General features: G+C 58.8%; 48 protein-coding genes and 2 tRNA genes (1 of these 50 running past the window's edge). 16 read left to right on the top strand and 34 right to left on the bottom strand.

All coding sequences use genetic code 11. From position 1 onward, the window contains the following. A protein-coding gene (locus ABSG47_RS03450) for a class I SAM-dependent rRNA methyltransferase (protein WP_424166415.1) crosses the window boundary here: on the bottom strand, positions 1–605 show its beginning. Its footprint begins 700 nt before the window's first position; 605 of the gene's 1,305 nt are visible here — the first part of the coding sequence; the start codon lies at positions 603–605; its stop codon lies beyond the left edge, outside the window. A 70-nt stretch (positions 606–675) separates the two neighbouring features. Between ABSG47_RS03450 and ABSG47_RS03445 the strand changes: the two genes are divergently transcribed. After that, a complete protein-coding gene (locus ABSG47_RS03445; RefSeq protein WP_424166413.1) occupies positions 676–2,994 on the top strand; it encodes a RelA/SpoT family protein in 2,319 nt (772 codons plus the stop codon). Here ABSG47_RS03445 and ABSG47_RS03440 read toward each other — a convergent pair. The 5 genes from ABSG47_RS03440 to ABSG47_RS03420 all read right to left on the bottom strand — a co-directional run bounded on the left by ABSG47_RS03440 (position 2,991) and on the right by ABSG47_RS03420 (position 10,856). After that, on the bottom strand, positions 2,991–4,163 hold the full coding sequence (locus tag ABSG47_RS03440; protein WP_424166411.1) for an acyl-CoA dehydrogenase: 1,173 nt from the start codon (positions 4,161–4,163) through the stop codon (positions 2,991–2,993). The genes ABSG47_RS03445 and ABSG47_RS03440 overlap by 4 nt on opposite strands. 101 nt (positions 4,164–4,264) lie before the next feature. Continuing rightward, a complete protein-coding gene (locus tag ABSG47_RS03435; RefSeq protein ID WP_424166409.1) occupies positions 4,265–7,243 on the bottom strand; it encodes a protease pro-enzyme activation domain-containing protein in 2,979 nt (992 codons plus the stop codon). A 244-nt stretch (positions 7,244–7,487) separates the two neighbouring features. Beyond that, positions 7,488–8,477: a tetratricopeptide repeat protein gene (locus ABSG47_RS03430; RefSeq protein ID WP_424166406.1), complete on the bottom strand. Its 990-nt coding sequence runs from the start codon at positions 8,475–8,477 to the stop codon at positions 7,488–7,490. A gap of 205 nt (positions 8,478–8,682) precedes the next feature. After that, complete coding sequence (locus ABSG47_RS03425) at positions 8,683–10,713, bottom strand: alpha/beta hydrolase domain-containing protein (RefSeq protein ID WP_424166404.1); 2,031 nt, start codon at positions 10,711–10,713, stop codon at positions 8,683–8,685. A 67-nt stretch (positions 10,714–10,780) separates the two neighbouring features. Then, positions 10,781–10,856, bottom strand: a tRNA-Thr gene (locus ABSG47_RS03420). Positions 10,857–10,947: 91 nt separating this feature from the next. Between ABSG47_RS03420 and ABSG47_RS03415 the strand changes: the two genes are divergently transcribed. From ABSG47_RS03415 to ABSG47_RS03385, 7 genes are all read left to right on the top strand, one after another. Further along, positions 10,948–11,214, top strand: a complete 267-nt coding sequence (locus ABSG47_RS03415; protein WP_424166402.1) for a hypothetical protein — start codon at positions 10,948–10,950, stop codon at positions 11,212–11,214. A 30-nt stretch (positions 11,215–11,244) separates the two neighbouring features. After that, a complete protein-coding gene (locus ABSG47_RS03410; protein WP_424166400.1) occupies positions 11,245–11,910 on the top strand; it encodes a putative signal transducing protein in 666 nt (221 codons plus the stop codon). Positions 11,911–12,655: 745 nt separating this feature from the next. Next, a complete protein-coding gene (locus ABSG47_RS03405; RefSeq protein WP_424166397.1) occupies positions 12,656–14,680 on the top strand; it encodes a DUF3857 domain-containing transglutaminase family protein in 2,025 nt (674 codons plus the stop codon). A 24-nt stretch (positions 14,681–14,704) separates the two neighbouring features. Beyond that, a complete protein-coding gene (locus ABSG47_RS03400) occupies positions 14,705–16,726 on the top strand; it encodes a DUF3857 domain-containing transglutaminase family protein (protein ID WP_424166394.1) in 2,022 nt (673 codons plus the stop codon). A gap of 46 nt (positions 16,727–16,772) precedes the next feature. Then, complete coding sequence (locus tag ABSG47_RS03395; RefSeq protein WP_424166391.1) at positions 16,773–17,069, top strand: nucleotidyltransferase family protein; 297 nt, start codon at positions 16,773–16,775, stop codon at positions 17,067–17,069. Positions 17,070–17,212: 143 nt separating this feature from the next. Next, positions 17,213–17,746, top strand: coding sequence for a MerR family transcriptional regulator (locus ABSG47_RS03390; protein WP_424166388.1), 534 nt, complete (start codon positions 17,213–17,215; stop codon positions 17,744–17,746). Positions 17,747–17,892: 146 nt separating this feature from the next. Next, entirely contained in the window at positions 17,893–18,720 is an 828-nt protein-coding gene (locus ABSG47_RS03385) for a hypothetical protein (protein ID WP_424166385.1), read from the top strand. Positions 18,721–18,939: 219 nt separating this feature from the next. Here the strand turns inward: ABSG47_RS03385 and ABSG47_RS03380 are convergent, their stop codons facing one another. From ABSG47_RS03380 to ABSG47_RS03290, 19 genes are all read right to left on the bottom strand, one after another. Further along, entirely contained in the window at positions 18,940–19,449 is a 510-nt protein-coding gene (locus ABSG47_RS03380; protein WP_424166382.1) for a hypothetical protein, read from the bottom strand. A gap of 315 nt (positions 19,450–19,764) precedes the next feature. Further along, positions 19,765–20,265 carry a 50S ribosomal protein L9 gene (rplI, locus tag ABSG47_RS03375; protein ID WP_424166379.1) on the bottom strand — a complete coding sequence of 167 codons (501 nt, stop codon included), beginning with the start codon at positions 20,263–20,265 and terminating at the stop codon, positions 19,765–19,767. A gap of 164 nt (positions 20,266–20,429) precedes the next feature. Further along, the gene (rpsR, locus tag ABSG47_RS03370; RefSeq protein WP_424166376.1) at positions 20,430–20,801 is read right to left on the bottom strand and encodes a 30S ribosomal protein S18; all 372 of its coding nucleotides are present in this window, start codon (positions 20,799–20,801) and stop codon (positions 20,430–20,432) included. A 137-nt stretch (positions 20,802–20,938) separates the two neighbouring features. Beyond that, positions 20,939–21,427, bottom strand: coding sequence for a 30S ribosomal protein S6 (gene rpsF, locus ABSG47_RS03365; protein ID WP_424166373.1), 489 nt, complete (start codon positions 21,425–21,427; stop codon positions 20,939–20,941). A gap of 172 nt (positions 21,428–21,599) precedes the next feature. Further along, positions 21,600–22,235, bottom strand: coding sequence for an aminoacyl-tRNA hydrolase (gene pth / locus ABSG47_RS03360; protein WP_424166370.1), 636 nt, complete (start codon positions 22,233–22,235; stop codon positions 21,600–21,602). A 3-nt stretch (positions 22,236–22,238) separates the two neighbouring features. Beyond that, positions 22,239–22,904 carry a 50S ribosomal protein L25 gene (locus ABSG47_RS03355; protein ID WP_424166367.1) on the bottom strand — a complete coding sequence of 222 codons (666 nt, stop codon included), beginning with the start codon at positions 22,902–22,904 and terminating at the stop codon, positions 22,239–22,241. 239 nt (positions 22,905–23,143) lie between these two features. Continuing rightward, a complete protein-coding gene (locus tag ABSG47_RS03350) occupies positions 23,144–24,241 on the bottom strand; it encodes a ribose-phosphate diphosphokinase (RefSeq protein WP_424166364.1) in 1,098 nt (365 codons plus the stop codon). Positions 24,242–24,349: 108 nt separating this feature from the next. After that, positions 24,350–24,423, bottom strand: a tRNA-Gln gene (locus ABSG47_RS03345). A gap of 96 nt (positions 24,424–24,519) precedes the next feature. Beyond that, the gene (locus ABSG47_RS03340; protein WP_424166361.1) at positions 24,520–25,590 is read right to left on the bottom strand and encodes a 4-(cytidine 5'-diphospho)-2-C-methyl-D-erythritol kinase; all 1,071 of its coding nucleotides are present in this window, start codon (positions 25,588–25,590) and stop codon (positions 24,520–24,522) included. A 53-nt stretch (positions 25,591–25,643) separates the two neighbouring features. Beyond that, complete coding sequence (locus ABSG47_RS03335) at positions 25,644–26,042, bottom strand: type II toxin-antitoxin system VapC family toxin (protein WP_424166358.1); 399 nt, start codon at positions 26,040–26,042, stop codon at positions 25,644–25,646. After that, positions 26,039–26,299: an AbrB/MazE/SpoVT family DNA-binding domain-containing protein gene (locus ABSG47_RS03330; protein WP_424166355.1), complete on the bottom strand. Its 261-nt coding sequence runs from the start codon at positions 26,297–26,299 to the stop codon at positions 26,039–26,041. Before ABSG47_RS03330 ends, ABSG47_RS03335 begins: the two co-directional genes overlap by 4 nt. 39 nt (positions 26,300–26,338) lie before the next feature. Beyond that, a complete protein-coding gene (locus ABSG47_RS03325; protein ID WP_424166352.1) occupies positions 26,339–27,256 on the bottom strand; it encodes a hydroxypyruvate isomerase family protein in 918 nt (305 codons plus the stop codon). A 138-nt stretch (positions 27,257–27,394) separates the two neighbouring features. Next, the gene (rpmB, locus tag ABSG47_RS03320) at positions 27,395–27,586 is read right to left on the bottom strand and encodes a 50S ribosomal protein L28 (protein ID WP_058188674.1); all 192 of its coding nucleotides are present in this window, start codon (positions 27,584–27,586) and stop codon (positions 27,395–27,397) included. A gap of 219 nt (positions 27,587–27,805) precedes the next feature. Continuing rightward, positions 27,806–28,348 (bottom strand): P-loop nucleotide/nucleoside kinase family protein, encoded by a 543-nt coding sequence (locus ABSG47_RS03315; protein WP_424166348.1) that lies wholly within the window; start codon positions 28,346–28,348, stop codon positions 27,806–27,808. A 444-nt stretch (positions 28,349–28,792) separates the two neighbouring features. Beyond that, positions 28,793–29,149: a hypothetical protein gene (locus ABSG47_RS03310; RefSeq protein ID WP_424166346.1), complete on the bottom strand. Its 357-nt coding sequence runs from the start codon at positions 29,147–29,149 to the stop codon at positions 28,793–28,795. 260 nt (positions 29,150–29,409) lie between these two features. Beyond that, on the bottom strand, positions 29,410–29,763 hold the full coding sequence (locus ABSG47_RS03305) for a hypothetical protein (RefSeq protein WP_424166344.1): 354 nt from the start codon (positions 29,761–29,763) through the stop codon (positions 29,410–29,412). Between the two features lie 124 nt (positions 29,764–29,887). After that, positions 29,888–31,237 (bottom strand): sensor histidine kinase, encoded by a 1,350-nt coding sequence (locus ABSG47_RS03300; protein WP_424166341.1) that lies wholly within the window; start codon positions 31,235–31,237, stop codon positions 29,888–29,890. Continuing rightward, positions 31,234–31,947, bottom strand: a complete 714-nt coding sequence (locus ABSG47_RS03295) for a response regulator transcription factor (protein WP_424166338.1) — start codon at positions 31,945–31,947, stop codon at positions 31,234–31,236. Before ABSG47_RS03295 ends, ABSG47_RS03300 begins: the two co-directional genes overlap by 4 nt. A gap of 307 nt (positions 31,948–32,254) precedes the next feature. Further along, a complete protein-coding gene (locus ABSG47_RS03290; RefSeq protein ID WP_424166335.1) occupies positions 32,255–33,547 on the bottom strand; it encodes a hypothetical protein in 1,293 nt (430 codons plus the stop codon). Between the two features lie 185 nt (positions 33,548–33,732). On the opposite strand from ABSG47_RS03290, the gene ABSG47_RS03285 reads away from it, so the two are divergent. The 4 genes from ABSG47_RS03285 (at position 33,733) to ABSG47_RS03270 (ending at position 39,965) form a co-directional block, all read left to right on the top strand. Further along, the gene (locus tag ABSG47_RS03285; RefSeq protein ID WP_424166333.1) at positions 33,733–35,367 is read left to right on the top strand and encodes a rhamnogalacturonidase; all 1,635 of its coding nucleotides are present in this window, start codon (positions 33,733–33,735) and stop codon (positions 35,365–35,367) included. After that, positions 35,351–36,481, top strand: a complete 1,131-nt coding sequence (locus ABSG47_RS03280) for a glycoside hydrolase family 18 protein (RefSeq protein ID WP_424166331.1) — start codon at positions 35,351–35,353, stop codon at positions 36,479–36,481. The genes ABSG47_RS03285 and ABSG47_RS03280 overlap by 17 nt, the downstream gene beginning before the upstream one ends. Before the next feature lie 131 nt (positions 36,482–36,612). Further along, complete coding sequence (locus ABSG47_RS03275) at positions 36,613–38,847, top strand: glycoside hydrolase family 3 C-terminal domain-containing protein (protein ID WP_424166328.1); 2,235 nt, start codon at positions 36,613–36,615, stop codon at positions 38,845–38,847. Between the two features lie 356 nt (positions 38,848–39,203). Beyond that, entirely contained in the window at positions 39,204–39,965 is a 762-nt protein-coding gene (locus ABSG47_RS03270) for a copper homeostasis protein CutC (protein ID WP_424166326.1), read from the top strand. A gap of 44 nt (positions 39,966–40,009) precedes the next feature. On the opposite strand, the gene ABSG47_RS03265 is transcribed toward ABSG47_RS03270, so the two are convergent. The 4 genes from ABSG47_RS03265 to ABSG47_RS03250 form a co-directional block, all read right to left on the bottom strand. Then, positions 40,010–41,374 (bottom strand): alpha-L-fucosidase, encoded by a 1,365-nt coding sequence (locus ABSG47_RS03265; protein WP_424166324.1) that lies wholly within the window; start codon positions 41,372–41,374, stop codon positions 40,010–40,012. A 16-nt stretch (positions 41,375–41,390) separates the two neighbouring features. Further along, positions 41,391–42,305 carry an N-acetylglucosamine kinase gene (locus ABSG47_RS03260; RefSeq protein WP_424166322.1) on the bottom strand — a complete coding sequence of 305 codons (915 nt, stop codon included), beginning with the start codon at positions 42,303–42,305 and terminating at the stop codon, positions 41,391–41,393. A 28-nt stretch (positions 42,306–42,333) separates the two neighbouring features. Further along, on the bottom strand, positions 42,334–43,377 hold the full coding sequence (locus ABSG47_RS03255) for a glycosyl hydrolase family 18 protein (protein WP_424166320.1): 1,044 nt from the start codon (positions 43,375–43,377) through the stop codon (positions 42,334–42,336). A gap of 102 nt (positions 43,378–43,479) precedes the next feature. Further along, entirely contained in the window at positions 43,480–46,068 is a 2,589-nt protein-coding gene (locus tag ABSG47_RS03250) for a glycoside hydrolase family 95 protein (RefSeq protein WP_424166317.1), read from the bottom strand. Positions 46,069–46,479: 411 nt separating this feature from the next. On the opposite strand from ABSG47_RS03250, the gene ABSG47_RS03245 reads away from it, so the two are divergent. Continuing rightward, the gene (locus ABSG47_RS03245; protein ID WP_424166315.1) at positions 46,480–48,060 is read left to right on the top strand and encodes a Na/Pi symporter; all 1,581 of its coding nucleotides are present in this window, start codon (positions 46,480–46,482) and stop codon (positions 48,058–48,060) included. Positions 48,061–48,075: 15 nt separating this feature from the next. Here ABSG47_RS03245 and ABSG47_RS03240 read toward each other — a convergent pair whose 3' ends face one another. Genes ABSG47_RS03240 through ABSG47_RS03230 form a run of 3 tightly spaced genes read right to left on the bottom strand, consistent with a single transcriptional unit; the run spans position 48,076 to position 53,142 of the window. Next, positions 48,076–49,902 (bottom strand): glycoside hydrolase family 35 protein, encoded by a 1,827-nt coding sequence (locus tag ABSG47_RS03240; RefSeq protein WP_424166313.1) that lies wholly within the window; start codon positions 49,900–49,902, stop codon positions 48,076–48,078. Continuing rightward, positions 49,899–51,905, bottom strand: coding sequence for an alpha-galactosidase (locus tag ABSG47_RS03235; protein ID WP_424166310.1), 2,007 nt, complete (start codon positions 51,903–51,905; stop codon positions 49,899–49,901). The genes ABSG47_RS03240 and ABSG47_RS03235 overlap by 4 nt, the downstream gene beginning before the upstream one ends. 43 nt (positions 51,906–51,948) lie before the next feature. Next, a complete protein-coding gene (locus ABSG47_RS03230) occupies positions 51,949–53,142 on the bottom strand; it encodes an SIS domain-containing protein (RefSeq protein ID WP_424166307.1) in 1,194 nt (397 codons plus the stop codon). Between the two features lie 248 nt (positions 53,143–53,390). Here ABSG47_RS03230 and agaR point away from each other — a divergent pair, with 248 nt between their 5' ends. Together agaR and ABSG47_RS03220 are read left to right on the top strand one after the other, a co-directional pair. Continuing rightward, positions 53,391–54,152, top strand: coding sequence for a transcriptional repressor AgaR (agaR, locus tag ABSG47_RS03225; protein WP_424166304.1), 762 nt, complete (start codon positions 53,391–53,393; stop codon positions 54,150–54,152). Between the two features lie 8 nt (positions 54,153–54,160). Further along, on the top strand, positions 54,161–54,556 hold the full coding sequence (locus ABSG47_RS03220) for a DUF3592 domain-containing protein (protein WP_424166301.1): 396 nt from the start codon (positions 54,161–54,163) through the stop codon (positions 54,554–54,556). 63 nt (positions 54,557–54,619) lie between these two features. Here the strand turns inward: ABSG47_RS03220 and ABSG47_RS03215 are convergent, their stop codons facing one another. Beyond that, positions 54,620–55,660: an amidohydrolase family protein gene (locus ABSG47_RS03215; RefSeq protein ID WP_424166298.1), complete on the bottom strand. Its 1,041-nt coding sequence runs from the start codon at positions 55,658–55,660 to the stop codon at positions 54,620–54,622. 166 nt (positions 55,661–55,826) lie between these two features. Here ABSG47_RS03215 and ABSG47_RS03210 point away from each other — a divergent pair, with 166 nt between their 5' ends. Continuing rightward, entirely contained in the window at positions 55,827–56,783 is a 957-nt protein-coding gene (locus ABSG47_RS03210; protein WP_424166296.1) for a carbohydrate kinase family protein, read from the top strand. Here the strand turns inward: ABSG47_RS03210 and ABSG47_RS03205 are convergent. Then, on the bottom strand, positions 56,784–57,671 hold an 888-nt coding region (locus ABSG47_RS03205; RefSeq protein WP_424166293.1), incomplete at its 5' end, for an alpha-N-acetylglucosaminidase C-terminal domain-containing protein.

Below are 57,671 nucleotides of genomic sequence, written 5' to 3'. Positions count from 1 at the left end.
AGTGAAGGAACGGAGAGCCCTTCCAGCTCACGGATGCGTGGATCGGGCCGTTCCAGAATCGAGGCGGGCTGCAGCTCCCTGCGCAGCACCCGCACGCAGGCCTCACGGATTTCAGCCGAGTCCAGGCCGCGTGCCAGAAGTTGCAGAATCACCAGGTCGCCGTATTTGTCCACCACCAGCCCGGGCAGCTCATCTGCCTCGCTGAAGCAGAGGCGGCAGGCGTTGGTGCTTTCGCTTAGCATCGGCAGACGTCTTTGTACTGCCGTACGCAGCCGCTGCTCCAGCTCTCCGAGCCACTCTTCGAGGCTGATTGCCGCGCGGCTCACCATGCGCAGCGCAATCTGCGAGGACGGGCTATAGAGCGCTGTGCCCAGCAGCAACCCGCGGTTGTCGGCTACTGGCAGCAGCGCGGGAGTTTCGCCCTCACCAACCGAGATCGACTCCACATCCGAGGCGTAGACCCACACGTGGCCCTCGCGCAGCCGATCCGAGGCGCGGCGGCTTATTTTCGCGCCCTGCGTGAGCGCGGGCGCTGACGGGAGCGCGGTTTGTGCCGGTTTTTCCTGTTTTTTGCGTCGTACCGCAGGCTGTTTTTCGCGTGCCATTTCGTCCTCGACTCATCCTACCAAGCTGATTTGGAGATGCCTCTTTACAACAAGGGGAATATAATGAATTATGGCGACCCTTCGGCAGCCCTTGACTTCGGATGAGACCGGCATTCCGCCAGCGTCTCAGGGAAATTCCGGGCCGCGTTCTGTAACCAAACCCAATCCCGACACCTATACACAGGAGCGGATCAACGAGCGCTTTGAAGCGCTGGTCCGCCATGTGCAAGCCAATCGCCCCACAGAGGATAGCGCGCTCATCCGCAAAGCGTGGGCCTTTTGCGTTACGCATCACGCGGGCCAGATGCGCGCCTCCGGCGAGCCTTTCATCATTCATCCGCTCGAAGTGGCGGAAGTTCTCGCCGAGATGAAGCTTGACGCCACAGCCATTGCCGCCGCACTGCTGCATGACGCCGTGGAAGACACGCCCGCCACCAGCGAGGAGATTGCCGCAAGCTTTGGCGACCAGGTGGCACACATTGTGGACGGCGTCACCAAGATCGACAAGATTCAGTTTGCCAACCGCGAAGACCGCCAGGCTGAGAACGTGCGCAAGATGCTGCTGGCCATGGTCACCGACATTCGCGTGGTTCTCATCAAGCTGGCTGACCGCCTGCACAACATGCGCACTCTTGAGCACCTCAAGCCGGAGCGGCAGGAGGCTATCGCTCGCGAGACGATGGACATCTACGCGCCGCTTGCGCATCGCCTCGGCATGGGCAAGGTTCGCGGCGAGCTTGAGGATCTGGCCTTTCGCTACACCGACCCGGTGAGCTACGAGCAGATGAGCACTGAGGCCGAGTCGCGCCGGGACGAAGGCGAGCAATTCCTGCGCACGGTGGAAGACACGCTGGTTGAACAGCTTCGCGAAAACAACGTTGAAGCGCGCGTCGAGTGGCGCATCAAGCGTCTTTATTCCATCTTCCAGAAGATTCAGCGCTCCAAAGTCAGCTTCGATCAGGTCTACGATTTTCTCGCCGTTCGCGTCATCACGCAGGATCTAGCCGCCTGCTACGCGGTCTTCGGCCTGATTCACACGCTCTGGCGTCCTGTGCCCGGCCGCATCAAGGACTTCATCGCCATGCCGCGCGCCAACCGCTACCAGTCTCTGCATACCACGGTGATAGGTGAGGGCGGACACCAGTTTGAAGTGCAGATTCGCACTGAAGAGATGCACCGGATTGCCGAGGAAGGCATTGCGGCGCACTGGAAGTACAAGGCTCGCGAGGGTTCGATCACCACGCGCGATGAGGAGCGGCTCAACTGGATTCGCCAGCTTGTGGAGTGGCAGAAAGAGATGACCGATCCCAACGAGTTTCTTTCGAGCCTGAAGATGGACCTCTATCCGGATGAGGTTTACACCTTTACGCCGAAGGGTAAGGTGGTTGTGGTCCCGGCAGATGGCACGCCGGTGGATTTCGCTTACACGATTCACACGGATGTGGGCCACACCTGCGTTGGCGCAAAGATCAATGGGCGGATGGTGCCGCTCCGGACGAAGCTCCGCACGGGCGACATTGTTGAAATCATCACGCAGAAGGATCACAAACCCAGCCGCGACTGGCTTACGTTTGTTAAAAGCCCGCGCGCCCGCAACAAGATCAAGCATTGGCTGAATGAAGATCAGCGCGTGCGCGCAGTCGATATTGGACGCAAGCTGCTGGAGCGCGCGGCGAAAAAATTCAAGGTTCCGCTCAGCCAGGTTACGGATTCCGATCTCAGCCGCATTTCAAATGAGTATGGCGTGGCGACCGCTGCCGATCTGCTGGCAACGCTTGGCCAGGGCAAGCATTCCGCGCACCAGATTCTGAATAAACTCGCTCCGGGCTATGCCGATGCGCAGGAAGCCGAGCCGGTGGTTGAGCCCAAGCCTGGTGAAGGAGGCATGTCGGACACTGTCCGCAAGCTGCACCTTACGGGCTCGGACTCACTGGAAGTGGAGGGCCAGAACGATCTGCTCGTTTACCGCGCGCGATGCTGCAATCCGATCCGCGGCGAGGAGATTGTGGGCTATGTTACGCGCGGCAAGGGCGTGGCAGTGCATGCGCGCGGCTGCCCCAACGTGCAAAACCTGCTCTATGAAAGCGACCGGCGCATCAATGTGGAGTGGGCGCGAACGCCAGACCAGCAGACCTCCCAGTTGCAGCGCTTCCCGGTGCGCGTCACCATCTATTGCGACGATCGCGCCGGTATGTTGAAGGAGCTGACCGCCGTGATCTCCGATGACAACACGAACATTCGCAGCGTTGACACACGACAGACCGACGATGGCGAGGCTATTGTCGAGTTTGTTGTGGATGCTGAGGATGTGCGCCATCTGAACAAGATGGTTCTCGGCCTGCGCCGGGTTCCCGGCGTGCGCACGGTACAGCGCAGCCAGCAAATCTAAGGCTTCGCCAATACCTGTTTCGCAATTGTCATGAGCTGCATGTTTGAGGTGCCTTCGTAGATCTTGCCTACCTTGGCATCGCGGTAATACTTTTCGGCTGGATAATCGCGCACGAAGCCGTTGCCGCCGTATATCTCCACACATTGGCTTGCCACGCGCTCCGCGACCTGCGAAGCGAAGAGCTTTGTCATGGCGGCCTCTTTCACGTATGGCTTGCCCGCATCCTTGAGCCGCGCGGCGTTATAAACCAGCAGCCGTGCCGCTTCGATGTCGGTGGCCATTTGCGCCAACGTAAACTGCACCGCCTGAAACTCCGCAATCGCCTTGCCGAACTGCTTGCGCTCCAGCGCGTAGCGGGCTGCGTGACGCCATGCGCCTTCCGCCAGTCCGAGCATCTGCGCGCCAATGCCGATGCGGCCCTCATTTAGTGTCTCAATGGCGATCTTGTATCCCTTGCCTGCTTCGCCGAGCACGTTTGCGGACGGCACTTCGCAGTTATCCAGAATCAGCTCACAGGTGCTGCTGGCGCGGATGCCGAGCTTGTCCTCTTTGCGGCCCACGGAAAGGCCTGGCGTTCCCTGCTCAACTACAAAGGCCGTGATGCCGCGATAGCCTGCCGTGGGATCGATGGTGGCAAAGACGATAAAGAGCCCGGCTTCGCGCGCGTTGCTGATCCAGAGCTTGCGTCCATTCAGCCGGTAACCGGCGGGGGTGGCCTCGGCACGCGTCTGCAAGGCAAATGCGTCCGAGCCTGATCCTGCTTCGCTGAGCGCATAGGCTCCAATTGTGTCCGCGGCGAGCCTGGGAAGCCACGTTCGCTTCTGCTCGTCGCTTGCCCAGCGGCGCAGCGCATTCACCACCAGCGTGTTGTGTACATCCACCAGCACGGCTACGGCAGGATCGACGGTTGAGATGGCCTCAATCGCCAGCACAGCGTCAAAGAAGTTACCTGCCGCACCGCCATAGGCCTCGGGAACCTCGATTCCCATGAGGCCAAGCTCGAAGATTTTCTGCACAATCGCGGGAGCCATCTTCTGCTCCTCGTCCATTGCGCGGACATGGGGCGCAATGGTCTCTTCGGCAAACTGCCGGACGGTGGAATAAAAGAGATTTTCGTCTTCACTAAGCTGTGTAAGCGGGCCTGCGTGGGACTGAGTCAAGCGGTACATACCTCTGGATTCGGAGTTTATCAAAGGCATCGTGAACTTCGCGGGCAATGAAAAAGGCAGGCGCTTGTTGAACGCCTGCCTTTGAGGTTGCCGGATACCTTCTAGTTGATGGTAAATGTCAGAGGCGGAATCGAAGTTGCCGTTATCGTAGCGTTCACTGAATCCTGTCCCATGAAGGTGATGGTATAAGTTCCCTGCGGAGGATTCGTCACTGCATCATTTGGATTGCTGTTTCCGCAAGCCGTGAGCGACAGTCCCAGAGCGGCCAGCGCAATTATGCATGCCAATCCGCGCAGCTTGCGCGACGAGCGTCCAAGGAAGCCCGCCAGCAGAAGACCTGCCAGCGCAAGCCCCGCCGGAAGCGCGCCTCGGTTGCTGTTGTTTGCCGCCGCCTTGATCGTCTTGCCCGCATGTGGAATTACATGCAAACCGCGCTTCGCCAGTGCCGCAACCCCAGCGGCGGTCGTGCAATCCGCCGCATTCGTATCCAGAATGATGTCTCCGGTTACGGCTGAAGTATTGGATACCACGATGTTACCGCTGGAGGTAGTTCCATTGCCGTTTTCCACACAGAGATTTTCCAGCGCGTTGTCATTGGAGGTGGAGAAGCCCAGCACTATCGTACCCGTATACCCACCCGCGGGAGTTACGACAAGCGGCGCTGTTCCCATCGATCCCTGGGCAACTGTCAGAGAGGAAGGGCTGAACGCCATTGTGAATGTACCCGTTCCGGAGCTGGTGCCCTGGACATTGACTGTCGTACTTCCCGTGGATGCGCCGAATGTCGTACTGGCCGGGAAGCTGGCCGTGACGGTATACGAGCCCGCCGTAGTGAAGGTGTTATTGAACGAAGCGGTGGCCGCTGAACCGCTGGTTGTCAGCGGATATGAGGTTGCCGTGCCGCCATTGATCGAGACGCTCACAGATCCCGCAGGCACGGTGGTTCCGCTGGCCGCGGATACCGTAATGGTGAAGGTATCGCTGACATTCACCAAGGGCGCTGTGTTCGAGGCTGTAATCGTCGTTGTGGTGCCGATCAAGGTAGATGTGCTTTCAGGCCATGCCGTCACCAGGTTGTTCAGGTTGAGCGAGCCAAGTCCTGTCACCAGGTCATAGCCGGTTCCGGCGGAGTAGCCGCCGCTGCCGGGGCAGCCCGATTCCGTACACTTGTTGGTGCCTGAGGTCACGTCATGGAAGGCAGTGCCATACGTGGCGGAGTTTGACGCCAGCGTGTACAACTGCGTGTTTGCGAGACCCTGACCCGTGGTGTACCCCTTGGCCTGATTCAGGATTGCCAACTCGCCGGCAAAGATCGGCGCGGCAAAGCTGGTGCCGCCGGCAATGTTGAAGAAACCGGTAATGGAATCGTAGAACTCAAACGCGCCATTGGTCTCGCCACAGCTCGCTTCCTGACCCTGCTCCCAGTCGCTCGTGTCGCCGGTGCAGAACAGGTAGCCGGGATAGTCCGGCGATGCATAGAGCGCAATGTCGGGCACCAGGCGCCATTGGCTGCTGGGGTTTGCTTCACCCGTAGCGGTGAAATAAGCGGTTTGCCAACTGGGTTGAGCCGTCAGGATACTGATGCCGCCTCCGCTGGCACTGACGCATGATAAGGAAGCCGTGCAGTCGGGGTTATCGGTCTCATTTGTGTTGATCGCATCGTCGTTCCAGGCGATCTCAGGAATGTAGGAGAGCGCACTGGTGAGAGTAACGCCACTGCTCGAGCTTGGCGCGGCCCAATACGTTCCCACAGCGTCGTCCGCCGCGGTGATCTCCGTGCCGCCCACACCGGTTACATACGCGCTGCTGGCCGGGTAGCTTACCGCCAGCCCGTCCTGCAGCGTGGTGGAGAGATCCGTGTCTGCATAGCAAGCCGTGGCGCCTGAATCACCCGAGGCCGCAATCACCGTCTGGCCCTGCGACATTGCCTGCTGGCCCCAGGACTCAAAGGTGGTGAAATCGCTTTGATCGATTGCCGGTTCGCACGAACCGTAGCTGATGCTGATAATGTTGCCGATATTGTTATCTACGGCATACATGTAGGATTGGAAGACGCCTAAATTAGAGCTGGGGCCTGTGTAGACAAAGTTGATGGTTGCTCCCGTGGCTATCGCGCCGGAGTATTCGACGTCCAGGTCGCTCTCACCTTCGTCGCCGTCCGGCTCGATTGTGGACGGACCTGTATTGGGAACCAGCGTCATGGTCGGGTCTTTGACTGTAAGGCCCGCCGCCTGCTGAAAGTTCTCAATGTCGCTAACTTGAATGGCTGACTGACCCATGATGGCAATGGTCTGGCCTGTGCCGTTATTTCCCCCACTGATGAGCGGGTTAATGTCGTAGGCTACCTTGATGTCGCCGGGCGCGAAGAAGACGTCCTCATCGCCACTGGAATCGGTCACGGAATATAGAGGCTTGACGGGCTTTGCCGACAGCTTTCTATGAACCATCATCGACCGCGGCTTGAAGTCATTGAGGTTGAGCACGCCGGAAACCATGGGAGCTATGGCGGCGGGAACCGAAAGCGCGGTGGAAGGAGCTATATGCTTGACGCCGGCCAGCTTGTAGTAGTGCATCTCGGTGGCGAAGGTCTGCTCCACGCTTCCAACCGTACCCGAGAAGTGGATTGCATTGCGGCTGCGGCTAATCGAGTCTACGGCGAATCCCTGCTGTTCAAGCCAGGTCTGCACCTTTTGCAGGTCCGCATCGGCTACCCCAAAGCGCGCCGCAAACTGGTCCGGCGTGAGCCACTGATGGAACTGCGGCGAACCCGGCGTCTGCTGCGCTCCGATGAGCGTCTGCAGATTTGCCTCCTGCGCCGCCGAGCGCTTGAAGAAGATGGTGACATCTGTCAGTCGAGTACCGGCGGGGACGCGGCCGGCATCGAGTTGGGCAAGCGCCAGAGGGTGCTTTGAACCTGGAATCACGGATTGTTCGCTGCTGTTGATTTCCGCTGGAATGCGTACCGCAGGACTCTGGGCAACCAACGCACCAGCCGTTAGAGCCAATGCTGTAATTGCACACCAGACCCGCAAGCGGGGCTGAAGCTGCCTCTGCTGAAACAATGCATCTATGATCTTCATGGGATTTTTCCTTGTGGCCTTACCGTAGATGGAGAGGGGCTTACGTTGAGCCCGTACGATCTATCTGGAGTCCGCAGCCGAACGGATTCAATAGCACAGACCTTCATTCAGCTACTTCTTTTGGGAGATACAGCAGAGCAGACCGCAATCCCCCGAATAAATAGACTCATCTCCGGGAACAAAGTTGTGGTGAGTCATTTTTTTGCCACCGCTGCACCTCAAGCGAAGGCCGGAAAACGCCTCCTTATTCTACTATCCGCAGGTTCACCTTAGCGTTGCCTCTGGCCACAAACCGGTTGGAGCGCCAGGCGATGGCCAGCTTTTCGCCGCGCAGCAGCTTGCGAATCTGCCCACGGGCATGGTCCGCCCAGGGGCCGTTACGGTCCAGCCGCACGTAGGTCTGCCAGTGGCGCAGCGCGCTGCGCCGATCGCCCTTGCACTCATAAGCGAGCGCCAGATTATAGTGCGCGTCAGCGTATTTGGGAGAAAGCACAACAGCCTGGCGGTATGCTTCGATGGACTCGTCGGGCCGGTCCAGCTCATCCAGCACGTTGCCCAGATCAAAAAAGGCCAGCACATACTCCGGATCGGCCTGCGTGGCGCGGCGGTAGAGGTCCTCTGCGCGATCGTATTTGCGCAGATGAAAGTAGATGGTGCCGAGATTGATATAGGCCGGAGCGTAATCCGGGTTCGAAACGATGATCTCTTCGTAAATCACCATCGCCTGGCGCTTCTCACCGGCTTCCTCGGCTTGAACAGCGGCCAGGAAACGGGTCTGTACGGGCGATGCGCTGGTGCGGCGAAGCGGCTGCGGGGCCTTGACAGCCTCCTTGCCGGGAACATGCTCAAAATCAAAGACAAGCTGGCGGCGGATGGGATCCACGATGGCGCCGAGATGCCGGAAGACGATCTGCCTGCCGGCGCGGACGGCGGTTGCCTCCTGCAGCGGATTCGCCATTCCCGAGACAGCCTGCATGGCTGCAATGGAGTGACGAATCGAGGAAGCCGACACGTCGTCGGCTCGAAGCGAGCGCAAAGTTCGCAACTGGCCGAGATCCTGGATGGTGTAGATTTCGCGTGCGTCTATCAGTCCGGCGCGTTCCCAACCCTGAAGCTGATGCGGTGTGATCTGAAGAATCCGCAAAACGTCGTGGCGGCTGAAGTTCTGGCAAGCGCTGAGTACAGCGGCACCTGCCTGACTCACTTGACCTGGGCGGCTAAGGTACTGGCTCACTTGTCTTTGCTCCCCTGGTTTCGTCTGGCGCGACCGAATCTCGATTACGATCTTCGCTCCGCCTGGGCATTGCGTGGATCAGGAGGAACCGCTCTTGCTGCGATTATGCCAAGAATAAGCGTGGATAAGCTGTCCTGAATTAAGACTGAGCAAAAAAGCCGGTGGATAACAGTACCTGATTTGGTTCACAAACCCGGCCAGGCCGTCACCGGAGAGCCTCCGTCCACTCCTGTCTGGCGCGCGCCATCATGGCGTCGCGGTCCTCGGGCAGAATCCAGCGCTGATGGATCAGTTCATCGACAGCACGGCCGTAACGGGTTAGATAATCTTCTTCGCCGGTATACCGCTCCGCAATGGAGAGGCGTGGATCGCCGGTTTTCTGCCGCTCCCCGGCGTTTTTTGGAAAGGCGATCCATGAGCCTTCAAATGCGAGCCGCTCGGTGGGCGCTCCGATGGAGGGATCGCGCAGATTCCAGCCGGTGATCGTGGCGAGCGGGACTGTGATCTCCGGGAGGCGGACTCCGTCTTTTTCGTTGCCGTCGGAATCCACTTGAGGAACCAGAATCGGGAAGGCTGCGCTGACTTTGGGCGGTTGGACGGTGGTAATTCCCTGCTTCCACTCGGGTCCGAAATCCAGATGGACGGCTCCGTTGGCTTCATGCGGGAGATTCACGCCGGGCAGCTTTGGGAAGGCCCATTTTTCAAGAGGCGCGAGCGTTCCGTCTGCGATGCGCGGGTAGCTGCTGGGTGGCGGCTCAGTGCCGCTGCGCACCCAGGCATCCATATTCGCGATCATGGCGCGCCAGAAGTAGCGGACGGCGAGCGGCGATTGCGGCTCCTGTCCATCGCCGTCGCCCTTGCCGATGGCCGGCGGCCAGGGGCCGGAGAAATGCTGCAGGCCGGTGAAGTGGTAGATGCGGACATTGCTGGAGATTGTTGCGTCATGCTTGCCGTCCGCGGCGATGTGGATCAGGGCTGCGGCGCGACCCCAGTATTCATAGGAGGTATTGGAGAAGAATATCTTTGGGACGGTCTTGTCTGCGACTGGGCGGTCGAGCAGGCCGGCCTTTACGCCGGTGGCTGGGTCTGTCTCCGGCTCATCGGTAAAGGGGAAGATGTCTACCGGATAGAAGACCGACGATGTGGGTTGCGCGTCGCGCGAGGGCTGCGCGAAACGGTAATTGAAGTTGCCGCGGCCGGCTCCAGCTACGTGGGCGAGCACTCCATCGAGCGCGATGCGGCCTTCTTCATCCGTGTTGAAGCCCTGGTAGAGGAAGTCGCGGAGGAAGCGGCCGTTCTGCGAGATGCCTTCGCCGTAGACGCGTTCGGCTGGCGTGAGCGCATTGGGATCGTGCTTGGCCCAGGAGGCAAAATCGCGGAAGGCTGCAAAGCTGCCGCCTGCAACGACTGGATCGGAGGCTACGTAGACGTACTCGTAGATTTTGCCGGGTTGAAATCCACCGTCGAGATGAATGAAGCGGTCGCCTGGGACGAGTTTGCCATCGACGGTATGCGCGAACTGCCACTGCAAACGAGGGATAAGCTGGCGCGGGGCGTTTCGGGAGTCGCGCACGGTGAGCGTGTTGCGAGCGTCGCCTGGCGCGCTGACTGGATACTCGGTGCCGCCGATGGTGCCGCCGGTCAGGTGGCCGAGCGGAATTTCTTCCATGGGCTTGGAGAGCATCAGGTCTCCGCGTACGAGGCCTGTGATGGTTTTGCCGTTTTCCCTGGCAATGGGCGCGTGAAAGGTGAGGGCACCGGCGCCTGCGGCGTCCCATTGCCAGCCGAGGGTCACGAAGGTGAAGCCCTGGCGGAGGAGCCATGCGTCTCCGCCATCTTTGGCGATGTTCCAGTCGCCGCCATCGATGAGGCGGAGGATGCCGCTACGGCCGCGGTTGGGATTTTCAAGCAGCAGCGAGCCGTTGCCAAGCTTTGGATTCTTTGGCTGGATGGCTATGAAGTCGGCTGAGAACTCGACTTCGCCGTTGCGAAGATTTACCGCATTTTTGAGGTCCACGATGGCGGCGTTGTGTGGATTGTTGACGGGAACGGAGAAGTAGATCGTTCCCACGATCCGCTCGTATGCGCCTGCCGCGCCGAAGACTTTTCCGTCCAGCACATCTTCCCGCGAGGCGATTTCCACGCGCTCCACGCGCGCGGAGAGAGTTTTTGCAAAGAGCGCAAAAAGCAGAGCGGAAATCAGCACGGGGAGCAGGCAGGAGAGCTTGCGGAACATGCACGGAGGCTACCACATACGCCTTTATGCAGGGGCAGATGCGGTTGAATCCATGCGTTGTAAGGGATGGAGCCGACGGTCAGACTTGAACTGACGACCTGCTGATTACGAATCAGCTGCTCTACCAGCTGAGCTACGTCGGCGCGCTCTCCTGATTGTATCGTTGGCTGCTGTTTCGGTAAAGTTGTGACTCGATAGTTTGGTTCGTCTCTCTTTTGTCGAAAGGGGAACGCCTTGCCCGCGCAGACCATTCTTGGACAGTCCGTGCTGCTTGCTTTTCGCATCGCCCTGGTGTGGGCGGGAGGAATTCTTTTTGCGGTGATTGTGAGAGCCGTGCTGCCGGACAATCTCGGCTTCGTGATCCACTCGAAAGGGACCGGCATTCTGCTTCCGTTCAGCCGCGTGGCTTTCTGGACGTGCATCTGGGCGGCAATCACGGTGACGGTGCTGGTGGTGATTCGATCGATGCTGATCGATTTCGGGATTCGGACGCAGCCGTAAAAAGCGATTGGCTCTTATACTGCATACACTATGCAAGACGATCTGAATGAAGAGTGGCGCAGGATCTCTGAGCACTATGCGCAGATGTACGATGGCGAGCTGATGAGGCTTGCCAGCCGGTACTCCGACTTGACCAATGTGGCAAAGGAGGTTCTGCGCGTCGAGATGCTGAAGCGCGGGCTGGGCGATCCGACGAAGCCGGCTGAGGTGCAGCAGGATTCAGGGCGATTGCGGTTTGAGCGTGGTGTTGAGCTGGATGGGCGCGAGGAACGCAACGACGATGTTGAAGGCGGCGAGATGCCGCATGAGTACACGTGGAAGACGGATTTGTGCGAGTGCGAGACTCGCGAACAGGCTTGGCAGATCGGGACGGTGCTTGGCCGCGCGAAAATAGAAAGCTGGTTGTTCGATCCTGAGCGCGACTTTGCTACTCGGTTTCTTGGTCGAACTCCCTTTCGAGTTATGGTTGCTGCGGATCGGCTTGAGGAGGCGCGGAAGATTATCGCGCAGCCGATTCCGCAGGACATTCTTGACGAGCTACAGACGGAGGTTCCTGCTTACGTGATACCGAAGTGTCCGGCCTGCGGCGCTCCTGACCCGACGCTGCTTGAAGACGAGCAGTCGAATCGTTGGAGCTGCGAAGTTTGCGGTAAAGAGTGGACAGAACTTGAGAAGCTTCCGGATGAGGCTGTGTGAGTGAAAAATTTGGCTTAGAAACGGAAAGAGCCGCCCCGGCAATGGGCAGCTCCTTCCTCAGGGAGAATAGTTCCAACGGAGGCAAGGCCATCAGAACTTTCTGGCTGCATAGTAGGGTTGCGCGAAGGGCGTGTCAAGGATAATTCGAAAGCTAAATATAGTATTTATTATCAATGGCTTACGCCAATTACAAATTTTGAGGCGGCGCGCGGGTCCCACTAAACTCTTCGCCTTTTATTCTATTGAATTTGTTGGGTTTTGCGGGTATTTTCGGGGGTTTTTGTCCTTTTTTCCACAGCATTTCCACCCCATTTCGACCGCGCTCGCTGAAATGAACAGCGCGGAGAAAATTGCAAGCCCCCTGGTACCTGGATTGGCACGAGACTATCGGGCCGGCCAGGGGGGTGGGACTGACGTGAGACAGTTTGCACCATTTCTGGTGCAGCAGGATGGAGCCGGGTGCTGGGCGCACCTTTTGGTGCTGGTGCAAGCGAAAAGCAAAAACAGGTACTTCACTCCGCCGAAATGCGGCTATTTTCAGGATCACAACTTTGTGGGGAGTTGGCGGGAGCGCTATCCCAGGTCCGAACATACTCACCTTTGCCCTTCAGGGGGCGGCGGCGGCGAAGATTTTTACTTTCGCGGGTGAGGCGATTCAGGCTAGAATCCGGGCATTACTCCGGGGTATGTTTCGAAATCCTACAACTCACGTTAGCCGACTCACCGTAGTCTGAGGAAACCGTTCATGCGGCGCCGTACGTTTTTTTGCTTTGTTCTGTTGCTGGTTGCCTTCATCGCTGTTCCGCTGACTGCCCGCGCGCAGTTCCACGATCCGACAAAAGAAGAGCTGTCGATGACCTCGGACCCGAAGGCGCCGGGAGCGGCGGCGGTGTATCTGTACTTTGAACAGAAGACGGACGACGACCTGCACTATCGCAGCGTGTATGCGCGGATCAAGGTGCTGACGGAGAAGGGCAAAGATCTGGCGACTGTGGAGGTGCCGTACACGCACGGCGAGCAGAAGGTGACGGACATCAAGGCGCGGACGATTCATGCGGACGGGACGGTGGTTCCGCTGGAGGGCAAGCCGGGAAGCAAGCCGGAGGATTTGCTGGCGATGAAGGTGTTGACCAGGGATGGGGTGAGCCAGATTGCGAAGCGTGTGATCAACTTGCCGAGCGTGGAGGTGGGCAGCATTCTGGAGTACCAGTACACGATTCGCTATGACGATAATGCGTTTTCGTCGCCCTGGTGGGATATTCAGAAGGCATATTTCGTACACCAGGCGCACTACATGTTTATGCCATTCAAGGCATTCCAGAAGGGATCGAACGCGATCACTTCGCGCTATTTGATTGATTGGCGTGGACGGCCGCTCAATACGCTGATGTGGTGGCCGCTGCTGCCGGCGGGCGTGAATGTTTCCCAGGATGGGACGGGGAGATTTTCGCTGGATCTGAGCGATATTCCGCCGGCTCCGCATGAAGCCTTTATGCCGCCTATGGATGCATTTTTGTACCAGCTGTACTTCTATTACATGTCGGCGACCAATGCGGGGGATTTCTGGAACAGCGAGGCGAAGCTGTGGTCGAAGGATGTGGATCACTTTGCCGAGCCCACAGGGGCGATCAAGACAGCGGTGGCGGGAATTGTAGCGCCGGGAGACAGCGATCTGGACAAGGCCCACAAGCTGTACAAGGCAGTACAGGCGCTGGACAATACGGATTACTCGCGGGCCAGGGGTAAGGCAGAGCTGAAGGCGATGGGGTTGAAGCCGGCCAAGCGGGCTGAGGATACGTGGGCGCAGAAAAGCGGATCGAGCCAGGACATTACACTGCTGTACCTGGCGATGCTGCGGGCTGCGGGGCTGACGGCGTACGACATAAAGGTGGTAAACCGCGCCAGGAATCTATTTCAACCTCGGTATCTCAGGTTCGAGCAGCTGGACGACGATCTGGTGATTCTTTCAACGGGTGGCAAAGAGTATCTGCTGGACCCTGGTGAGAAGATGTGCCCATTTTTGACCGTGAGTTGGACGCACGAGCTTGCGGGCGGTGTTCGGCAGAGCGCGGATGGGCGTGCCGCAACAGTGACGCCCGCTTTGCCTTATATGAAAAATACAATGACGCGAATTGGCGATGTAACGATTGATGCGAATGGCGCGATGACGGGCAGCATTCGATTTTTGATGACAGGCCAGGAGGCGTTGCGCTGGCGGCAGATGATGCTGGAGACGGACGAGGAAGAGGTCAAGAAACGATTCGACCAGATGCTGCCAGGCGAAATGCCGGAGGGAACGCAGGCGCATCTGGATCACTTTCTGGGGATGGATGACCCGGAGGTGAATTTGATGGCGATTGTGAAGGTGGAGGGAACGCTGGGCATGCAAGCGGGTAAACGACTGTTGCTGCCGGGCTTCTTTTTTGAATCGCGGACGCGGCAGCCATTTGTGGATGAGGACAAACGGCAAGCGCCGGTGGATATGCACTATGCGAGTACGATAGCGGACCAGGTGACATATCATCTGCCGGCGGGATATACGGTAGAAGGCGCGCCGAAGGATTCCAACATTCCGTGGTCACCTAAAGCGCAGCTTGTGACGAAGATCACGCAGGACGAGGGAAAAATTGTTGTTGTGCGGCAATTGACACGGGGATTTGCGGTGCTGAAAGCGGACCAGTACCAGGATCTGCGTGGTTTTTATGAAAAAGTGGCTGCGAACGATCAGCAGCAAGTGGTGCTGGCAAAAGTAGCGGTGGCACAGAAATAGTCGACCGTGGATGAGGGGCAGCGTATGGGGAATTGGCGCACAGACTTGAAGATGGCGGTGCTGGGGCTGGTGTTTGTCACGGTACTGCCGGGGTGGACGTCAGTTGCCTGGGCGAAGGAAAAGCCGATGCCAGCGCCGGACTGGGCTGTAGAGGCGGCGAAGACGCCGACGCCTGTGGTGGCAACAGCGACGAATGCGCCGGCGGTGATTCTCTTTGACGAATACAAGATTACGGTGGACGAGCAGAATCGCGCGGTGGAGCTGCGGCGATTTGCTGTGCGGCTTTTAAAACCGCAAGGACGCGAGTATGGGCACTGTTATGCCTTTTATGACACGGATGAGAAGCTAAAGAACTTTCATACGTGGACGATTGCGGCAGATGGAAAGCAGTTCCAGGCCAAGGATGAGGACTACAGCGACCAGGGGCTGGCCGAGGCATCGATACTGCAGTTTGACGCGCGGGTGCGGGTGGTGAATCCACCGGGCGCGGACCCCGGCGCGGTGGTGGCTTGCGAGACGGAAGTGCTGCTGCAGCCATATATCCACGAAGAGAACTGGGCAATCCAATACGATGTGCCGGTGGTGCATGAGGCGATGGAGCTTTCGCTTCCCGCAGGCGGTCACTATGCGGATAGCTGGCGCGGCTATCCGGCGGTGAAACCGACCGAGACGGGGCCGAACCAACTGCGGTGGGAGATTACGAATATGCCGGGGCTGGACCTGGCGAGGTTTCGTTCCACTCCGCCGTGGTCTGCGCTGGCGGCGCGGATGAGCGTGAAGTGGGGCGATCTGGCGGTGAAGGGCACCGACAACCAATGGCTGGCGCTGGGAACGTGGGAGAGCGGGCTGCAGACGCATCGTTTTGATCCGACGCCGGAGATTACGGCCAAGGCGCAGGAACTGACGGCGGGCGCGCCGGACCTTTACACGAAGCTGGAACGCATTACGGACTATGTCCAGAAGAACATCCGCTACTTCATTGTGGTGAAGGGCATTGGCGGAATGCAGGCGCACTGGGTGGCGGATATTTACCGCAACAAGTATGGCGACTGCAAGGACAAGACGACGCTGCTGATCTCGATGCTGCAAGCGGTGGGCGTGCAGGCGCACTACTTTCATGTGAACAGTGAGCGCGGAGTGATTGATCCGAAGGAGCCTTCACTGATTGGGAACCACATGATTACGGCGATTGAGCTGCCCGCTGGCGAGAATGATTCCCGGTTGCTGGCACGGGTCAAAACGGCACAGGGTAAGACACTGCTGATCTTTGATCCGACGGATGAGTGGACGCCGGTGGGACTGCTGGACGGCGATCTGCAGGGAGCTTATGGCGTGCTGGCCGACGGAGCGAACAGTCAGATATTGCAGATGCCGGTGCTGCCGGCGGAAGCCGAGGGGCTGACGCGGCAGGGCAGCTTTACGCTGGCGGATAATGGCGAGCTTACCGGAGTGATTCGCGAGCGGCGCACGGGCGACGATGCACAGCGGGAACGGATGTTTATCAAGCGCTCCGATGCAAAGGAAGTGCATGAGGAACTGGAGCGGCGGCTGGGTGCGGATTTGCCTGGACTGGCGTTCAAGGATTATCAGTTTGCAGCGGTTACGGACCTGGAGAAGCCGCTGGACCTGACGGTGAAGCTAACGGCCGAGAATTATGCGCATACGGCTGGGCCGCTGCTGCTGTTGCGTCCGCGCGTGCTGGGATCGCACACGCATTCTGTGCCGGATGTGATGGAGGGCAAGACGCGGCTGTACCCGATTGTGCTGGGGCATCCGGGGACGTGGAAGGATTCCTTCGATATTGCGCTGCCGGCGGGATATGCGGTGGACGATACGCCGGAGCCGGTGAGCGTGGATGTGCAGTTTGCGAGTTATAAATCGACGGTGACGGCCAAGGGCAGCATGCTGCACTACGAGAGTGAATATGTGGTGCGCGATGTGGAGATTCCGCCGGGGAAGGCTGCGGAGTTTCGCAAGCTGGAGCAGGCGATTCTGATGAGTGAGAAGGGTGCTGCCGTTTTGAAGAAGCAATCAACGATGAGATGAATGGGCCGATGTGGACTTCCGTTCGCGGTTGAGTCAGAATCTCTATATGGGCAAGGACGCTGTCATCCAAGCGCTGCAACGGCACCAGCGAGAATTAAACGCTGGGGGGATTGTGCATCTGCGTCTGTTTGGCTCTGTGGCCCGCGATGAGGCGCAGGACAGTTCGGACATCGACTTAGTAGCCGATTTTGATCGCACGAAACGCTTCACGCTATTGAGCATGGCACGTCTGGAAAATCGGCTGAGCGATCTGCTTGGGGCCAAGGTGGATTTAGCGCCGGCGGATTCGTTGCGCGATCCCGTCCGGACGCGCGTTCAGCAAGAGGCTGTTCATGCCTTTTGAAGATGCATAGCCCCGTCCCTAACTTGATTCCTGTTTTGGAATTGGGCTTTCATCCTTGGGTGAGGGCTGTCCTATACTGCGACCAGAGTGGCGCTCTGCAGGCGCCTGGTCGCACTCGCTATGTGACCGTGGATTTCTTATAGATGGCCCAGGTATTTAAAAAACTCGAGGTAAGCGAGGCTCCGGTCATTCCGGATCGCTTGTATTTCAAGATTGGCGATGTAGCCCGCATCTGCGCCGTGGAGACGTATGTGCTTCGTTTCTGGGAGACGCAGTTTCCGCAACTGAAGCCCAATAAAAGCGGCACGGGGCAGCGGCTTTACCGGCGGCGCGAGGTGGAGCTGGCGCTTGACATCAAGCGGCTGGTGCATGCCGAGGGCTATACGATTGCAGGGGCCAAGCAGGTGCTGGATGTGGCTCCGCGACCGCAGGCGACGATGAAGGCGGCGCGGCAGGCTGGGCCGGCTGTTGTGGCTAAGTCTGTGAGCGAGCCGAATATGGCGGCTACGATTGGCCGGGCGAAGGCTGAGCTGAGAGAAATCCTCTCCATGCTGGACAGCGGAAGGCTGGGCAGCACGGATCAGGCGCCATCGCCGGGAGTGCCGCACCTGACTGTGCGGACCAAGGCCAAAATTCTGCGCGTCAAGACGGAGTGCGAGCCGCTGTTTCCGTTATAGAGATCAGTCCTCGGAGATCAAACAAACGGGGGCTAACGCCTCCGTTTGTTTTTGCGCTCGGCTGGACTAGCCCGCGCTGCCCGCGAATGATTCGTTGTGCCGAGAGTGGGCAGGCGGGATTCGATGCGAGAGAATCATTAGCTGAGATGCCTAACGGTCATGCATTGCGCAAACTCTTTGGATTCCCGGTTCTGTTTGCCGCGTGCGTTCTTGCTGCCCAGGCACAACAGGACAGCGCGGCTGCGCTGCAGACGCTTGCAAAGGCGCGTGCCAGGCTGGAGACATCGATGGCCACGCTGCCGAATATCGACTGCGACGAGCATGTGCGCTCCGTGGGATTCATCGACAATAAAGTGAAGCGTGAGATTACGCTCGATTCAACCATGCGTGCGACGCGGCAGCCGGATGCGGATGAGTTCAAGGAAGAGCGCACGCTCCGCACTGTGAACGGCAAGACCGTGAACAGAAAGACGGGGAAGATGCAGCGAGATGTGGTTCTTCCGCTTTCGATTGCGGGCGGTTTTGGCAACAGCTTCTCGCCATATCTTGCTTTGAAATATGAGCAATGCCACGCCTACGAACTGAAGCCAAGCGGAAACGACAAAGAAATGCTGATGGAAGTTACCGGCAGGCTGGAGAATTACCAGAATCCCGCGTGCAGCCAATTTATGGTTGCGACCAAGGCACGGTTCTGGCTGGATGCCGATTCAGCGCAGCTTCTTCGCATGGAGTCCGTTTCGCTCCATGCCGGGGATGCGATCGGACTCAAGACGCTGACGACCAAAACCGAATATGCGTTGGTTCCGCTGGGACAGAGCTCGTATCTACTGCCTGTGCGCGTGCATGCACAACTGACGCGCGGCAACGACGATGACGTTGCGATGCAGTATGACGCCGAATATAGCAACTGCCACCGCTTTGAGGTGACGATGGAGATATTGCCGGGAGTGAGCGAAGTGCCGGTGAAGCCGTAATGAAGCGGGAGCGCAGATAGACAGCCCCACTTCGTCCGCGAATGATGCATTGCGGCGAGAGTGGGGCTGTGTAATATGCGCTATCTCAGGTCCGAACACACGGACCTGAGCCATCCGGCGAGCCTCCATACTGTTTGTTCGCATCAATAGACGCGGGCACAAAGAATACACCGGAGCCGAAAAAGATGTAAGAGAACGAACCTGATCCTGAAGCAGCCGCTAAGGCTGTCTTCGATAGATTTCTCTCAAGTTAGCGGTGTTGTAATCGTTGTTGACCGTTGCCAACGGCACATTAATTCGAACTATCCCCGTGCCTGTTTTGCTGCTCACTCTCGTTTGGTTCACATTTAACTGGTTTCCATTCTGTACCGGGTGATCAACTACGGCAGAATGAATTGCATCTAATCCTTTCCACCAGACAATACGGTCGCCTTGCTGCACGTGTAAATTGCCCATCCCCAGAGTACCCACTTTGAAAAATTCGTCAGCTAACACTTGATGCAGAGATTGACCAGACATGATGGAATAACCGAATTGCGCATAGGTGCCCAGGCTATAGCCGTGACAAAAATAACACTGCAGAAGATTCTGTGGAAGCGGATTTGGGCGCCATGCATGTACTTGCACACCAAGATCTGTGCGCACGGAGATGACTTCTCCCGGTATACCGTTCGCGGGAAATGCCGCGTTAACAACCAAATCGCCCGTGTTTTGATCGTATGCTTTCATACGGCCTCCTAAGCTAGGCATCGCACGTCTGGATTTTGATTTTAAACAGGGTTTTCCATTGTTGCTTCCGGCGCAAAAAATTATATACGCATGAGCAGCGTTCGCGAGTCGATACTTAATGAATTGGTGCTTTTCTGAGATTCCTACGGCGCACAAAGAGCCGGAATTCGGGCTTATCCTGATGCGTAGACTCTTGGGAGCTTCTGGCTTTCAGGAATTTACACGGCCAGAGGTCACCAAATGTATCAAGAGTTCTTGTGAACACGAACGCCCCTCGGCTAACCGAGAGGCGATGTGAGCTTGAATTGAAGAAAACTACTCGGCTGCGGCTTGTTCGGCCTCAACTTCGGCCGGGACTTCGCCTTCGGCGACTGCATCGCCGAGGACTTTGACCTTGACCGGAGCGGAGACTTCCTTATGCAGCTTGATGCTGACTTCGAAGTTGCCGAGGGCCTTGATAGCCTCGGGCATCGTGATCTTGCGGCGGTCGATCTCGAAGCCCTGGGCGGCGAGTTCGGCGGCGATGTCCGACGAGGTGACCGAACCGAAGAGGTGACCGTTTTCGCCCGACTTGCGGGTAAAGACGAGCACAACGGGGGCGAGCTTGGAGGCCTGCTCCTCTGCGACGACCTTCTCCGCGGCGGAGCGGCGGACGGAGGAGGCCTTCATCTCATCGATCTGTTTTTTGTTGGCAAGGGTAGCCTGCAGTGCCAGCTTGCGCGGCAGCAGGAAGTTGCGACCGTAGCCGTCTGCGACCTTGACCACATCTCCACGATGGCCGAGGTTGGCTACGTCTTCTCTCAGAATGACTTCCATCTCAAAAATCTCCAGATACCGGAGGCGATTTTACGCCCTCAAAGGGCTTATCGTCATGCCGGCGGATCTCGTTTAGTTCGGGCAGTTCGAGAAGCATACCCCTGGGCTTGAAGGCCCATGTTGTTTGCCGCTCACATTGCCGGGGTTAAAACCCCGGCCTACCCTTAGTGCTTGGTTGCGAAAGGCAGCAACGCGATGTTGCGGGCCTGCTTGATGGCGCGGGTCAGGCGGCGCTGGTGCTTGGTGCAAACGCCGGTGAGCCTGCGGGGAACGATTTTGCCGCGCTCGGCGACGAAGCCCTGCAACAGGCGGACGTCGCGGTAGGGGATGGCGTCGATCTTCTCGGTGCAGAACTTGCAGACCTTCTTGCGACGGAAGAACTTGCCGCGTCCGCCGGGGCCACCGCCGGGACGTCCGCCGCCGGGACGAGGGCCGCGCTCGGAGCCGCCATGTCCGCCATGTCCGCCGTGTCCGCCACCCTGGGGTGCTGGTGCTGCGCCCGACTCGGGCGCCCTGGATTGTGTTTCCTCTGCCATGATGTTTCCTCTTCTCTTGTGAGAACGTTGTTCGGGGTATTGCTTATCGAAATGCCCCAGGAGCTAAAGCCCCACATATTTTCGTGTCTCTCGGCACGACTAAAGTCGTGCCCTGTTACAAAACAAATAGAACCGTGTTAAGCGCTGGCCTGGACGGGCTCGGCGGTTTCGGCAGCCGGAGCGGACTCGACCGGAGCGGACTCAACTGGAGCGGACTCCACTGGAGCAGGCTGAGCCGCAACGGGCTGAGCGGGAGCGGGCGGCGCGGGGCTGACCTCGGCGCTGCGCTTGACGCGCGTGCCGCGGATGGCCTTGATCTTGGCGATGCGCTTGTCTTCCTCATCCGTGCGCACGGTGATGAACTTGATCACCTGCTCGGAGACGCGGAGACGGCGCTCGAGCTCGGCGATCAGACCGCCCTCGGCCTCAACGGTGAGCAGAATGTAGTTACCGTCGTTGAACTTGCGGACGGTATAGGCGAGCTTGCGCCGGCCCATCTTTTCGACGGACTTGAAAGCTCCTCCGCCATTGGTGACGGTGGCTTCATAGCCAGCAATCAGCTTGTCGACATCCTCATCGATCACATCAGGCCGAACGATGAACATTACTTCGTATACTCGGGACATCCGGTTTCTTCTTTCCGCCGCTAAAGCGGCAGGGAACAGTGGACAGGTGATGGTGAACAGAACGTTATCCAAGGTTCCCGATATTGTGTCTCACATCCGGCGACAATGACCTGCTGATTACGAATCAGCTGCTCTATGCCGGAGTACATCTTTTCTTCTTCCGACGGATCGTTTAATCGCGCCGGTTAAATTCATTCATCGCCGTTGATGGCCCTTGTTCGAGGATGCGACGCGTGGCTGTTGCCACTTTGTCGAGCACCTCGTCGAGGACCGTCAGGTCGGCTTTTCGCATCGGCGTGAGGAGGTAATCTCTGCCTCCGCGGCGGATGCTCGCTCCCGCTGCGAGCGCTTCGGGAGGCAAGTTTGCTCCTACCCCGATGCGCAGCCGCAGCCACTCCTGCGTTGCCAGAGCGCCGGTAATGCTGCGGGCGCCGTTGTGGCCCGCGGGCGAACCGCGCTCCTTGATCTTGAAGCTGCCCAGCGGAAGGTCGAGATCGTCGTAGATGACGAGCAGGTCCTGCGATGGGTCCGCTTCGAACTCCCGAACCAGCGCGGCGACTGAAGCTCCGCTCAGGTTCATATATGTGTCCGGCTTGGCCAAGACCACTTCGCGCCCTGCGATTCGGCAGGTTGCGGTCATGGCCCGGCATCGCCGGTTGTCTACCGTAACGCGCTCTTGCTCCGCGATACGGTCAATTGCCAGGAACCCCGCGTTATGTGGGGTCCAAATGTACTCAAGGCCCGGATTGCCGAGGCCCACCACGAGGAATGGGCCGCGGCGATTACTAGACTCTTGCGTGTCGGCCAAGGCTTACTTCTTCGCCGCGCCTTCTGCGGCGTCAGTCTTGCCCTTCTTGGCCACTTCAGGCTCTGCAGGGGCTGCAACTGCTGCGACATCCGCGACCGGAGCAGCTTCTTCCCTGATGGAGACGACGTGCGCCACGGTGGTCTCTTCGTCGGCGAGGAACTTGTACTTGTCGGAGTGCGCCAGATCCTTGACTCGGACGACGCCGTGCAGGCCGAGGCTGGTCACGTCCACATCGATGTGGCTCGGAATGTCACCGGGCAAGCACTCGATCTCGACTTCACGGAGCACCTGGTCGAGGATGCCGCCTTCTGCCTTGACGCCGATTGCAATTCCGACGATCCGGATGGGTACGCTGACCTTGAGGGTCTTGTCGAGCGCAATGCGCTTGAGGTCGATGTGAAGGAGCGAATCCTTGATGGGATCGAGCTGCCAGTCGACGATCATGGCCTTGGCGGTGCCTGTGCCGGAGAGATCGACGTCGAAGATGGTGTTGTGGCCGGTCTCGGAGTAGAGGATGCGCGAGATCTGGCGGGGGTCGACTTCGACGGCGACAGCCTCATGGCCTGCGCCATACAGTACGGCGGGAATCTTGCCGGCGACGCGAACACGGCGGGCGGCGTTCTTGTTGAACTTGCCCTCACGGGGCTTTGCGATGACTACTTCAGGCATTTCTCTCTCATTTCTGTCGGGCACGGGAAGCAGCTCTTGGCTGTCAGCCATCAGCTTTCAGCACGATTAAGCTGGTGCGAGCTTTGTCGCGTTCCGCTCCCTTTGTTGGAGCCAGAGATCAGGGGTCAGGGGTCAGGGGGTGAGAAAAACTTCTTCTCACTCCACCGGCCCTGCGCCTGCCGCAGGCTGCGTTCCTGTTGTCGGGTCACCGATCCCTGAAACCTGATCCCTGACCCCTGTTAAGAAAACAGCGTTGAAACGCTGGTCTCCAAATGGATGTTCTCAATGGCCGTGCCGAGCAGGCCGGCGATGGAGAGCACCTTGATCTTGTCGAGCTTCTGCGCGGCTTCTCGCAGAGGCACGGTGTTGGTGACCACGAGCTGCTCCAGGCGGCTGGCCGCGATGCGGTCAATGGCCGGACCCGAGAGCACTGCGTGGCTGGCGCAGGCATGAACGCCGGTCGCGCCGTTGGCAAAGAGGGCATCGACGGTCTTTACGAGCGTGCCTGCCGTGTCAATGATGTCGTCAATGATGAGGCAGGTGTGATCCCGCACATCGCCGATGACGTTCATCACCTCAGTGACGTTAATGTCCGTGCGCCGCTTGTCCACAATGGCCAGTGGCGCTCCAATCTTCTGCGCAAAGTGCCGCGCGCGCTCCACGCCGCCCGCATCCGGAGAAACCACGGTGAGATTGGGCAGGGTGAGCTTTTGAAAGTAGCTGACCAGAACGGGCGAGGCGAAGATGTGATCCACGGGGATGTTGAAGAAGCCCTGAATCTGCGCCGCATGCAGGTCCACGAAGAGGGCGCGATTGGCGCCGGCCGTGGTGAGCAGGTCAGCGATGAGCTTGGCGCTGATGGCGACGCGCGGGCGGTCCTTGCGATCCTGGCGGGCGTAGCCGTAGTAGGGCACAACCACCGTGATGCGAGCCGCCGAAGCGCGCTTGAGCGCGTCGATCATAATGAGCAACTCCAACAGGTGCTGGTCTACTGGATAGCAGGTAGGCTGCACCACAAATACATCCACTCCGCGAACGTTTTCGAGCAACTGAAAGTAGACTTCGCCGTCTGCAAAGCGCTGCAGCTTGGCTTCGCCGACCGGTACGCCGATGTGGCGCGCGATCTCTTCCGAAAGAGGCCGGTTCGCGGTGCCGGAGAAGATCTTGAAGCGCTTGTCCTCAGCCAGGTTCCGCGAGCGCTTGCGCTCGGGCACGGCCTTGGGGTCCTTTGCCTTGGCGTCTGCGGCGGGCTGTGCGCCGTCTTTGCCGGTTAGCTCTTCGCCCGATGCGGCCTGCCGCTTGTCTTCCAATGTCACCGTCAACGTTCCCTGATCCATCTCTCTGTACCCTCCAAGCTGGTTTGCTTTGGCTGATATTTTTCCGGGGCTACTGTAAAACACTGTGCTTTGCGGCAGGGCTAAAGCCCTGCCCTACCACTCAAATTTTGGCTGGGCGACTAGGATTCGAACCTAGACAAGTGCCTCCAAAGGGCACTGTCCTACCGTTAGACGATCGCCCAACACTTCAACCCCGGCGAACCTGTTTCGTTCGTAGGATTTGCCCGACAGCCCGTTGGTTACTGTTTCGTGCCCAACGGACCGCTGTCAATAGTCTTTCACACAAGCATTTCTGGCCAGTAAACCGAGCGGGGAACGGTGCGGGTGATACTTGCCGCAACGTCTGGAACCTGCTCGAGTCTTGCTACTGCCGCTTCCGCTGCTCCACGAGTTGAATACAACCCGAAGAGCGCCGAACCGGACCCCGAGAGCGAGGCATGGATGGCTGCCTCCGGTGTGCCGGTGGCCGCAAGAAGACGCTTGATTTCACGCAGGGAAGGATGCTGGGGAAAGACGACCTGTTCAAAGTCGTTTGCGATCCAGCTATGGATCCCGGTGCGGACAAGCGCGGACTCTTGTGGTCCGGCCAGGTTCTCTCTCATGTTTACATCAGCGGAGGGAACACCGGAGGAGCCAGATGCAAACGCGCTGGCGTAGGCACGGCTCAACTGTTTTAGTTTACCGGTGCTTTGCTCTGCGGTCAATTCCTGCACGGCGCAGAGGGTGTCCCAGTCTCGGAAAGCCTGCGGGGTGGAGACGCCGAGGGCCGGGATGGCTACTACGCACCAGGTGGGCTCGATGTCGGGTAAAGGGTAGACTTCCTGGCCGCAGTCCAGGCCGAGGACTGTGCCGCCGATGAGGAAGAGGGGGACATCGGAGCCCACGCGGGCCGCGATTTCGAGGCGTTTGCTATCCCAGGTCTCAAAATCGAGACCCTTCGACAAGCTCAGAGCAGGCTCTGGGGCACCCGGTGTTTCGTTTTTCAAGACACGCAGTTCGTTTTCGAGGCCGATGAGCGCGGCGATAGCGTTGGCCGAGCCTGCGCCGAGACCGCCTTGCACCGGCAGATGCTTTTCGATGTGCATTTCGACTTCGGCGGTGGCTTCAAGAGTCTGGAGGGTTAGCTCGACGATTTTCCAGGCAGTATTGCGGCTGTCCGAAGGGACGCGGGTGTCGTTCGAGGTGATTCGGATAGCGGTTTGCGATGCTGGGCGGGCGGTGACCGTCAGGAAATCATGCATTTCGAGGGTCTGGTAGACGGTGACAAGCTCGTGGAAGCCGTCGGGACGCGGGGCTCCGATGTAGAGGCCGAGATTGATCTTTGCGTGGGAGCGGACCCGCGTGGGCATGGTTACAGGGTACAGGGTGCGGGGAGCAGGTTACAGAGAGACGAGCGGAGCGATCAGGCTAGTTGCTGAAAATACGGCAGACGTGCGGCTTTGCGATCGAAGGTCAGCGTGGTGGAACAGCCTGCCCATGAATTGAGCGCACCAATGAGAGCGTCTTCGAATTCGCCTGTGCCGTCTTCTAGCGCACACACCGCCTCGTATACTTGCTGCCGATTTTGAACTGTAAGTGTTTTCGTGGTGAGGATTTCCTGCAGATGAGCAGCAATTTCCATTGAGGTTAGCTTCATGACACTCCGCATAACCCAGACAAGCTCAAGTGTCGCGACGATACTGATAAATCCAGGATGCTCTACGCTCAACTGTTGCTCAAAGATACGATTTACGCGTGGTGATTGTGCTGGGTCATCTTGACGCAGATAGCGCAGGACGATGTTCGTATCCAGTCCGATCATTTGGATTGTTCCAGAAATCTCCGATAGCGCATCGTGGCCCCCTCCTCGATGGCGGCGTTCATCTCTTCGATGGTTAGTGGTTTGTCGCCTTTGGGCAGGCTGCCCTTCAATTTCGTGACAGGTCCCACTGGAAGAATGACGATTCCGCCATCCGGTCGTACGAAGATCCTCAATTTATCACCGGCCTTTATGCCTGCGCGCTCTCTCGCTTCTTTAGGCAAGGTGAACTGATTTTTGCTGCTAACTGTGACGTCCATGAGAAGCTCCCGCTTTACATTTTAGCAAAAAGTAAAGCGCTAGTGAACAGTCGTAGATTCGGCCAGACGGCGGGCTTCGCGCAGAGCGGTGACTTCGTCGCCTGTTGGCAGGAATTCCATTGCGACTGTATGACGGTAGTTCAGTTCGATGAGCTTGCGGAAGATGTTGGTGTAGTTGATTTCGCCGGTGCCGGGCTGGTGGCGTCCGGGGACGTCGGCGACGTGGATGAGGCCGATGACGTCGATGTGCTTCTGGAGTTTCTCGATGAGGTTGCCTTCAGCGATCTGCTCGTGGAAGAGGTCATAGAGGAATTGGACCTGCGGATGATTGACGGCTCGGACGATCTCGATGGCTTCCGCGGCTGAGGGCAGGAAGTAGTGGGGATTTTCTTCGAGGTCGATGCATTCGAGGAGCAGGCGGACGGGCTGGCCATCAATCTGGCGGCCTTCGACGAGTGAGGCGGCGCGTTTGAGGGCTTCGATGCAGCTTTGATGTTGCGCTTCGCGCGAAATGCCGGGAACGACGTTGCCGGTGAGGACGATCATGGCCGGGCAGCCGAGCGATTCCATGGGAGTGAGGGCCCGTTGGAGATCGGCGAGGAAGGCGTCACGGCTGGATGGATCGGCGATGCCGCGCGGGAGGCCGGCGGTGGCGTCGAAGTGGATGCCGAGGCGCTTGCGGGCGGCGTTGGCGCGGTCGAAGTCGGGTTGCGACCAGTGGCTGTACTCGCCGACCAGCTCGACGTTGGTGTAGCCGGCTTCGGCTACTTTGGCTAGGCGGTCTTCAAAGGGCAGGCCGCGGAAGACCGTCCAGAGCATGACGGAGAGCGAAAAGGGCAGTTGAGCGCGGGATGCGGGCTGGCTTTGTGCGGATCTGTCAGATGCAGACAAGGCTGGCGCGGCAGCAGTGCCGGCGGCGGCTGAGGCGAGGAGTTGGGCGAAGGCGCGGCGATTCATGCATTGCAATGCTAGGCGATTTATGCACCTTATTGCTATGCGAGATTGCATTCGAGGCGAGCGGAGACACGAAAACCCCGCCTGCCGGATCTGGTCCGATGGGCGGGGTTTCAAAGGAAATGCTGAGTTGAGGAAAGGCTACGCCGCTTTGACGATCTTTCCGGTCTTGATGCAACTGGTGCAGACGCGGAGGCGCTTGGAGGCGCCGTTGACGAGAGTCTTAACTGCCTGGAGGTTGACGTTCCAGCGGCGGCGGCTGACGTTGTGCGCGTGCGAGATGTTGTTGCCGAACTGCGGGCCTTTGCCGCAAATATCACATACCTGTGCCATGACTTTGACTCCAAAACCTTTTGATGAATTCGTATCCACCCCATCGCACCCAAATCGCGCTCTGGGGACCCCGGCTTCGTGCCGCATCCTAACTCAGCCGGCGGACCAAGCTGCCAGCGAGGGCGCAGACGCACGATGGCACTCTGCCCACGGCTTGCCGAACTCTCAGTATAGCTCGAACTGGCTTTCCGAGCAATCCTGCCAGCGCTGGACAATGTTTCAGTTTGAATCCACCGCTTCCGGATTACGGTGTTGCCGTGTGGCTTCCAGAATCAGGTTCTGCAATTCATCCAGAGCCTTGCCGATTGCCTTGCCCGCCGTATCGAGAACAATATGCGGAGTGCTCCAGGGCTCAAATTGCAGATGCTGGACGGTCTCCCAGGTAGGCACGAAGTGGCCTTTGATATCTGAGGTTCTTTGCTCAACCCTCCGCCTGTGTTCGGACTCTTCCGAGCAGATGATTTCGACTTCAATCAGTGGAACTTTTGCTTCCCTTGCAATCTCAGCCCAGGATGCGCGTGTCATCCGCAACGGATTCACAGAATCTGCAATGATCGACCGGCCGACGCGCAGGTTTTCCGCTGCGAGCGCGTAAGCAACGAGATAGCCGGACGGACCGACATCATTTCCCAACACTCCGCTGCTCAGAAGCGTTTGCTCGATTGTGTCGATGCGAAGGTAGACAAAAGGCAAACGGCCCGCGAGCGCTCGGGCGAGGGTAGTCTTGCCGGTTCCAGGGTATCCGCCAAAGGCAATGAGCATCAGCTTATCCCTTTCTTCTATTGAACTGGATCATGCGAACAGACCCACTGCCTGCGGTTGGCTGCCGATGCATTGAATGTTCATGGGAAGATTGTGGAGGCGAGGTGGGGTGTAAGGCAAACGGAGGGGAACAAGGAACAGCAAAAAGCTACTGCAACAACAAAAGCAGATCCCTTCCCGCCGCCTGAAAAACGGCTACGGTCAGGCTGACACCTTCGCGGAAAACTGAGCGGTGCGGCACCGCGCGAATGGCGCGGGGTGCGGGCAGTTGCCTGTACGGCCAATCGCAAAAAAACTCCCTTACCCGCAATGAGCGGGCAAGGGAGATCGGTAAGCACAACAAGTTTTATTCAGGAGGCAGCACCGGTTTGCGCCGGCGCTGATCTGGCGACTGAGCAAATAAGCAGGCTCGGCCGCAAAAGAATCAATGCTGCTTAGAACTGCTTACTGGCCGTTGGCCGGCGCGCCGTTGAAGACGAGCGTGGTCTTGCCAAGCTGCAGGGTCTGGAGCGTGTTCACATTGCCCTGGCGGTCAACGGTGAAGCCATTGTGGCTCTCGGTCGCATCCACTGCCTTGGCGGCAACGGTAACCGGTTTGGGAGAGTACTTGTCCTTCTGAATGAGCGTGACCTGTACGTCGGAACCGGTGCCGGTCCAGGTGACCTTGTAGTCGCCGGCAGGCAGTTGGTTGGAACCGACAGTGACAGCCTCGGGGATGGTTACGGTCTGCGAGTTCTTGGCAGCGAAGGCGGGAACAGAAACGAGAGCAAGAATTGCCGCGGAATAGAGCAAGCGCTTCATGATGATTCTCCTCAGCCTGCCGCCTTAATTTTCCCCGTATGGGGTACGGCATTAGAGCAAGTAAAACATACGGTTGTCAACAATGAACCTTAAGAAATGTTAAGTGCTTTAAAATCAATGCATTTTCGACCATAAACGGCATGGATACAGATAGCTACGGGATGCGAGCAACGTGCTGGCGTGTGTGGCTGGCCGGGTGCAATGCAGCTTTTTCCGGGCAAAGCCGCATTGCGCATCCTGGCGTAACGCTGGAGGAAGATTTACTGACCGCTGGCTGAGGTGGTGTCGAAGATCAGCGTGGTTTTACCCACCTTGAGGGTGCGGAGCTTGCTGACATTGCCCTGGCGCTCGACAGTGAAGCCGACCTGGCTCGTTGTGGCGTCTTCGGCCTTGGCGGTGACGGTGACTGGTTTCGGTGAGTACTTGTCTTTTTCGAGCAGCGTGACCTGCACGTTGGAGCCGGTGCCGGACCAGGTGACTTTGTAGTCGCCCGCTTCCAGTTGTGTGGTGCCGACGGTGACGGCCTCAGGGAGGTTAACGGTCTGCGAGTTTTTTGCGGCGAAGGCGGGAATGGAAATAAAGGCAAGCATTGCGATGAAGAGCAGGCGCTTCATAGAGAGTCTCCTCGGTTGCCATGAATGATTGAGACGCTGGCAACATTGGGAGTCAGTAAACGACAGGACTGTCGGCCGTGCAGCTTAAGAAATATTGAGGGCTTTGACTGTAATCGAAGAGCGATCATGCCGTGAGGCGGGCGCTGATAAGAGGGATTGAGATTTGCACGCGCAGGCCGGGATACATGTTTTCCGCAGTGATGGAACCGTGATGCGCCTGCACGGCGCGGCGCGCGATGGAGAGGCCGAGGCCTGAGCCGGCGCCGTTTTTGTTTTCGCGCGATTCTTCCACGCGGTAGAAGGGATCGAAGATGCGGACGAGAGCGGCTTCCGGCACGCCGGGGCCGTGATCGCGAACGACGATGACGGCGCAACGCTCGGTTTCCGTGGCCGTTACTTCAACGACTCTGCCTTCCGGCGAGTAGCGAACGGCGTTGCGCAGAACATTCTCAATGGCGCGGCGGAGCATCTCGCGGCTTCCGAGAGCGTGGCCTGCAATGGCGCCGTCAAGCTCAACGCGGCAGCCGCGGATCTCAGCCTCGACCGCGCAGTCGCGAACGACATCCTGCACGACATCGCCGAGGGGTACGCTTTCCGCGCCGCGCAGCGCGGGGTCGCCTTCGACAAAGGTGACTTCAACGATGTCGGCGACGAGCGTGGAGATGCGATCGACGTCGCGCTCAATGCGATCCAGAGCGGTCTGCGGATCGGGTGAGGTGCGGGCGAGTTTGATGGCGAACTTGAGACGCGCAAGCGGAGAACGAAGCTCGTGAGAGATGTCGCCGAGTAGCTGGCGCTCACTGACGATAAGTTTTTCAAGGCGCTCTGCCATCTGATCGAAGGAGCGTGCAAGCTGGCCGATCTCATCGGGACGCTTTGTCTGGATGCGGGCGGTGAGATCGCCCTGGCCGAAGAGAGCGATGGTGGAGGCGATGCGGCGAATGGGCAGCACGACGCCGACGGCAGCGAGCCAGAAGACGACGGCGGTGGCTCCGAGGACGAGAAAGTAGTAGGGCAGAAAGGTCCAGATATGGATGCGCCCCAACTGACCAACGGCAGCGAACCAGTAGACGCCGTCCTGGGAGCGGTGGCTGATGATCCAGTGGCCGTGTCCGTCGTCGGTGCGGGAATGCGTGGCGGGCGGGGCGGGAAGCAGCCATCTGCGGTCCGCGCCGGTGATCTGATCGATTCCCTGCGCATCGAGCAGATAATGGGAGCCCGCAAAGATGCGGTCGAGCATGCCCATGTATTCGGTGAGCCCCTGTTGGCCGCGGTGTTCATAGGCGGAGCGCGCGCTCTCAAGCTGCACCTCATCCATCCTCTGGAAGGTGGGCTCGATTCGCTGCTGGGTCATGCGGTTGGCGATGGCCTGAAAGACGAGGAAGGAAAGCGCGAGGATGGCAATCATCGAGACCACGGTGGCCACGACGAGCGATTTGAGGCTGAACCATTGACGCACGCGCCTTGCCATCATTCTGCTCCCGTAAACATATAGCCCACGCCGCGCACGGTGCGGATCAGCTTTTGGCCATCGTGGAGTTTTTTGCGGAGATGGCTGATGTGGACGTCGAGAAAGCGGTCATAAGGCGTGGCTTCGCGCTCAAAGAGGGCGGCGGTGATTTCTTCGCGGGAGATGACGCGGCCGGCGGAGCGCATGAGCATCTCGAGCAGGTCGAACTCCATGCCCGTGAGCTGAAGCAGCTCGCCCACGCCGCCTGTCTCGTCCCAGGCTTCGCGGGTGGTGGTGTTGAGACGGACGCTGCCGAGAGTTACCTCCTGCTGCGGGCCGGATGGCGTGAACTCCATGCGGCGCAGCACGGCGCGGATGCGCGCGAGCAGTTCATCGGGATCGAAGGGCTTGGGCAGGTAATCGTCCGCGCCTGTATCGAGGCCAAGGATGCGGTCCTGCGCCTCAACGCGCGCGGTGAGCATGATGACGGGCACGGTCTTGCGGCGGCGGAGCTGCTTGAGGACCTCAAAGCCGTTGAGCGCGGGGAGCATGACGTCGAGAATGACGAGATCGTGCGCGCCGTTGAGCGCGGCGGCAAGGCCGTCGCGGCCATTGTTGGCAGAGGTGAGCTTGTGCCCGGCCAGCGCGAAGAACTCCGTCATCATGCCGCAGAGCTCCTGATCGTCATCGACGAGGAGAAGCGAGAGCGCGGACTGTTTTTCGGAATGTTCCATAGGTCTTGCGTTGCAGCTCGCAAGCGCCGTCCGCGTGGCCGCACGCGGGCGCTGAGTCAAGTGTAGCCCTGAGAGGAAAGTCTCTCATAGCTTCGCGTCCAGTTGTTTGTTGGGTACATCTTCCCGGGTTCCGCTATAGCTTTCCCGCGAGTGGGTGCCCCGGCATTGCGCTGAAGCGCGACGGCTGCCGCGCGCACGGGCAGGACGAGCTTATGACAGTCGATTCCTATTGGAAGTCGTTTGATCTCTTCTATGTGTTTGTGAAAGAGCTGGAGCGCATGGGACAGCAACGCCGATCCCGAACGGCCTATTTTCCCCCGCTCTGGACTTTCTCCCAGAAGCTTTTCAGGTTCTGAACGTTCCCCGGCTTTGCGGCTGGCGGCTTGGCAAGTCGCGCCTGTTTACGACTGTTAATCAGGTCCGTGATGGTCTTCCATGTGTTGGATGGCCCCGGAGCCTGAGTATTCGAATCGGGAATAGACGCCGCGCCGAATCCGCTGCCCGCGCTCACTTCAACACCGTGCGGTGAAAATACTTCATCGAGCAGATTGCAAATTGCGGCTTCCTCGTGGCCCATGATCCATGCGCGCGAGTTATTGCGGGGGCGGCCAGTGTATGGGTCGGAACCACCGTTACACCCAAGGTAAGCGGAGGCCAACTGCGCCCAATACTCCCTCGCGTTCGAGGCCGCATAGTTGGTTATGGGTGCGTATTTCGACTTGAAGAACTTCCAATTCCCCCCGTCCGCAACGTGTTGGTTGGCGCTATCCTTTACATAAATATCCGCTTCCGAGGTCCAAGGCGTCATATGGAAGCGCGGGCCGTCAACCCATTCGACTTCCAGCGCCGCCTTCACGGCAGAGGCGGTGTGTATGGGACTTCCCGTGACTATGCCGGTCATCTGGCCGTCTATATCGGCGGTGCCGCATCTCACGGACCCGTCGCCCATGACCACCACTCCCTTCAGCTTTCTTTTGTAGCAATCTACGATAACTTGCTTCTGGCGGGCGTCCATGGCGTGCAAATGGATGGTATGTGCGAACTCGTGGGCGGTAGTCGAGTACTGCTTGGCGTAACAAGCGCCGCCGGCGGCCAGCGCATCTCCGGTGACGTTCGCTCCCAGCAGGTTCTCCTCCGTGACTGCGATGTAAATCTTACTTCCAATTTGAATGCCGCCCATCCCCCGGGTCTCTCCCCAGGTTCGCGAGGGGCCCGAAGTGTTCTCGGAGATGGACAGAGCGACTCCTGTGGACTGATTAACCAGGGAAGGCGAGGCCTTGAACTCCGGCAGCGCGGTAAACGGGGTATCGGCTGGAACCACTATGACCTCAAAAGACGAGTCGATGAACTTGCGAGCCAGCTCGGTATTCTTACCTAACATGGCGCTGATAATTCTCAACGCTTCCACCTTGGCGGCGCCACGCTTGCCCGGGGGGATATGCGAAGTCTTCAACATGGCCTTGGCGTGGAGAAACCCAATCTGCTGCGGGTTAAGGTCTTCCTCTTTGTAATCGGTTTCGCGCTGGCGTATTGCGATCGTTTTGGCCAGAAGTTCCTGGTGGAAAGCAGCGCGTGACTTGTCGGTTTGCGGGTCCGGCATACCGTACCTCCTGTGTGTGTGGGGGGACTAAAATGAGGAGAATTTCGGACGCTTTCGAGGTTCCGCTGAATCTTACCACACCTGCGATTTGACTCGATCCACAAACCTTCCCCAGCCGCTGGCATGGCTCCTGCTTGCACTGCTCCGCACCGACCTGCTCTGATGTTTCCGCGGAAACAATTTCAATGGCGAGGGAGCCGAAGATGCAGGAGTTTCGCAGAGAGTTTTTGCGGATGGCGGGGCTGGGTGTGGCCGGGAGTGCGGCGATGCTGGTTCCGGCCCAGGCGACGGGGCAGAAGACGGGACGGATCGATCGCGAAGGTTGGCCGGGAATCTTCAGTGTGCGGGATTTTGGCGCCAAGGGTGATGGCACGACGATTGATACGCCGGCTGTGAACAAGGCGATTGATTATGTGGCGAATGGTGGCGGCGGGACGCTGATTTTTCCGGCGGGCGTGTATGCCTGCTACTCGATTCATTTGAAGAGCAATGTGGCGCTGTATCTCTCGCAAGGCGCGACGATACTGGCCGCGCCGACGCCGTATGAAGGGATGACCAGCGGCGGTTACGATGCGGCTGAGGCGCAGGGTGCGTGGGAGCCGTTCCAGGATTACGGCCACAATCACTGGCACAACAGTTTGATCTGGGGCGAGAATCTGCATGACTTTGGCATCTTTGGGCCGGGGCTGATTTACGGCAAGGGGCTGAGCCGCGGGCATGATGAAAAGGCGCTGCCCAACACGACTGCGCCGGGTGTGGGCAACAAGGCAATTGCGCTGAAGAACTGCCGCAACGTGATTCTGAGCGATTTTTCGATTCTGCAGGGCGGATGGTTCGGGGTTCTGGCGACGGGCGTGGATAATCTGACGATCGACAATCTGAAGATCGATACGAATCGCGATGGGATTGACATTGACTGCTGCAAGAATGTGCGCGTGTCGAACTGCACGGTGAATTCGCCGTGGGACGACGCGATCTGCCCGAAGAGCTCGTATGCGCTGGGCGAGGCGCGCATGACGGAGAATGTGACGATTGCGAATTGCTTTGTGACTGCCGGTTATGCGCTGGGTTCCTTGTTGGATGGGACGTGGAAGCCGTTGAATACGAATGGCCGCGCCTGGGGCACGGGGCGCATCAAGCTGGGCACGGAGTCGAATGGCGGATTCCGCAACATTGCGATTACGAATTGCGTCTTTGAAGCTTGCCAGGGATTTGCGTTGGAGACAGAAGACGGCGCGGTGGTGGAAGACATTACCTTTACCGGCGTGACGATGCGGAATATTAATTCTGCTCCGATATTTCTGCGGCTGGGCTCAAGGCTGCGCGGGCCAAAGCCGGAGACGGTGGTTGGTTCGCTGAAGCGCGTGATCATCAGCAATGTGACAAGCTCGGGCGCGTCACAACTGCCTTCGATTCTTGCCGGAGTTGAGGGGCATCCGGTGGAGGACATCAAAATCAGCGATGTGTATCTGCACCAGGTGGGCGGCGCGGATGCGGCGATGGCTGCGATCAACCCGGCGGAGAATGCGGAAAAATATCCCGACCCGCGGATGTTTGGCGATCTGCCCGCAACGGGGTTCTATGCGCGGCATGCGAAGAACGTGGAGTTCAGCAACGTGGAGATTGCCACGGAGCGTGAGGATGCGCGGCCTGCATTTCATCTGGAAGATGTGGACGGCGCGGATTTCTTTCGCATGAAGTTTCCGGGGCGCAAGACGGCGGGACAGTTTCGGCTGAAGAATGTGGCGGATTTCCGCGTATTTGGCTGCAAGCACTATGCGGATGCGACGATGGAGCATGCGGATGACAAGGTGGTTTAAGTGGCTGGCGGGGGCAATGGTGGTCTTTGCGGCTGTGCAGGCTGAGGCGCAGCGCAAGCCGATTGTGGGGGCGTATCTCTTTCCGCAGGATGCGAAGCTGGATGCGGCGCAAGTGAATGTGCGGGCGCTGACGGGCATCAATTATGCCTTTGCCAATATCGAAAATGGCCGCATGGTGACGGGATTCAAGCATGATGCGGAGAACTTTGCGACGCTGAATGCGTTGAAGAAGGGGAATCCGCGGCTGACGGTACTGATTTCTGTGGGCGGATGGCTTTGGTCTGGCGGGTTCTCCGATGTGGCGCTTACTACGGAGAGCCGCGCTGTGTTTATCGACAGCGTGATGGATTTCCTGGGCCGCTACCATCTGGATGGGCTCGACATTGACTGGGAGTATCCGGGATCGGCGGGCGCGGGACACAAGTTTCGCGCCGAGGATAAGCAGAACTTTACGCTGCTGCTGGCAGAGCTGCGAAAGCGCTTTGACGCCGACACGAAGCGGACCGGCAGGCGGCTGTATCTGTCGATTGCTGCAGGCGCATCGAATGAATTTCTGGCAAACACGGAGATGGCGAAGGTTGCGCGGATTGTGGATACGGTAAACCTGATGTGCTACGACTACTACGAGCCGGATTCAGGGCCGATTACCGGGCATCATGCGCCGCTGTATACCAATCCTGCGGACCCGCAGAAGGTCTCTGCCGATACATCTGTGCAAGCGTTCGAAGAGGCGGGCGTGCCGGCGGAGAAGATCCTGTTGGGGCTGCCGTTTTATGGGCATGTTTGGGGCCAGGTTGAGGCCACGGCGAATGGACTGTATCAGCCGGGCAAGCCGATTCCGCATGCGTTTGCGCCGTATAGCGCGATTGCGGCGACGATGCTGGACCACGGGTTTACACGCTACTGGGATGCGACCTCCGATGCGCCTTATCTCTACAACGCGGACAAGAAGATTTTCGTTTCGTATGAGGACCCGGAATCGATTGCGGCGAAGGGCAGCTATGTATTGAAGCGCAAGCTGGGTGGAGTGATGTTCTGGAGCTACGAGTCGGATGCGAATGGTACGCTGCTGGGCGCTGTGGATGCGGCGCTGGGGTTGAAGGCGACGCAGTAGCGCGTAGCGGAACTTGAACCAGGCTCGAAGTTAAATTCCATTCCATAACAGCGAAGAAAATCGATATGCGAGCGCAATTCGTGCGTGGTAGGCTTGCTGCGTCTGAAATTCACATATAGGAATCGCCGGTAATGAAGAAGCCTCTTGCTGCTTTGCTCTGTTTTACGTTTTCCGCCGTTGTTGCACAGGCACAGGCTGCCAGAACTCCCCTGCCGCCGCAGCCCCCATCGGATGAGTTGGCCAAGACGCGGCAACAGTATCCCTTTGCCGATCCTAAGCTGCCAATGGAAGACCGCATCACGGATCTGCTGAAGCGCATGACGAGCGATGAGAAAGTGGCTTGCCTGGGAACGCAGACCGCCGTGTACCGGCTGGGTGTGCCGAATATCGGCTCATCCGAAGGCATTCATGGCGTGGTGCAGCGCGACCCGCGACCGAACAGGCCGCCGATTACGACGACGCAGTTTCCGCAGCCGCCGGGCATGGGCGAGACGTGGGATCCGGAGATGGTGCGCGCGGAGGGCGGTGTACAGGGTTACGAGGCGCGCTACATCACGCAAACAGACCAGTACAACCGGCAGATTCTCATGACGTGGGGACCGCAGAGCGACCTGATGCGCGATCCGCGCTGGGGCCGCAGCGAAGAGGTCTACGGCGAAGACCCGTTCTTCAACGGCACAATGGCGGTTTCGTTTATTCACGGGCTGCAGGGCGACGATCCGAAGTACTGGCAGGCAGCGGCGCTGCTGAAGCATTTTCTGGCGAACAGCAACGAGAATGGCCGCAGCATAACCTCGTCGGACTTTGACGACCGGCTCTTCTGGGAGTATTACTCGGTACCGTTCCGCATGGGTTTTGTGGATGGCGGCGCAAAGGCTGTGATGGCGAGCTATAACGCGTGGAACGGCACGACGATGGCGGTGAATCCGATTCTGAAGTCGATTCTGCGCGACAAGTGGGGCGTGGAGATTCTCTCAAGCGACGGCGGCGCGGTGAAGCTGCTGTGGGACAAGAGGCACCTGTATGCCGACCAGAAGGCTGCGGTGGTGGCATGCCTCAAGGCGGGCATCAATCAGTTCCTGGATAAGTGGTCGGACGAGACCAAGGCTGCTCTAAAGGATGGTTCGATCACGGAGGGTGAGATTGACGAGCTGCTGCGGCTGAAGTTCCGCACGGAGATTCGGCTGGGATTGCTGGACCCGCCGGAGATGGTGCCGTACTCGAAGATCAAGGGCGGCTCCGATGCTGGCGGCGAGCCTTGGAACGGCGATAAGCACAAGGAGATTTCGAAGAAGGCGGCGCTTGAGTCCGTGGTGCTGCTCAAGAATGACAAGGACTTTTTGCCGCTGAAGAAAGATGGGATCAAGTCGATTGCAGTGATTGGTCCGCTGGCGGATTCGGTGGAGTGGGACTGGTATGGCGGTACGCCCCCGTACAAGGTGACGCCGCTGGCTGGAATCACCGCGGCGGTGGGACCGAATGTGAAGGTGAACTATGCGGCGAGCGAGCTGGGGCAGGCTGCGGTGCAGGCTGCGCGCAAGTCGGATGTGGCGGTGGTAGTGATTGGGAACGACCCGAAGTGCGGGCCGGATATGCCGCGCGACTGGGATGACAACGGGACATTTCCCTGCACCAACCCAAGCGATGGCCGCGAGGGCCGCGACCGTGAGCGGCTGGACACCACAGAAGAGCAGTTGGTGAAGCAGGTCTACGAGGTGAACAAGAAGGTTGTCGTGATCCTGGTTTCAAGCTTCCCGATTGCGATCAACTGGAGCCAGGAGAATGTGCCGGCGATTCTGCATATAACGCACTCCTCGCAGGATGAGGGCACGGCGCTGGCCTCGGTGCTCTTTGGCGATTACAACCCCGGCGGCCACACGGTGGAGACGTGGCCCAAGTCGCTCGATCAGCTCCCACCGATGATGGATTACAACATTCGCCACGGCAAGACCTACATGTACTTCAACGGCGAGCCACTGTATCCGTTTGGATTCGGGCTGAGCTATACGACCTTCAAGTATGCGAATCTGCGGACCAGCACGCCGCAGGTGGCGAAGAGCGGCGAGGTGACGGTGAGCGTGGATGTGACCAATACTGGAAGCCGCGCGGGCGATGCCGTGGTGCAGTTGTATGTGAAGCACCTTGGCTCAAAGGTGGAGCGGCCGCAGAAGGAGCTGAAAGGCTTCAAGCGTGTGTCGGTTGCGCCGGGCGAGACGAAGACGGTTGAAATTCCGCTGAAGGCGAGCGCGCTGGCCTACTGGGATGAGAAGACGAAGGACTTTCGCGTGGAAGCTGAGCAGGTGCGGTTGATGGCGGGCGGTTCGTCCGCAGACCTGCCGGCCAGCGCGAACCTGAAGGTGCAATAGGCCGTAATTTACAAAAGCGGATCGGGCTTCCAGAACGTGGATATGTCGCGGATGAAGGATTTTCGTCTCTTCGGCAAGCACTTTTGGGCTTCCAATTCGATGCCTTCAACGTCTTTAATATCATCAGCTACGGCAATCTGGACACGGCATCGGCGACGCCGGATTTGGACAGGCCGGATTTGGACAGATTGTGCAGTAGAACCAGATCCGCTCTGTAGAACGGCACCCGCAGTTCTCGGCGCGGTACACTTTCTAAAGGCGACCGATTATCCGTGGTCGCCGCTTCCCCGAAAACTTTTTGGCCGGCTTTCCATATCTATACCGGTCGGGTCGGCCCAAGGAATCGATACAGAATCATGCTGCTTGAAGTTTGTGTGGACTCGGTTGAATCAGCGATTGCAGCCCAGGCGGGCGGGGCGGATCGCATTGAACTTTGCTCGGCGCTGCGCGAGGGCGGGATCACTCCCAGCGCCGGCCTTATCCGCTCGGTACGGACGGCTGTCTCCGTTGGCGTTCATGTCATGATTCGTCCGCGCGGCGGCGACTTTTGTTACACGCCGAGTGAAGTGACAACCATGCTCGAGGACGTGAAGGAAGCGCACATCCTGGGCGTCGATGGCGTGGTTCTTGGCGCGCTTACGCCGGATGGCGATGTGGACATGGCGACTACCGCGGAGCTGATTGCTGCGGCGCGGCCGCTCAGGATTACCTTTCATCGCGCCTTTGATGTGACGCGCGATCTGAATCGGGCGTTGGAAGACGTGATTGAGCTGGGCGCGGAGATCCTTCTTACCTCCGGCGGAGAGCATGACATTGTGCGCGGGACCGCCAGCATTGCTCAGCTTGTCGAAGCCGCGCGCGGCAGGATCGCGATTCTGGCCGGCGGCGGCGTGCGGCGTAATAACGTGCACGATTTTGTACACGCGACTGGAGTGGAAGAGGTACACACATCGCTGGGCGCGCGGACTCCAGGTGCGTCACGCTACTGGAATCCGCGCGTGGTGCTGGGAGCGCATGCGGAAGACCATGCGCGCTACGTGGTGCGCGAAGCCGATGTGCGCGCGCTGAGGCAGACGCTCGATGGCATTGCGGCCGAGCAGTCCTTTGCGCGGCGCTGAGGACCACCAATCCCAAACGCGAGGGGAATCAAGGTTCTCGCTGTCTAATTACCGGCCCAGTTGAAGAGTTGAAACTCGCGGATGTGCGCCTCCGATGTGCTGGAGAGAATATCTAGCCGCACGCGCCGCGCGGTCACAGCAGGGAATTTGTCGATCTTTTTGTGGCCAATGGCCTGACCCTGCGCAACGGGCTTCCACTTGTGCTCACTCTCGCTCCACACTTCAATGGCGTACTTCTCGACATGCTGGCCGTCATTGAGCCACTCCATTGTTACGGCGTGATCGAAGGTCTCGGGTTTGTCGAAGACTACTTCAAGCTGCGCGTGATGTGAGCCTGCGGGCGCGGACCAGAATGTATCCGGATCGTTGTCGAGCGCAGCTGCGGCCTCCGGCGTGGTGGCAGCATGATGCGCGGCAAGATTATTCTCTGCTCGCTTTTGCAGCGCAGCGCCAAACTCTTCCAGGCGCTTCACGTCGGAGTCGGGCAGCAGGCCGCGTTTATCAGGCGCAAGGCCCAGCATAAGCTGCGCTCCGCGGCCTGCGGATGAGTCATACGCATCCAGCAGCTCGGGTACAGACTTCAGTGAGGCTTCATCGTTGGGATGCCAGAACCAGTGCATCTTACGCAATGGCGTGTCGGCTTCAGCGGGCCTCCAGCGGCGATAGCCGTGGCGATCAATCACGTTCCAGTTTTCATAAGGAACAACGCCTGCTTCATTGCCTACCCAGCGCGCGTCGCCGTATTCAAAGAGCGCCATGTCGGCAAAGACCACGGTGTTCGGTTGATAGGTTCGCAGCGTCTCAACGATCTTCGGAAAGTTGTAGACATGGCCTGCGCTACCCGCGCCATCCAACCAGAACTCCACCAGGTCGCCGTAGTTTGTGGCCAGCTCTTCCAGCTCCGCGTTGTAATACTTGTCGTACTCGGCGGAGTCCTTGTACTTCGGCTCATGCCGGTCCCAGGGCGAGAGATAGACGCCGAACTTCAGTCCGTATTTCCGTGCGGCGCGCGCCACGTCGCCCACTACATCGCCTTTGCCGTTCTGCCACGGGCTGCTCTTCACGCTGTAATCGGTTTGCCCGGTGGGCCAGAGACAAAAGCCATCGTGATGCTTGGCCACCAGCACCACATACTTCGCGCCGGAATCGCGAATGGCCTTCATCCATTGATCGGGATCGAACTGCGTGGGGTTGAATGTGGCTGGACTGGCCGTGCCGTCGCCCCACTCGCGGTCAAGAAAGGTATTGGTGGAGAAATGAAGGATGACGCCGAATTCAAGATCCTGCCACGCGGTCTGATACGGAGCAGGAGTTATCACGCCCGCTTCCTGGCCGCGAGTCGCAGGAACATTCAGCAATACAAGCAAAGCTGCCGCGCAGGCAATCCAATACTTCGCGTTGCGTCTCATGATCCCCTCTCAATTTTTATCCGCGCATCGCGCGCCATAAGGCTCCCAGCACTGGATCGGCGGGTTCGTCCACGAAACGGATTGCAGGATAGAGCTCGCGCAGCGCCTGCCGCATCGCGGTGCGCTCGGGCTCTACATGCGCCAGGATGCTGCCGGCGATGGCGATCTCCGGCGGTTGGAATTCGCCGGGTTCCACTGCGCGCATACGCTCAATCAGCAATGCGGCGAGATAGGCGAGATCGCGTCCGCCCTGCGCGAGAATCTCCTGCGCCACTGCGTCACCTGCTGCTGCACAGCGGACAACCTCCGGCGCGAACTTCGATGCATAATGCACGGGATGCTGCGCATTCGCAAACTCGATCAACGCATCCACCGTTGGCAAATCGAATAGCCTCCGCGCGGATTCCAGAAGCTGTGAAGGCCGCTGCGCATCGCGTGCCAGAAAGCCGCGGCGCAGGCCTTCGAGGCCGATGAAATGACCCGAGCCCTGATCGGCGAGATTCGGACCCCAGCCGCCGGCTGTCATGATCTCGCCATTCGCGGCGCGCGCGGCCACATTGGAGCCGGTGCCGGCCAGCACCAGCACGCCGCGGCCTCCGTGAAAGATCGAGTCAAGCGCGATCTCCACATCACCGACGATGATCAGCTCACCGCCCACGCGGCGCGAAAACTCTTCTCGCAGCCAGTCGGTGACCAGCGGCACGGTGTTGCCGGAGGTGCCGATGCAGGTGCGCGTGATCTGCGACATCTGCACGCCTGTTGTTGCTTCGAGTTCCGCGAGCGCGCCTGCAACGTTTTCCGCAGCAACTGCCGCATCCGCATTGACGCGACGAATGGTTCCGCTGAACGTGCGTTTGAGCTCACGCGTTTCATCCGTGAGTAAATATTCAGCCTTGGTGCCGCCTGAATCCACCGCAAGAAAATACGACATTCGTGACTAACTCCGATTCCGCCAGGCCTCAATGAACGTCCGGCAGAAGGTTCCAGATTTCCGGGTCTTCGGTTCCCAACACCCACGAGCAGAAGCCCTGAAGACCGCGCTGTTTCACCAGTTCATAGCGATCCTGAAAGGTGCGCTTGTCGGTATAGAAGATCCATTCGCGCAACTGGTCGCGATAAAAGAAGAGAAACGCATTGTGATCCTCAGCATCCCACTGCGGTTTGCCGTTGTAGTCGGTGGCCAGGCGCAAAGCATCGGGCGTGCTGATGTAATCGGCCGTCACGTTGGGATGCTCCGTGCCGTCCTTATCCACCGTTGGCGCTTTGGTGTACCAGTGATAGCCGTAGAGCGGAATGCCGAGCGAGAGTTTTTCTTTCGGCACAACCTTCAGCGCATAATCCAGGTTTTCAACGGTCCATCCCCAACCCGCAACAGGCCCCGGCATCGTCCAGCGCGTGTTCTGGTCGTAGGTCATCAGGCAGATCAGGTCCACGGATTTCGCCAGCGCAGCCAGATCATACGCGCCGCGCCAGTCGGTAAAAATCCACTTGGAAAATCCGCCCTGGCCCGGATAGCCCGGCGCATTGGGAACGGTGGCAATGCTGAGCTGTAGGCCTGCTGCGTGCAGCAGTTGCGCGGTATTGGCTGTTACGGTGCTGAGCCTGTCGCGATCGAGATAATCCACGTTCTCCAGGTCAAACTGGAAGCCAACATAGCCATGCAGCTTAGCCTCGCGTAGCAGCGCTTCGTTCATGCGCAATTGAGCATCAGGGTTGCCTGCCAGGGTATGAAATCCCTTTTTATTGAACATCGCAAGAATCGGCATGACCGGCACGCCTTTGGCCTTTGCCACTGCCAGCACGGTCATGTTTGGGCCGCCGGTCACTAAGCCGTTTTCATCCACCTGGTACCAGGTGGGAACGAGGATGTCGATCTTGGACGCATGCGCCAGAAACGAGCGGATTCCCTCAGGACTATCCGTCAAATAAAACAGCGCCGCGGGCTTGGCGTTTGCCCAGCCGCAGAGCAACAGTAAAGCCACAAGCAAAGTGAGCCGTCGCATCTTTCACCGCCTCATTCAAACGCTCACAAGAGAGCTGTAAAGGCAGCATATCGCGCCGGAGCGGGGTGGAACGATCTGGATTGACTCGGGTTCCATTGCGCCTTATGCAAAGCTCACCCGATAGGCAGCGCGCGGCTGCAGCGTGCATCGCACGGTTCTCTCGTTGACCCGCTCCAGTTGTGGATTTCCGTCGCCCATAATATGGTCAATCCGCTGGTTTGCCGGCGCGCGCAGCGTGAATAAACCTCCCGAATCCGCGCGCAGGTTTGCGCGTACAGCACGTCCGCTCTGCCACTCAAGATCCACTTGCAGCGCGCCACGCGCACGAAGGCCTTTGACCTCGCCCTGCGGCCAGGCAGTTGGCAGCGCCGGCAGAAACTCGATGAATCCGGCATGGCTCTGCAGCAGCATCTCGGCCATCGCAGCCGTTGCGCCAAAGTTGCCATCGATCTGAAAGATGCTCTTGCCCTTGCCTGCCGGATGCGTATCGAGCAGCGTGGAATTGGTGCTGTGCTTCATCAGCATTTCCAGCGACTCCCACGCCTTGTCGCCATCCTTCAGGCGCGCCCAGAAAGCGATAGCCCAGGCGCGGCTCCAGCCCGTATAGGCGCCTCCGTGGGCAAGCCGACGCTCAAGAGAGACGCGTGCGGCGCGCGATAACTCCGGGTTGAGGTCCGGCGTAATCTCCGCGCCAGGATAGAGCGGATACATGTGCGACATGTGCCTCTGACCCGGCTCGCTCTCTTCAAAATCCACGCTCCACTCCTGCAGTTGACCGTAGCGCCCCACTTTGTATGGCAGCAGCCGCGCGCGAGCTGCCTGGAGCTTCGCGGCAAACTCCGCCGCAAATTCCGCATCGGGGCCCAGCTCTTTTGCGGCTGTAATGCAGTTGGCAAAAAGCTCGCGGATCAGCGCCATATCCATGGCGCATCCCGCGCTGGTATTGGCGGATTTTCCATCCGGCGCAAGGAACGAGTTTTCCGTGGAGAACGATGGACAGGTTGTCAGATGCCCGTTGCCATCTTCAATCAACCATGCCAGGCAAAACTCCGCGGAAGATTTCATCAATGGATAAGCGCGCGTGCGTAGAAACTCGCGATCGCCGGTAAACAGATAATGTTCGTAAAGGTGCGCGCAGAGCCACGGGCCGCTCATCTGCCAGTTGGCCCACGTTGGCTGCCCCACGCCCATGCCGACAGGATTGGCCGTGCGCCAGATATCAATGTTGTGGTGCGAAACCCAGCCGGGCAGGCCATAGGTCTCTTCCGCTGCGCGGCGGCCGGTCTGGCTGAGACCCTGCACCAGATCAAAGAGCGGCTCCGCGCAATCGCTCAGGTTACAGCTCTCCGCAGGCCAGTAGTTCATTTCAATATTGATGTTGGAGGTCCAGTTGCAGCTCCACGGCGGCTGCACCTGAAAGTTCCAGATGCCCTGCAGATTCGCAGGCTGCGAGCCGGGCCGCGAGCTGGCGATGAGCAGGTAGCGGCCATATTGAAAGTAAAGCGCGAGCAGCGATGGATCGGGTGTATCTGCAAAAGCTTTCAATCGCTCATCGGTGGGTAATGCCGTTGCGGCAGTGCCGGAGCCAAGGTCTAACGCGACACGTTGAAACAGCCTTCGATGATCAGCCTGGTGCCGTTCAAGCAGCGTATCGTAACTGCTCTTCATCGCTCCATCCAGTTGCCTGGTCGCATTTTGTTTTACTGTTTCCAACGGCAGGTCTGGATTGTGGTCGAAACCGCGAAAGCCTGTGGCCGCGGTCAGCGTCACGGTCAAAACTGTTGCGCCCTCCACTCGCAGGCGACCGGCCTCGGCATGAATTCTGCCTCCTTCACTGCGTGCGTGCACTGCTACCGCAAAGTACATGCCTTCGCCTGCGGCATCGGAAAAAACAGCCCCCTTTTCGCTATCGGGATGCCCCGCGCCCGGCACATGACTCGCTGCTTTGCCTTCGAGCAGCAGCCGGCCTTCTGCTGCGCCCTGCGCGGACTCCGTCACCTTCCGCATCAGCGCACCGTCCATCCATAGCGTTGCGTTCAGCGCTCCAGCGCTGCTCGCCGTCAAGCGCAGCACAATTGCCTGGTCCGGCGCCGATGCAAAGACCGCGCGAACAAACTGCACGCCGCCCGCGCTGTAGTTTGTTCGCGCCATCGCGGCATCCAGATCCAGCTCGCGGCGATAATTGGTCACCGTCTCCGCATGCACGCAATCCACATGCAGCAATCCGGCGGGCTGATACGCCTCGCCAAACATTCCCTGCAACTCATGGCACAGCTTGTCCGCCAGATGATAATCCTGCTGCTCAAGAACCGCCTTGCGAATCCCCGGCAACGCTTCTTTCGCATTACGCCTGTTGCCGTCTGCGGGATGCCCGGACCACAACGTATCCTCGTTGAGCGCCAGCGTCTCCCTGGCAGGGTCCACCTCGACCGCCACGTCGGAGCAATCTGCCATCGTTCCTTTGGCAGGCTCAGGGCTCACTGCGCCGCCTCCAAAAACCATCGCCCCAAAGCGTCCGTTGCCAATGGGAAGGGCTTCTACCCATTGCGTAGCGGGCTGGCGGTACCAGAGCTTGAGAGCAGTGTTCTGCATCTCTGCCGGTTCCGCTGCGTGCAGGCTTTTTCTTAACGCCAGCGCTCCAGCGGCGGCGGGAGCAGAAGCTAAAAAACGGCGGCGCGATATGGATTGCATGATTTCACACTTCCTGTGAACTGTGTTGTGGTGGACAAAGTTATGGATGCATATCGAGAACTGGCTTGCTGAGCATATCGCGTCGGAGTTATGGCTGGCTCAACTTGCCTGCTGCGCGTGTATTGCCGCAGTCTGCATCCTTGCCGTGTACACAAATAGCGCAGCCACGCTTCTCTTCGAGCTGAACCAATTTCTACACATCCCGGAAAAGCTCCTTTCTTCCTTATAAATTAATGCGCGGGATTCGAGCTTGAGCGTATCCATGTACAATTCTGGCAGCCTGGAACTCTGATTCCGGCTTCACGTAACAACCCCAGATTTTCTGCCCCGGTAGCATGGGGCTCTTAATGGCCTATGACTGCGCCGGAACGGCACGGAGGCGCATTTTTCTGTTGAGCTGGATTCTTGCAGATGGTTAAGTTGATTGCGCTGTATACGGCGGGGCTGAGTTTCTTTTTTACAGGCATTGCCGGCATTTCAGATAATTTGCGGCAGTTAAGCGGGCAGCGTTTCCGAAATCTGCTGACGCGGACAACCAGCGGGCAGGTGCGCGCCGGGCTGCTCGGCATAGTGGCGGGCGCCGTAACGCAGAGCACCTCGGTGGTCACGTTCATCCTGTCGGGCATGGTGTCGAGCGGATTGCTGCCGCTGAGCCGGGCGCTTGTCGTGCTCTCCTGCGCCAACATTGGCACCGCGGCGCTTGTGCTGGTTGCCGCGGTCGATCTTCATCTTCCCATCCTGATGCTGATCGGCATTTGCGGCACGATTCTGGCGTTCAAGCTGCTTGGCAGGTGGAAGCCGTGGATTGCCGGACTGCTTTCTATCGGGCTTGTCTTTTTCGGGCTGGACATGATGAAGCAGGCCTTCAGCCCGCTGGCCGGATCGCATGGGCTGATGACTGCTGCGCGGTTTTTTGACCGATGGCCGGATGCCGCATTTGTTGTGGGCCTGCTGATGCGCAGCGTGATTCACTCTTCGGCCGGCTGTGCGGCCATTATCATCACGGTCGAAAAGGTCGGACTGCGAACCGAGTTTCCGGCGCTCATGGCAATTGCGGGCCTGGGGCTGGGCGCGGCGGTCGCGATGCATTTTCTAACCAGCACACTGCGCGGCATTCCCAGGCAGATTGCCTGGTATCAGATTTTTTCAAATGCCATTGCCGCCATCCTTTTGGGCGCGCTGCTGCTCATCGAACGAGAGTCGAGCTTGCCGCTGCTGCAAGCAGCCTTCACAAAACTCTCACCCACGCTGCCGGGTCAGATTGCGCTGATGTTTCTCACGCTGAATCTGACGATTGCAGCGGTAGGCATCGCCGGGTTGAAATGGGCGCCAAAGTGGCTGGCAAAAATTTCACCGGCGACGCCGGAGCAAAGCCTGTCGCAACCGATGTATCTGCAACCGGAGGCCTTGCGTTCTCCTGAGGCGACGCCGGAGCTGGTAGCACTGGAGCAGATGCGAATCATGCTCGCGCTCAGGCGCTATCTGGATATCGTGCGCGGTCGTGAAAGCGTAACGCTGAAGTCTCTGCATGACGCAGCCGGCGTGCTCGAAGGCGAGATTACAAGCTTTCTTGCGGCGTTGGTGAAGCAGCCCATCGCAACAGATCTGGCGGCGCGGGTGATTTCGTTTCAGCACAAAGAGGAAACCCTGCGGGCGCTGGATGAAAATGTCTTTCTGTTTGCCGAGACGCTGCAACACTATGCCGGGAATGAGCTGGCCATGACACTTCTGGAAGCGCTCGATACGATTCTTCTCATGGCCAACGATGCGCTTACAACGCGCGATTTTGTGCGCATCGACTTGCTCGTACGCGTTACCGATGATCGCGGCAGCATGATGGAAGAAATGCGCGATCGGATGTATGCGGATTACGCCGAAAAGACAAAGGAGATTGCCGCACTACATTACGCCACAAGGCTCTTCGAGCGCAATATATGGCTGCTGCGGCAACTTGCCTTATGGCTTCGCGTGGATGCGCGCATGACTGCCTGATTATTTTTGCGGCAGCTATGGACGAAAGTCGAGAATCGGCTTGTCGGAAAATTTCAGCGTGGGATTGCTTTTGCCTTCAAGGTCAAAGATGACGACGCTGTTGCGGCCTCGCTTCAAAAACGGCGCGGGCAGGTACAGTGCGCCCTGCGGGCCGATCTTCCAGAATCGCCCCAGCGGCGTGCCATTCACCCACACCATGCCTTTGCCAAACGCGCGCGTGTCGATAAATGTATCAGCGGGCTGATCGACGTTGAAGCTTGCTTCGTAAAAACACGCTCCCTCGCATGGCCTCTCCGCAAACGGCAGCGTGCTTGTCTGCTGCATGGGCAACGAATACATCAGCCAATGCGCCAGCGCTTTGCCGCCCAGCGTCGCTTCATGCGTAATTCCGGTCCATTCCATTGGAAACTGATGCCCAAAGTTCACGCGGCCCGAGTTCTCGACGAGGATGTCGAGCTGCGCAGGATCATGCGCAATCGCCAGTGTCAGCGTGTCCTGCGGCAGCCGCCGGTCCAGCGTGCCAATCAGCTCGCCATCGAGATACACCTGCGCGTACTGGTGCAGAGCATCGAGTTTTAGTTCGCCACTCTGCGCCGCATCTACCGTTGTGCGATAGAGAATGTACCCATAGTTCTGCCCCAGCGCTTCCATTGGTTGCACATCGCTCGATTTCACTGGCCCTGGCAGGCTCGCAAACAACGATGCTGAGCGCGTGAACTCAACGGAGGCATACGCGCGTGTTTCAATCGGCGCAGGCGGTGCGGGCGGCACAACGCCAGTTGCCTTTGCAATCGCTTCGCGGAAGAGCGCATACTTCGGCGTCAGCTCGCCGCTCTCGCTTACCGGCGCGTCGTAGTCATAGCTGGTCACGGTTGGCTGATACTTCTTGCCGTCCATGTTTGCGCCGTTCATCCAGCCAAAACTTGTGCCGCCGTGAAACATATACAGATTCACGCTGAAGCCCTGCTCCAGCATCCACTTCAGCTCGTCGGCCTCAGTCTTTGCGCTCTCCGTGTGATGCTGCTCGCCCCAGTGATCGAACCATCCGGCCCAGTATTCGCCGCACATGCGCGGTCCCGTTGGGCGAAATTTTTCAAGCTTGGCAAACTCTTCCTTCGCGCCGCCTGTGCCGAAGTTAATCACAGCGGGAAGCTCCGGCAGCGTGCCATTCGGAAGCTCATCCGCGCCGTCCGCCGTGTACAGCATCGACTTCGTAAATCCCGCATCGATCAGTGCCTGGTGAATCTGCTCCATGTACGCGTGATCCGATCCAAAACTGCCGTATTCGTTCTCTACTTGTGTTGCAATGATTGGCCCGCCGTTGCCGCTTTGCAGTGGAGCAAGTTCCTGACCCAATCGATGCAGCCAGCGCGTTGCCGGTTCCATGAATGCTGAATCGGAGGTCCGCACCTTGATATTAGGATTCTTCAAGAGCCATGCGGGATAGCCGCCAAACTCCCACTCCGCGCACACGTATGGACCGGGACGCAGAATTACATATAGTCCTTCCTGCTGCGCTTCGCGGATGAACTCCGCCACATCGTTCTGCCCGCTGAAGTCGTACTTGCCTGGCTCCGGCTCATGTAGATTCCAGAAGACGTACGTCTCCACGGTATTCAACCCCATCGCTTTCGCCTTCTTCAGACGGTCACGCCAGTACGCGCGCGGCACACGGGCATAGTGAATTGCGCCGGAGATGATCTGAAAGCGCTTGCCGTCCAGCTCAAAATGGTCGCCCACCGCATGCAAGACGTGATCCGAGGGCGCAGGCTGCGCGCATAAAGCGGCTGCGCCGGCAATCAGCGCCAGTACCGCGACAACAATTCCGAATCTCTTGTTCACTGCGGCAGCGCCTCCAGCGTCAGCACCTGGAACGGGCCTAATTGAAACGTATGCGGCTGGCCCGCGCGCAGATCCATCGCGGGCGTAGCAGCATCCGCGGCCCACGGGCTGTGCGCCTTGTAGCGGCGCGGCGCACCTGCGGGCAGCTCAAAGATCTGCTCCACATTGAGCGAAATCGTCTGCGGCTTGTCACTCGGATTGCGCAGCGTCAAAATCCCTTTCGCAGCCGACCATGAGGCCCATCCATACACCTGCAACCAGCGCGGATCGCCGCCCACCCAATGCGTGTCTTTCAGCGTTGCCGCATTCGTGCGCGACCATTTCGCGCTCTCCGCCAGCACATCCCAGTTGGCATCGCTCAATAGCTTCGGCGTAATGTACAGCTCCTGCAATTGCGTGCCGGTGCCAAAGTAGCTGCGGACTTCATTCGCAAAATCGTTGCCCGGATCGGTTGAGAGATGCGGCGCCTTCTGCGCATACACAATGCCGTGCAGCATCAGCGAGTTCAGTGGATAGAGCGGTCCACGCTTCACCACCTCGTCATACACATCCGCATCGCGATAGGTGATCCACTTTTCGCGCCACGTTCCCACGCCCTCGTGTTCCGTGTCGTCGCCGCCACGCCAGATGGAATCCGCATACATCAGCCAGAAGGGCGAGGGATACGTGCCCGTCGTCAGGTTGATATAAATGTCCGGCTTCAACTGCCGCAGATCGCCGATCAAATGAATCGCCGCGTCAAAGTCGCTTGAAAACTGGCTTCCCTTGATCACCTGGTCCGCGTTGCCTGTGCCGTCGAGCTTGAACTGGTTGATCCCGTACTTCGTCACCAGCTCCGTCACTGCTTCGTGGAAGCGCGCGTAGTATTTCGGCCCGGAGAGCGCGAGCAGCCCGCCGGCCAACTCATACCCATCGCGCTTGGCTGTAGCCACGCGCTCATCTTTCGGCTTGCCGTAGCCGCCCCACGGCGAAAGCCAGATCCCGGGCGCGGTGCCGTACTCCGCAGCAGCCTCTTTGAGTGGTGTAAACCCATCCTTAAAGTCTGAGCGGATTCGCCACAGATCGTTATGATCGTCCCAGCCATCGTCAAAGAGATACGAATCCAGCGTCACGCCGCGCTTCTTGTTCAGCTCATCGCCAATCTCATGAATGCGCGTCAGCGCGTCCTGCTGTGTGTATTGCGTAAAGAAGCCAATATCGAACCAACTGTTGTAATGCAGGAACGTGCGATATGGATGCGCGCGCTCGCGCTCAATGTACGCAAGAAAATCACGCCGCAGTTGTGCTTTGCGCGCAATGCCAATGACCGCGGAGTACGTTGCGGCCTGATGCGCACCCAGCGGCACCGCAATCGAGAGCGCGCTTACACCGCGATTGCCCACGACACTCGATTCGCTCAACGGATGCTCGAAGCCAAGAAAGAAATCTGCCTTGTCTTCACTTGCCACCAGCGGCGAACCATTCACCGTGCCCGCAACCTCCATCCCCGGCGCGTGCGCATCAATCAGCCGCACTCCCGTGATGCTCACCGGCTTATCGCCCGCTGTAATCGTCAACGACTGGCGCACATAATTCGATCCCTCGCGCAGAATCAGCGACCAGACCGCATGAAACTCGCCCTGCGGGTCGGCAAGCTGATAATGCACCGCTACACCTGGCACACGGTCGGAGAATCGTGAAGCCCCAGGCTCCGGCTTCAGTTGCTCTACGCTCGGCTCGCCTTCAGGAGTCAGCTCTGCCGTGTTCAGCACGCCGCGATCTTTGATGGAAATCGCAAACGGGCTCTCCAGCACAATCGCGCTCTGTTCTCCGCGCACGGTCAACGCCGCAGGCCGATTACCGTGGGCCTGCCATTCGGCAACAATTCCCGCGCTACGGACACTGCCGCCGTTCGCGTCCAGCCTGGCTGTCTGCGCCATGCAGAGCTGTAGGGGCAGCACGGCGCCCATGCAGGCAGCCACAACACTCAGGCAGGCAAAAGTACGCGGCGACCGATGGATCACCTGACACTCCTCTTTGCGCAAAATGGATTGCGATTGTACCCAGTTACGCTTGATAAATCTCGATGGTCTGCACCACGCGGCTGATTGCCCCATTCGGGCTCGGCGTATCCGGCATGAACCCAAGCTGCAGTGACGAGAACAAGCCCATCAACTGCCCGAAGATTACATCCACCACCGGCAAATAAAAATCCGGAATCTTCCATTGGCCTCGCGGCGCAAGAAAATGCTCCGCCGCTCCGCTCTGCTCAAGTGCGCCGCCGCTGCCCGCTACAGCCACGCGTGTCCTTACCAGCCGCTTCTCGCCAATCTCCCGCAGCAGATCGATCTCATAGTTCCGCCGCGCCTCTGATCCCGGCAAAAAGCTTACAAAAAGTGTTTCCTCATCCAGTGCCGCCATGGGGCCATGACGCAGCCCCAGCGTGGACTCCGACATCGTCTTCACCTGGCCAGCCGTAAGCTCCAGCAGCTTCAGCGCGGACTCCTGCGCCACGCCGGCCAGAAGACCTGAGCCCACAAAACAGGCCCGGCTGTAACCCTCCCGCGCAAGCTTCTCCGCAATCTCCGCCGCGCGCGGAAGAAAATCCCGCCCTGCCTCCACAATCTCCTGAAAGATCGGCTCGTAGCTCTCCGCGGTAAACGTGTGCGCCAGCAACTGCCCCGCCAGCACCATGTTGGAGAAGGAACTCGTCATCGCCAAGCCGCGATCGTTCGTCGCATCCTCCAGCACTATGCCCAGGCAATTCGGCCTTCCCTGCACCATCCCGATCTCGCGTCCTCCCGCATTGCAGGTAATCACCAGGTGATGCATATCCGGCAGCTCGGCCAGCGCTTGTTCCAGCACCGCCACGCCTTCCGGGCTATCCCCGGAGCGCGAAAAATGTATCCAAAGATACGGCTTGTCCGGAACCAGGTAGTCCGAGAAATCCGTAAGCAGGCTGGTGCTTGGAACCGGAATCACCTCGCACTGCCATTCGGCGCGCAGCAGATGATGCAGGCACCGCCCAATATAATCCGAAGTTCCCGCGCCGATCAGAAGCACCGTTGGCCTCCGTCCGCTGGCGCTCATCAGGCCTGTGGCCTTGAGAAAGGCGGCAATCTCATCCTGCCTGCTTGCAAGAAGCGAGAACGTCTTCTGCCATGTGTCGGGCTGCTGCGCAATCTCGCGCGGAGTATGCACGGTTCCCCGCTGTGCCCGTCGGGCAGCCGGTTCAGCGAGCAAATTGGATAAAGGATCCATTCTGTACCTTCCAGAAACTACCTGAAAACATTGGATGCAAAGTTCGACGAACCTGTCGATATATTACGAATGATTTCTTTTGCAGGCAAGATATGAAAGTAAATGTGCTTTTTGAACAGTTGTTGCTCCGGATCATACGCGTAATTGCTTCAGACGTAATCTTGCCTCTGGAATAGCATTCCCGTGGGCAATTACAATACCGGCTCAGGCATCCAATTGAAACAAGCGTTTTTACGAGCTGACACAACGTGCTAAGCGAAGAACGACAGAGAGCCATTCTTGAGATCCTCAACCGGGAGGGCCGCGTTCTGGTCGTGGACCTGGCCCAGCGTTTCCATACGTCACAGGTTACGATTCGCAAGGATCTTGAAACCCTTCACGCCAGGGGGCACGTCTACAGGACCCACGGCGGCGCGCTGACTGCCAGGGGCAATGTCCTTGAAGATCCCAGCCTGCTCGACAAAGAAAAACTTCATCGCGAAGAAAAGAACGCCATCGCCGCGGAGGCCGTCAAACTGGTCTCTGAAGGCCAGGTCGTCATTCTCGATTCCGGCACCACTACCACCGCCATTGCCCGTGCCCTCCGAAACTTTCAGAGCCTCACCGTCATTACCAACGCGGTCAACATTGCCGTTGAGCTTTCCGGAACCAATATCGAAGTCATTCTCACCGGCGGGAATGTGCGAAAGAATTCTTTCTCGCAAGTGGGTCCGCTGGCTGAAGAAACCCTGCGCAAGCTGAGCGCCGATATCTTCTTTCTCGGCGTGGACGGCTTCGATGTCGACTTCGGGCTCTCTACCCCGAACCTGCTTGAGGCACGCGTCAATCGCGCCATGATGGACGTGGCGCGCCGCACCGTCGCCGTCTGCGACTCCAGCAAATTTGGCAAGCGCAGCCTCTCGCTCCTCTGCCCCACAGCCTCGCTGCATCATGTCATTACAGATCGCGGTATCGCCAAGACCGATCTCGCCGCACTCCGCAAAGCAAGCATCGAAGTCACCGTCTGCTGAGCGCTGGCATGATGACACGCGGCACATTCCAGAGCTGGTACCACCTGGCGCTCTTCGCCATCGTTTTTACAGGCGGAATCGCGGCTCGCTACTGGAGGTTCTTCCTCCAATGGCTGAACGGCATCCGCGGGCAGGACTGGACAAAAATCTCTGCTGTCGTGGATGTCGTCAGCGTTGTCGCGCAAAAGGAGCAGGGCCAATCCGGAGAGCGCATCGTCGGCTACGTCGCCACACTCACCTACTTCTATCGCAATCCTGAACTGCAAATGGGTGAGTTCTGCCGGATGCTCGATACGGAAGCAGAAGCTCAAAGCTGGGCAGCTTCTTATAAGGGCCGCAACATCATGGTTCACGTGGATCCGCGCGACCCGTCACGATCTGTGCTGCGAAAGGAAGACCTCTAAGCACGAGTGCCCTGGCTCCTTCAACAGAGCCTTCAAACTTTGCGGCATTGCAAGCTCTTCCCTCTACCGCTTCAACAGCTTGAGCGCATTCTCCCGATACACCTTCCTGAGCACATCGTCCGGCAGAAACAGCCCATAGATATTCCACCGTCCCTGCCGCGAGGTATGCGAGGGATACTCAAAATACTCATCCGCCGTCTCAAGAAAGCGGAAGTAAAGCCGGTACATCGCGTCTTCCGGCAGCAGGTCCGTGCCGAACAAAATCCGATCGGAATACTTCAGGAAAAAATTCCGTGCACGGTACGGTTGCCGTCCCAGTTCCGGCGTGCGCGCACTGATGTCGATCATCAGATTCGGCAGCGCATCCAGCTGCTCGCCAAGCCACTGCAAATTCTCACTGCATTCCGCGCAGTGCGCGCCCACAAACGTCACCTCCGGGTGCCGGGCTATGACTCGATTTCGCTGCTCGATCAGCTCGCGCTTCGTCACCGGCGAATCCTGAAAGCCCCACTCCGGATGCGCGGCCAGCTCCTCGTACCGCTCGTTGTGCTGGTCAATCGGCTGAAAGAATGCCGTCGGGTCCGCCGTATGAAACATGACCGGCAGCTTCCACTCGCCGCACGCTGCAAAGATCGGCGCAAAGCGCTCATCGTCAATCCGCAGCAGCTTGCCGTCGGCATCGCGCACCGTCAGCCCAAAGTCCTTCCAGAACTTGATTCCGACAGCGCCATGATCCAACATCCGCTGGATGCGGTCGAGCGTAGCCTGCACAAAATCCGCACGCGTCACATCGCTCCAATCCATCCATCCGATTGAAAAGAATCTCTCCGGCGCAGCGCCATGAAAGCGGTCCATCATGGCAAGGCCCTCTTCGCCGGTCCGCATCGTAATGTTCACCACCCGTTCCACGCCGCACCGGTCCATAATGCCCAGCACCTTGCGCGGCTCCGTCGAATCCAGATGATTGTGATAATCAATTGCCGGAAACTTCGGCTTCTCCACCACCGTCACCGCAGTGGTCAGCGATGAGCGCGGCTGAAAGCTGCTCAGCGGCAGATCTACTTCCGCCTTGGCGCTCACCATATCTACAAATTTGTCCTGCATTGCAGACTCCTCATTGCCCGGCGAACCAAACCACCTCACGATACGGCAACGGGCTTGCTCCGTCCGTCCAGACAGCAGGTGAATTACATTTTATTACGATTTATTTCGGATGATTGACGGCAATTCTCGCACCCACCTACACTCAAATCGGTACATCGCACATCGCATGAAAAAGCTTGATATCGCAATCGCTGGAGAAATCAATCTCGATCTCATCCTCTACGGTCTGCCCACGGAGCTGCCCGTCGAGCGCGAGCTGCTGGCTAGCGATTTTCAGTTGACCCTGGGCAGCTCTTCCGCCATTCTGGCGCACAATCTTGCCGTGCTCGGCGCGCAGGTCGGCTTTATCACGCGCGTCGGCGCAAATTCCGAAGCAGACTCACTCGGCCCCATCGCGCTCAATCGCCTCAAGGAATCCGGCGTCGATCTGTCGCGCGTCACCCACTCCACCGGCTCGGCATCCACCGGTGTCACCCTCATCCTTCCGCATGGCGCCACGCGCCGCATGTTCACCTATCCCGGCGTCATGGCTGAGATGTCGCGCGCCGATCTCGACTACGCCTACCTTGCCTCAGCCCGCCACTTCCATCTCTCATCACTCTTTCTGCATCGCGGTCTCGAAAAGGATCTCCCGCAACTCTTCTGCGATCTCAAGCGCGACGGCCTCACCATCTCGCTCGACACCAACGACGACCCCGAAGACCGATGGGAAGGCGTGCTGCATGAGCTGCTCGATTACGTTGACATTCTCCTGCCCAACGAAAACGAAATCCTCAAAATCGCTCGCCGCAATACACTCGATGAAGCTCTCACCACGCTCTCAGCCAGGGTGCCTGTAATCGCTGTGAAGTGCGGCAAAAACGGCGCGGTGGTACAGGCCGAAAGCAAGCGCATCATTGTCCCCGGCGTTCCCGTCACTCCCATCGATACCATCGGCGCCGGCGACAGCTTCAACTCAGGCTTCCTCTTCGCATTTCTGCGCGGCGCAAGCTATGAAGAAGCAGCGCGCGCGGGCAACATCACCGGCGCGCTCTCCACGCTTCGCCCCGGTGGTACAGAAGCCTTTCGTGATGTCACCCTCCGCAATCAGTTCCTGCGCGAACACAACTTCGCGCACCTGTAATCACGAAGCAGTAATCGCCGCACTTACCCCACGCACCACTGTGTAAGCATCGCCCTCAGGCCGCTCCGCATAGCGATTCGTCCGCTTCGCCCAGCTCTCATGCACTGCAAACCAATCAATCGCCTTTGCCGATTCGTTTTTCTCAAGCGCCGTCTGCAGCGAGTCGAAGTACAGCTTCCAGCGCTCCGCATAAAACTCCAGCAGCCCATTCCATTCGCGATTCGCATAGTCATGAATGTTCGTAGGCGCAGAGGCAGCCGGACCCCACTCCACCAGCAGGCTGCGCGCATCGAACTCGAACTCATCCTGCTCCGCCGTTGTCTTTCCTGCAGCCCGCGCAGCAGCCAGCCAAGGCCCCAGCAGAAACGCCTTATCCGTGCCGACGATTTTATTGAGAAGCGCAATCTTTTCCATCCACCTCGCCGTCAGTTCACGAAATTTCGCAGCATCCTTCGCCGCATACACAGCCTGTATCTCTGGCAGCAGCACGCGGCTCTGATTCGCCAATGTCTGCCGCGCCACATCCACTAGGTCATAGCGATACGCCGAGCTCGCCCGCAGCTCAGGCTGCGTCTCAAGCAACGGCCCAATCGCAGATGCAAACACCGCAAGATCGTATCTCGGCTCATGCGGGCTCCACGTTGCGCCGGAGTTTGCACTCAGGCTCGGCTGCGTAGAAAAGAGATTGTCATGCGACTCACTCCACTCGCCTGCCTTCTCGTTGTATGCAGTCGCGCGCAGCACATCCCACGCATGCGCCGCATTGGCGTCGCGTCCACCGTAACGATACGCAGACCAATCCGCAAACCACTTCGCCAGATCGAGCCGCTCCCGACGCCAGGCCAGCTCCGTCAGCAGCGCAAACGCCGCAGGATTGTTGCAGCTCGC

It is taken from the genome of Occallatibacter sp. (assembly GCF_049510455.1).
Taxonomy (GTDB): domain Bacteria; phylum Acidobacteriota; class Terriglobia; order Terriglobales; family Acidobacteriaceae; genus Telmatobacter.
The sequence above is the reverse complement of the archived record's forward strand: the minus strand, read 5'-3'. Positions and strand labels throughout refer to the sequence as shown.

Excerpts from the sequence above, each read along its gene's own strand:
- ABSG47_RS03445 (WP_424166413.1), top strand. The coding sequence starts at position 676 with ATGGCGACCCTTCGGCAGCCCTTGACTTCGGATGAGACCGGCATTCCG.
- ABSG47_RS03440 (WP_424166411.1), bottom strand. The coding sequence starts at position 4,163 with ATGTACCGCTTGACTCAGTCCCACGCAGGCCCGCTTACACAGCTTAGT.
- ABSG47_RS03435 (WP_424166409.1), bottom strand. The coding sequence starts at position 7,243 with ATGAAGATCATAGATGCATTGTTTCAGCAGAGGCAGCTTCAGCCCCGC.
- ABSG47_RS03425 (WP_424166404.1), bottom strand. The coding sequence starts at position 10,713 with ATGTTCCGCAAGCTCTCCTGCCTGCTCCCCGTGCTGATTTCCGCTCTG.
- ABSG47_RS03410 (WP_424166400.1), top strand. The coding sequence starts at position 11,245 with ATGCAAGACGATCTGAATGAAGAGTGGCGCAGGATCTCTGAGCACTAT.
- ABSG47_RS03405 (WP_424166397.1), top strand. The coding sequence starts at position 12,656 with ATGCGGCGCCGTACGTTTTTTTGCTTTGTTCTGTTGCTGGTTGCCTTC.
- ABSG47_RS03400 (WP_424166394.1), top strand. The coding sequence starts at position 14,705 with ATGGGGAATTGGCGCACAGACTTGAAGATGGCGGTGCTGGGGCTGGTG.
- ABSG47_RS03395 (WP_424166391.1), top strand. The coding sequence starts at position 16,773 with ATGGGCAAGGACGCTGTCATCCAAGCGCTGCAACGGCACCAGCGAGAA.
- ABSG47_RS03390 (WP_424166388.1), top strand. The coding sequence starts at position 17,213 with ATGGCCCAGGTATTTAAAAAACTCGAGGTAAGCGAGGCTCCGGTCATT.
- ABSG47_RS03385 (WP_424166385.1), top strand. The coding sequence starts at position 17,893 with ATGCCTAACGGTCATGCATTGCGCAAACTCTTTGGATTCCCGGTTCTG.
- ABSG47_RS03380 (WP_424166382.1), bottom strand. The coding sequence starts at position 19,449 with ATGAAAGCATACGATCAAAACACGGGCGATTTGGTTGTTAACGCGGCA.
- rplI (WP_424166379.1), bottom strand. The coding sequence starts at position 20,265 with ATGGAAGTCATTCTGAGAGAAGACGTAGCCAACCTCGGCCATCGTGGA.
- rpsR (WP_424166376.1), bottom strand. The coding sequence starts at position 20,801 with ATGGCAGAGGAAACACAATCCAGGGCGCCCGAGTCGGGCGCAGCACCA.
- rpsF (WP_424166373.1), bottom strand. The coding sequence starts at position 21,427 with ATGTCCCGAGTATACGAAGTAATGTTCATCGTTCGGCCTGATGTGATC.
- ABSG47_RS03355 (WP_424166367.1), bottom strand. The coding sequence starts at position 22,904 with ATGCCTGAAGTAGTCATCGCAAAGCCCCGTGAGGGCAAGTTCAACAAG.
- ABSG47_RS03350 (WP_424166364.1), bottom strand. The coding sequence starts at position 24,241 with ATGGATCAGGGAACGTTGACGGTGACATTGGAAGACAAGCGGCAGGCC.
- ABSG47_RS03340 (WP_424166361.1), bottom strand. The coding sequence starts at position 25,590 with ATGCCCACGCGGGTCCGCTCCCACGCAAAGATCAATCTCGGCCTCTAC.
- ABSG47_RS03335 (WP_424166358.1), bottom strand. The coding sequence starts at position 26,042 with ATGATCGGACTGGATACGAACATCGTCCTGCGCTATCTGCGTCAAGAT.
- ABSG47_RS03330 (WP_424166355.1), bottom strand. The coding sequence starts at position 26,299 with ATGGACGTCACAGTTAGCAGCAAAAATCAGTTCACCTTGCCTAAAGAA.
- ABSG47_RS03325 (WP_424166352.1), bottom strand. The coding sequence starts at position 27,256 with ATGAATCGCCGCGCCTTCGCCCAACTCCTCGCCTCAGCCGCCGCCGGC.
- rpmB (WP_058188674.1), bottom strand. The coding sequence starts at position 27,586 with ATGGCACAGGTATGTGATATTTGCGGCAAAGGCCCGCAGTTCGGCAAC.
- ABSG47_RS03315 (WP_424166348.1), bottom strand. The coding sequence starts at position 28,348 with ATGCTCATTGCCTTTGGCGGATACCCTGGAACCGGCAAGACTACCCTC.
- ABSG47_RS03310 (WP_424166346.1), bottom strand. The coding sequence starts at position 29,149 with ATGAAGCGCTTGCTCTATTCCGCGGCAATTCTTGCTCTCGTTTCTGTT.
- ABSG47_RS03305 (WP_424166344.1), bottom strand. The coding sequence starts at position 29,763 with ATGAAGCGCCTGCTCTTCATCGCAATGCTTGCCTTTATTTCCATTCCC.
- ABSG47_RS03300 (WP_424166341.1), bottom strand. The coding sequence starts at position 31,237 with ATGATGGCAAGGCGCGTGCGTCAATGGTTCAGCCTCAAATCGCTCGTC.
- ABSG47_RS03295 (WP_424166338.1), bottom strand. The coding sequence starts at position 31,947 with ATGGAACATTCCGAAAAACAGTCCGCGCTCTCGCTTCTCCTCGTCGAT.
- ABSG47_RS03290 (WP_424166335.1), bottom strand. The coding sequence starts at position 33,547 with ATGCCGGACCCGCAAACCGACAAGTCACGCGCTGCTTTCCACCAGGAA.
- ABSG47_RS03285 (WP_424166333.1), top strand. The coding sequence starts at position 33,733 with ATGGCGAGGGAGCCGAAGATGCAGGAGTTTCGCAGAGAGTTTTTGCGG.
- ABSG47_RS03280 (WP_424166331.1), top strand. The coding sequence starts at position 35,351 with ATGACAAGGTGGTTTAAGTGGCTGGCGGGGGCAATGGTGGTCTTTGCG.
- ABSG47_RS03275 (WP_424166328.1), top strand. The coding sequence starts at position 36,613 with ATGAAGAAGCCTCTTGCTGCTTTGCTCTGTTTTACGTTTTCCGCCGTT.
- ABSG47_RS03270 (WP_424166326.1), top strand. The coding sequence starts at position 39,204 with ATGCTGCTTGAAGTTTGTGTGGACTCGGTTGAATCAGCGATTGCAGCC.
- ABSG47_RS03265 (WP_424166324.1), bottom strand. The coding sequence starts at position 41,374 with ATGAGACGCAACGCGAAGTATTGGATTGCCTGCGCGGCAGCTTTGCTT.
- ABSG47_RS03260 (WP_424166322.1), bottom strand. The coding sequence starts at position 42,305 with ATGTCGTATTTTCTTGCGGTGGATTCAGGCGGCACCAAGGCTGAATAT.
- ABSG47_RS03255 (WP_424166320.1), bottom strand. The coding sequence starts at position 43,377 with ATGCGACGGCTCACTTTGCTTGTGGCTTTACTGTTGCTCTGCGGCTGG.
- ABSG47_RS03250 (WP_424166317.1), bottom strand. The coding sequence starts at position 46,068 with ATGCAATCCATATCGCGCCGCCGTTTTTTAGCTTCTGCTCCCGCCGCC.
- ABSG47_RS03245 (WP_424166315.1), top strand. The coding sequence starts at position 46,480 with ATGGTTAAGTTGATTGCGCTGTATACGGCGGGGCTGAGTTTCTTTTTT.
- ABSG47_RS03230 (WP_424166307.1), bottom strand. The coding sequence starts at position 53,142 with ATGGATCCTTTATCCAATTTGCTCGCTGAACCGGCTGCCCGACGGGCA.
- ABSG47_RS03220 (WP_424166301.1), top strand. The coding sequence starts at position 54,161 with ATGATGACACGCGGCACATTCCAGAGCTGGTACCACCTGGCGCTCTTC.
- ABSG47_RS03215 (WP_424166298.1), bottom strand. The coding sequence starts at position 55,660 with ATGCAGGACAAATTTGTAGATATGGTGAGCGCCAAGGCGGAAGTAGAT.
- ABSG47_RS03210 (WP_424166296.1), top strand. The coding sequence starts at position 55,827 with ATGAAAAAGCTTGATATCGCAATCGCTGGAGAAATCAATCTCGATCTC.